Origin of the sequence: Rheinheimera soli (assembly GCF_021290985.1) — a bacterium.
GTDB classification, from domain to species: domain Bacteria; phylum Pseudomonadota; class Gammaproteobacteria; order Enterobacterales; family Alteromonadaceae; genus Pararheinheimera; species Pararheinheimera soli.
In genome coordinates this window covers 1-57671 of the sequence record NZ_JAJOYU010000023.1, presented here as the reverse complement: position 1 = coordinate 57671, position 57671 = coordinate 1, and the positions used below count along the sequence as shown (strand labels likewise).

Below are 57671 nucleotides of genomic sequence, written 5' to 3'. Positions count from 1 at the left end.
TACAGGAAAATTGCAAGAGGTTTTTTGTGCTTTTCACAGGTAATGCAGGTGGTAAGTTTTCACAGCAACAACGAGCTTTTTCTTATTCATGCAAAAAAACAGCATAACGTCCAGATTCACAGCACCGACAGAATGGCAACCAGAGCTGTTTTTGCAGCCGGGCATATTCAGTGCTTTGGCTGCACAATTCCCGTTGGCACAACAACCCCATTTCCCTTCACCAGAGCTACTCACGGCCTGGTTACATCAGCACACTGATTTGCAGCACTGGTGTTTTGTCGACAGTGCTGTACTGGATGCAGATGGCCGTTATTACGAGGACTTTATTTCCCAAACCCAGCAAATTCCTATGCGAGCCAATAACTGGCATGACTTATTTGGCGCTTTGATCTGGTGTTTGTTTCCTAAAAGCAAGCAGTTGATGAATCAGCTGCATATGGAACAAATTCAGCAGTTTGGTAGCAAAGAGCGCAGCAAGGTGCGGCATAAACTCACCTTGCTGGATGAATGTGGTGTGATTATTTGTATCAAAGCTTCGCAGCGGTTTTTGCTGGATTTATTACGTAATCATCAATGGACTGAAGCTTTTTATCAGCATAAAAACCTCTGGGCAGAGCTGAACCCTATTATTTTTGGTCATGCCAACTATGAAATGGCGACTAAGCCTTTTATTGGTTTAACCGCAAAATTATGGTGTATTGAATGGCCCGAACAGGGCTTGACCGAAACAGACACAGAAGGTTACGATTTTGTTGATAACTTATTAGCGGCTCAGCTTGTGAATGCCGACTTGCTGTTTGATAATCAGCAGCTTAGTCCATTGCCATTATTGGGAGTGCCGGGCTGGCATCAACAGGTTCAGGATCTGGCTTTTTATGCAGATACCAGTTATTTCAGACCGAAACGGCGCACCACTTAACACAGAACAACAAAGGGAACTCTCGATGATTAAAATCGACGCGCTGGCTAAATCTTTTGCCATCAGTCGCGGCCAGAAACTGTCAGACAGTGAAAAACAGGATGTGCGCTACAGCAAAGAAGCTTTTCATTCGGTACGCAACGTCAGCTTTGATTGTGGCTCCGGCGAAGTCTTAGGTTTATTAGGCCCCAATGGCGCTGGTAAAACCACCACCTTACGTATTTTATCTACCGCCCTGCAGCCAGATTCAGGCTCTGTGCTGATTGAAGGTGTGGATGTATTAAAACACCCTGTGCAGGCGCGGAAAAAAATTGGCTTTTTGTCCAGCAGCACAGGTTTGTATGGCCGCTTAACGGCTTATGAAAACATCGCCTATTTTGCCCGTTTGCATGGCATGAGCGAAGCTGCATTAAAACAGCGCATCGACGAGCTGTTCACGCTGCTGAATATGCACGACTTTGCCAATCGTAAAGCCGATGCCATGTCGACCGGTATGAAACAAAAAACCGCTATAGCCCGGGCAGTGGTGCATTCGCCCAAAGTAGTGATTCTGGATGAACCTACTACCGGTCTGGACATTATGACCACTCAGACGGTGCTGGATTTTATCCGCTCGTTAAAACAGCAGGGTACTCCGGTGATTTTCTCGACCCACCATTTGGATGAAGTCGCCTCTTTATGTGATCGCGTTGTGGTGATCGATAAAGGCATCAGCGCTTTTTCCGACAGCTTTGACGCCTTTAAGGCATTAAGCGCGGATGGGGATTTACGTCAGTCTTTTATGACGGTGATTAATGCGACAGCAAGTAACAGGGAGCAAAACTAAATGTGGCAAGTGTATTTTAAAGAACTGACTGAGTTGGTTCGTGATAAAAAAACCATGTTTTTCATCATTTTGCTGCCGATCCTCGTCTTCCCTGTGCTGTTCGGCATTATGGGGCTGGTAGTGGCGAATGTGGCCAAACAAGCCGAAGCTGAAGAACACAGGTATGTAATTATCAATGCAGATAAAGCGCCTGAACTAACAGAAGCTTTGTTTTATCACAAAAATTTTAAAAAGGTGGAGTCTGATCTGACTGATGCTGAAGCGCTGAAACAAGCCATACGCGACAACCAATTTGATCTGGCTATTATCATCGCCGACGACTTTAGTGCCGACGCCGCCAACCTGACGCAAAGCAAATGGACTGTGATTTACAACATGTCATCTCAGCTTGATATGATTGATAAATATTTCAATGAGTTACTGCGCGATTACAGTAAGAAGCTGCAGCTGGCCAAACTGGATTCTTTAGGGGTGACAGCGGAAAAAGTAGATGCGTTATTACAGCCGGTGAAGCTGGACAAAGTAAATACAGCTGAAAGTCGTGAAGATTTAGGCGAAAAAATAGGCGGCTTAATTGCTTATATCCTGATCCCTTTATGTTTAGCGGGCTGTTCATACCCTGCTATTGATATTGGTGCGGGTGAAAAAGAACGTGGCACTTTAGAAACCTTATTGATATGCCCGATCAGCAGAACCTCTATTGTGTTAGGTAAGTTTCTGACTGTACTGACCACAGGCCTTGCTACAGCACTCATTACAGTGACCAGCTTTGGTGGCTGGGGTTATGTCATTGGCTCTTTAATGGGCGTGGATATAGTGGCTAAAACTATGTCGACTTTAGGTGTGGCGGATTTGCTGCTGATACTGATGATGCTTATCCCGTTGTCGGCTATTTTTGCTTCCTTGCTGCTGTCGTTATCTATTTATGCCCGCAGCTTTAAAGAAGCACAAAACTACATTGGCCCTTTAAGCATGATTGTATTTATGCCGTTAATAGTTGCTTTAATGCCTGGTGTTGAACTGACCTGGAGCATGGCGATGTTGCCTGTGGCCAACGTAGCGCTGGCGATTAAAGAACTGATCAAAGGCACTATAGATGTGGGCATGCTACTGGCTATTTTTGGTTCTACTGTGGTTATAGCTGCAGCGCTGCTGGCGTTTTGTGTCAGTTGGTTCCAGAAAGAAAAAGTACTGTTCAGATAAAATGGCAGGGCATGTTCGCGGCCTGATCAATGAAACTGCGGTACAGATCGACGTGCAGGGGCAAGCCCAGCCCCTACACACCCGCTTATTAAATGTAGGGGCGTCGTTTATCGGCGCCCGTCTTGTTTCTAATCCTGTTTAGTGTGTTTTTCCAAATGAAACTATTTGATGCATTAGTGAATCCCTACAACGGCTGCTACATAGGGCCGGAGCAACTGCCAGATACTGTAGCCGAATTTGCCGGTCGTTTAGCGGCATCGCTCGATGCATGGCATCACCACTATGCGCTGATCTGGCTGGAGTTACCGGCTTGCCGTGCCGAATTGATTTCTGTAGCACTGGAGCTAGGTTTTGCTTTTCATCACTGCACACCAGAAAAATTAATGTTAAGTAAAAAACTACAGGCCGACAGTTACTTACCTTTAGCCGCGACTCACAGCATAGGAGTGGGCGCTGTGGTGTTATCCGCTTCAGGCAAAGTATTGCTGGTGCAGGAAAAACCTTTGGAGGGCCGAAGCCCGTCTTATTTCAAGTTACCAGGCGGTATGGTGGATGCCAAAGAACATTTGGTTGATGCGGTCATTCGCGAAGTGCTGGAAGAAACAGGTGTTGCAGCAAGTTTTGATAGCTTTTTAGGGGTACGCCATCATCATCAGGGCCAGTTTGGTGCTTCTAATTTGTATATGGTGTGCCGCTTAACCGCAGAAGAAACACAACCCATACCAGACCCCCGCGAAATTCTGCAGGCCCGCTGGTTCGACTGCGCAGATTATCTGGCCGACCCAAACGCCAGCCATTACAACAAGTTGCTGGTACAAACTGCGATATCGGGAGCGCGCTTATTCAGCCACAAAGTACCGGGCTACATGACAAGTCCGGATGACTATGAAATTTTTATGGGGTAGGTGTAAGTTGAAAGCCGTTTGGTTCAAAGGGCATATTAAACAATAGTTGAGCTATAGTGATCTAAGCATTAGGCTATCAGAGTAAAGACAGTGGAGCAGGAAGATGTTAAGTATCCAAATCGACAATCCAGAACTGGAAGCCGAATTAAAGCAGGCATATGGCAGTAACCCGCAGTCTGTAGTCAAAGCTTTTGCAGAGTTTGTGCAGGCCAGAAGGTTAGCCGATGATATTCAAACTTCAGTGACAGAGTTGGAACAGGGCCAGGCACTCAAATCTTCTGATGTGTTTAAATCCATTCGTGCAAGGTATGAGTAAACTACAACTCGTTTTTTCACCGCGCGCAAAAGAGCGTTTGTCACAAATTGCTGAATATCTCTCAGGGCAGGGATTGCCAGATTCCTTCGTAGTTGAGTACCTGAATCAGTTTGAACTGTGGTTGAATAAAGTACTGCTTGAATTTCCTGAATCAGGGATTGAGCTTACAGAGTATGGCTATGGAATACGAAAGGTTTGTTACAAGAAATACAGCTTTGTTTATCGTGTCACTGGGTCTCAAATAGAAATTCTCACCGTTTTTCGTGAGAATTTGCCATAAGCCAGATTTTAATTAAGCCTCCAAACAACAGGTTAAAGCTTAGAGCTTTTCAAGCGCAGAATAGATTTCCTTATAGCGGGTTTAGTTCTCTAAACCCGTCGAATTCGACGGCTTTAAACTCAAATTCAAACAAAGCCATTGTCGATGGTGTTCCTGTTCAGTTATGGTAGTGCTAAAGCAAAATTCAGGGACAGAAAGTGCTTAGCATTAATCAGGACAAAAGATTGTGGTTTATTGAGCTGATTGCCTGGTGGGAAGGCCGCATCAGCGCCAGTCACTTAATTCGCCAGTTTGGTATCAGCCGCACTCAGGCGCAAAAAGATATCCTTTATTACCAACAGCTGTTACCCGGCAATCTGCTTTATCACGCCAGTTATAAAGGTTTTCTGCCACAAGCCGCTTTTCAGCAAGCTTATATTTCTGGTGACGTAGTGGAATACCTGAATTGGATCAGTCACCAGGACGCCATTACAGACGTAAGCACCGCTTTGCCATACACCACTTTGGCGTTACCCAAACGCCAGGTCAGCGCCGAAATTATCCGGGTATTGGTGACTGCTATCCGGCAAAAGCGCCGGGTAGAGGTGGATTACGTGTCGGTCAGCAACCCCGACCGCCAAGGCCGCATTATAGTGCCCCATCATTTTGTCAGTGCTGGCTTGAGGTGGCATTTACGGGCTTATTGTGAGAAATCAAAAGGCTTTCGCGACTTTGTATTAAGCCGCTTTCGTGGCGTGCCTGAGTTAATGGATAAAACCAAAATCAGTGCAGAGCAAGACCCCGGCTGGACCACTGAACTTTATTTAGAATTCCAACCCGACCCCCGCTTAAAACCAGCCCAACAAGAAGTACTGCACCACGACTACCAAATGCAAAACGGCAAACTCCTGATCCACAGCCGCGCCTGTTTAGCCCAATACGTGCTGCAGGAAATGCAGGTCAATATCCGCGACATCGACATCAGCCCCGAAGCCCAGCAACTGGTTTTAGTGAACCTAAACGACATAAAACCATGGTTATTTGAAGAAAAATCATAAGCTTACCAACAACCTGCACACTTAGTTTACAGGTGTTTTTGTACAGTGTTGTCAATTCAGGGATAGAGGGTAGAGTGGTTATATTGAAAAGGAGTACAGTAAATGAACTATATCGCTCATCCAGCAAAAGATGGCGTTAACCATCAAAGCGTCAAAACACATTTGGTAGAAGTTGGTGCTTTGGCTGCAGGCTATGCAAGCAAAATAGGTCAGAGTGAGGTTGGTTCTCTGCTTGGTTTACTGCATGACTTTGGCAAGTTTAGCCAAGCCTTTCAAGACTATATGCAGCTCATTATTCAGCAGGCTGTATCAAGTTTTGATCCTGACATTGATGATGTTGACGTAAAAAGTTTGAAAGGAAAAATCGACCATTCATCTGCAGGTGCACAGTGGGTTTTCCAGTATCTGCTGCCTGTTGCACTGCGTTGCTTTCCTGAAAATGGTTCGTCAGATCAAAAACTGGCAATTGCAGCAGTACAAATTTTAGCTTTGTGTATAGCCTCTCATCACAGCGGTTTAATTGACTGTTTGCCCTCAGAAAATGGTTCAGGCTTTTTAAACCGTATACGTAAGGCAGACGATCTTACGCATCTGCAAGAATGTATGAAGTCGGCAGATACGGAAATTCTGGCCAAAGCTGCATCCTTGGGAGCTGCTGATTTTATTAAGAGTGTCGTCGACAAATTAAAGCGACATTCATCAGAGGCCTCTGGTTACAGTGACGTTGTTCGGGCGTTCAATCTTGGTTTTTACACAAAATTCCTGTTTAGCTGCCTTATAGATGCTGACAGGGTTAATAGCGCTGACTTTGAGAATCCAGAATATAGTCAACACAGGCATCTGAAGCCTGACTGGGAAGATGCATGTCAGAGAGTTGAAACTTTTGTAACAACACTTGAATGCAGAAATGCAGTGGACTCTATACGAAAACAAATTTCAGATAATTGTTTAAGGCGATCTGTTGACACACAAGGGATTTATAGCCTCACAGTGCCAACAGGAGGTGGAAAAACTTATTCCAGTTTGCGTTATGCGCTGCATCATGCAAGACAGCATAAACTTGACCGCGTGTTTTACATCATTCCATACACTTCTATTATTGAACAAAATGCTCAGGCGATAAGAACAGTGCTTCATCGCGACAACGATGGTCGCCCTTGGGTATTGGAACATCATTCTAATCTGGAGCCTGAACAACAAACTTGGCATAGCAAGTTAGTCAGCGAAAACTGGGATGCCCCCATAGTGCTGACTACTATGGTGCAATTTCTTGAAACATTGTTGAGCGGTGGTACTCGTGGTGTTAGACGCTTACATCAGTTGGCCAACAGCGTCATAGTGTTTGATGAAATTCAAACTCTACCTGTGAACTGCATTCACCTTTTTAATAATTCGTTGAACTACTTGGCGGCGCATTGCAAGACGACAGCTGTTCTTTGTACTGCTACTCAGCCTTTGCTGCATAAAGTCAAAAATGAGGAAAAAGGGCGGCTTAATTTAATCGATGAAAATGAATTGATGCCCAATGTTGATGGGTTGTTCGATGAGCTAAAAAGAGTAGAGATTCTCGATAAAACCAGGCCGTCAGGTTGGTCGTTAGACGAAATTACTGAGCTGGCACTTGATGAAGTGAAGGTTAAGCAAAGCTGTCTGATTATTGTAAATACCAAAAACTGGGCTCAGGCGCTTTTTATGTCTCTGCAGCAAAGTGGCGCTGTAGATGAAGAAGCGCTCATTCACTTAAGCACAGCACAATGCCCGGCTCATCGTAAAGTATTGTTAGCAAAAGTACGCCAGCGTCTGGACGACAAATTGCCGGTACTTTGCATCAGCACTCAGCTTATTGAAGCAGGTGTGGACGTGGACTTTGCCGCTGTGATCCGTTTTCTGGCTGGTTTAGATTCTTTGGCTCAAGCCGCTGGCCGTTGCAATCGTAATGGTAAGCACCCGACATCAACGGTTTATGTGATCAATCCTGATAAAGAGACTATTGATTTACTGCCGGATATAAAAATAGGCCAAGAAGCCACAAAACGGATTTTTAATGAATTCGAAGGTCAGGATTTCCTGAAACCAGAAGTGATGCAACAGTATTTTCAGTACTACTTTTTTGACCGCAGTCGCGAGATGAACTACCCCTTAAAAGCTACTGCAGCAGAAGGCTCCAACGATTTACTAAATCTGTTGAGCATTAATGCCAGAAATCCAAACGCAAATCCGATGCTCACATTACATCATGCTTTTATGACAGCCGGAAAAGCCTTTAAAGCAATAGACGCGCCGACACAATCACTTATTGTGCCTTATGGTGAAGGTCGAGCATTTTTAGCAGAACTTTGTGCGGCAAATAAAAAATTCGATGCTGCTACTTATTATCAATTGATCCGAAGGCTACAAAAATACAGCGTCAATCTATTTCCCAATATATGGGAGCAGCTTCAGCAGCGAAATGCAATTTATGAGGTTGCTGAAGGTGAAGGCATTTTCTATCTTGATGAGCGATTTTATAGTCAGGATTTTGGTGTATGCACGAGTTCTTGTGCTGAACAACACAACTTAGTTTTCTAACTGAAAAGGACAGAATATGGAGACAAAACCAATGAAGAACAGCATTAGTTTTCGTCTGTGGGGTCGTTATGCGCTATTTACCGATCCGATCACAAAGGTCGGTGGGGAAAAGTGCTCATATCACTTGCCCACGTATGAGGCGCTAAAGGGGGTTTTGAAATCGATCTACTGGAAACCGACAATCACTTGGTATGTCGACCGGGTCAGAGTGATAAACCCTTTACGAACACAGACGAAGGGGACCAAACCATTGAACTGGGGAGGTGGTAATAGTCTGGCTATTTATACCTTCTTGCACGATGTTGAATATCAGGTTGAAGCGCATTTTGAGTGGAATACTTGTCGGCCCGAATTGGTGAAAGATCGTGTTGATGGTAAGCACTTTAGTATTGCGACCCGAATGCTTGAAAAAGGCGGCAGGCAAGACATTTTTTTAGGTACGCGTGATTGTCAGGGCTATGTAGAGCCTTGTGAGTTTGGATCCGGTGCTGGTGCTTATGACGGAATTGATGAACTTGGTTTTGGCTTGATGTTCCATGGTTTTGACTATCCGGATGAAACAGGTGTTGATGAACTACATAGCCGATTTTGGCATGCAAAGATGCAGCATGGTGTTGTCACATTTCCAAGGCCTGAAGAGTGTCAAGTAAAGCGTTTTATTCGTGACATGCAACCAAAAGAATTTAATCTGGATTTAAACCTGCAGTCCGCCGAAATCTTGGAGGCAGCGTTATGAGTTGGCTGGCACGTTTATATGAAACCTATGAGCAAGCTCAGGATTTATCTAATTCACTACCACAAGATGAACAGTTAATGCCTGTTAGTCATACTCCACAAAACGCACATATTAATATTGTAATTGATGGAAACGGTAACTTTATAAGAGCAAACGTTTTAGAGAAAACGCAGATAGTTTTACCAGCTACAGAGCAATCAGCTGGAAGAGCTAGTGGCCTTGCCTCTCATGCCTTAGCGGATAAAGTTCAGTATGTAGCTGGAGATTATGAGCTTTTTGGTGGCTTAAAAAAAGCTGGGTTTGAACTCTATTTAACACAATTGAGTGAATGGTGTGCCTCAGATTTTAGCTTACCAGTTTTAACAGCTATTCACTCTTATGTAACTAAAAGGAGCGTGGTAGCTGACTTAATTGAACAAGGTGTACTGCATGCAGCAGATGGAATTCTGCTAACCAAATGGCAAGGTGATAATGAGCCTCCACTCTTGTTCAAAGTCCTGCCAAAAGAAGCTGGTTCATTGGATCAAGGTTCTGCATTGGTATGCTGGACCGTCGAAATGCCCGGCATTGCACAGTCTAAAACCTGGCTTGATCCAGCCATTCAACAAAGTTGGATTAACTTTGATAGCTTAAATGGTGGCAAGCTGGGTTTGTGTTTGATAAAGGGCGAACAAAGTGTTTTAGCTTCAAATCACCCTGCAAAAATACGCCACAGCGGTGATAAAGCAAAATTAATTTCCGCAAATGACAGCAGTGGCTTTACCTTTAGAGGCAAATTTACTGATAGCGGGCAAGCTGCTGCAGTTAGTTTTGACGTTACCCAAAAAGCACATAACGCCTTGCGCTGGCTACTTGGGCGCCAGAGTTTTCGCAATGGCGATCAAACCTATGTCAGTTGGGCTGTATCGGGCAAACAGATCCCAAATCCATTCTCTGATCCGTGGGATCTGCTAAATGCAGAAGCCATACCCGAAAAGGATCACTCGCTGGATATAGGCCAAAGCTATGCGCTAAACCTGAAAAGTCACCTAAAAGGCACAGGTAAAGGAGAGTTGGATCGTAACGAGAGCATTTGTATTCTGGGGCTGGATTCCGCCACGCCAGGCCGTATGGGGATTATTTACTACCGTGAAACCATAGCTGAAGAGTTTTTAGCCTCGTTAGAAAAGTGGTATCAGGATTTTGCCTGGCCGCAGCGGCATAAAGTAACGCTGAACAGTAATGGCAAAACTAAACCTGTCGAGAAAACAGTTTGGTCGGTTTGTGCTCCTGCACCTTATAAAATTTGGGATGCAGTTTACGGCGACGTTTTAAAAAGTACTGATTCACTGAAGAAAAACCTGACCGAACGTCTGTTGCCTTGCATTGTTGAAGGCAGGCCTTTACCTATAGACATTGTTAACTACGCCATTAAACGGGCAACGAATCGTTTAGCTTACAAAACAGATGAAACATGGCGCTGGGAGCAAAACCTCGGTATTGCTTGCGCCCTCTATAAAGGCTTTTGCAAACGCACATCTCATATTAAATACCAAAAGGACTATGCCATGGCATTAGATGAAACCAGTACCTCACGGGACTATTTATATGGCCGCTTATTGGCGGTAGCTGAAAATATTGAATCCTACGCGCTTTACAAAGCGGGTGAAAAGCGTAACACCACGGCTGACCGTTTAATGCAACGCTTTGCCGACAGGCCGTTTTCCACCTGGCGTAATTTGGAGCTGGCACTAAATCCCTATATGCATCGTTTGCAAAATGTTAGCCCCGGCTTTTTAAAGTTACGAAAAGACTTGCTGGATAGCATTCAGTCGGCTTTCGATACTACAGAATTTAGATCAGACAAAGCGCTAAGTGGTGAGTTTTTACTGGGGTTTCACTGCCAGCGTTTAGCACTAAACAGTAAAAAAGACGCGGTAGAAACCGCAGATGCAGCAGAATAAGGAAAACAGCATGAGCTTACAAAATAAAATCGATTTCGCCATTATTTTCTCAGTAAAAAACGCTAACCCAAATGGCGATCCGTTAAATGGTAACCGCCCACGGACAGACTATGACGGCTATGGCGAAATTACCGACGTATGTTTAAAGCGTAAAACGCGGGATCGCTTACAAGATGCTGGCCAGGCAATTTTTGTGCAATCGGACGAAAAGAAAACCGATGGCTACCCAAGCTTGCGCGCCAGAGCTGAAGGCGTTTTAGGTAAAGATGCACTGAACGCAAAGAAGACAAAACCCGAAGACGCTGCAAAGCTGGCATGTGAAACCTGGTTTGACGTCCGTGCCTTTGGCCAGTTATTTGCGTTTAAAAGCGAAGAGAAAGATGGTGTATCCATCCCTATCCGTGGACCGGTTAGCATTCAATCCGCCTTTAGCCGGGAGCCAGTAAGCATTACCAGTACTCAAATTACAAAAAGTGTAAGCGGTGATGGCGATGGCAGTAAAAAAGGTTCGGACACTATGGGGATGAAGCATCGTGTTGATCAGGCGGTGTATGTTGCATATGGTGCTATGTCACCACAACTGGCAGAAAAAACCGGCTTTAGTGATGCAGACGCGGATATTCTTAAATCTATTTTGCCAAAATTGTTTGAAGGCGATGCTTCTTCCGCCAGACCAGAAGGTTCTATGGCTGTTGAAAAGGTGATCTGGTGGAAGCATAACAGTAAAGCAGGTCAATACTCGTCGGCCAAAGTACACAGGTCATTGGATGTAAATCCAGATGGCAGCTATCAGTTATCAATTTTGGATAACCTAAAAGCTGAGGAAATAGACGGTTTCTAATAATGGGCAATATCAGAGCCTGCAGCAATCAGGCTCTGGAAAAGCTATAGTAACAGCACAAAAGTACCAGTTCGGAGATGTGTATATGAACCTTCAAGAGCTAAGTGCCAGCGAAAAGATTCTGTTGGCGGAACAGTTATGGGACAGTGTTCGTGCCGAAGCGGATGCCAGTGAACTTAACGCTTCGCAGCGTAAGGTATTGGCCGAACGTTTGGCTGAGTATGAGCTTGAACCTGAGCAGGGTGAAAGCTGGGACAGTGTTAAAGCTCAAATTATTACGCTATGACCGCCAAATTGTTGATCCGTGCAGCGGCCAAACAGGATTTACAGGACGCTTTTCACTATTACCAATCCTGTTTGCCTAACCTTGGGCATGAGTTTCTGCTTTGTGTCGATGCGCAGCTGCATGCCATTCAACGTATGCCAAAGCGCTATCGCCTGGTTTATAAAGTTATTCGCCGGGCGGTGATCCGACGTTTTCCGTATTGTATTTACTTCATCGAAACAGAACAGGTGATTAGTATTATTGCAGTACTCCATGCCAGGCGTGCGCCCGGAATCTGGCAGCTCAGGCAATAGTATGAATGATGTTCGATTAATCCCACTTGCTGCGCTTCAGCACTATGCTTTTTGCCCACGCCAATGTGCGTTAATTCATAACGAGCAGGTGTGGGCAGATAATTATTTAACGGCACAAGGCAACTTGCTGCATGAGCGCGTAGATAGTGGCGAACCGGAAACCCGAAAGGGGATACGGTTTGAGCGTGGGGTGCAGGTTGCTGCACCGAATATTGGCATCACTGGCAAACTGGATTTGGTTGAAAAAGATATATCTTCGGGTGAGCTTTTTCCCGTGGAATACAAGCGTGGCAAACCCAAAGTCAGTGACTGGGATGAAATTCAGCTTTGTGCCCAGGCCTTATGTCTGGAAGAAATGACCGGGCAGACTGTGGCTGAAGGAGCGCTTTGGTACAACCAAACTCGCCACCGTCAAGCGGTAAGTTTTACGCCAGAATTACGCCATCGCACTTTACAGGTCATTGCCGATGTAGCTGCCATGCTGGCGTCGGGTGTTACTCCAAAAGCCGTGTATGACAAGCATTGCCATGCCTGCAGTTTGTTTGATTTGTGCAATCCGAAGTTATTACAGCATGATAAAAGCACGCAGTATGTGAACCGCCTTTTTTCAACGGAAGATTTCGATGAAGAAACTACAGAATAGTTTGTACATCAATACGCAAGGTGCGTACCTGCATAAAGAGCGAGAAACTTTAGTTATTGATATTAATAAAGAAAAAGTAGCTCAACTCCCTATTCATGGTATTGGGGCCATCTTTTGTTTTGGTAATGTCATGGTGTCACCTCAGGTAATGGGTTTTTGCGGTGAAAACTCTGTCAATCTGGCGTTTTTTACCGAATACGGCAGGTTTTTAGCAAGAATACAGGGAAAACAAACGGGTAATGTGTTGTTGCGCCGTGCTCAATATCGTAAAGCAGATGAAGACCCGGTTTCTGTTGCCAGAAATATTGTGGCGGCAAAAATTCAGATGCAAAAGCAGGTATTGCAACGCCATCAGCGCAACCACGGAAACTCGACTGAGTTTAGTCAGCAAATCACAGCTATTAATCATGTTTTGGATACCTTAAAACAATGCTCAGATTTGGACAAAATCCGGGGTTATGAAGGGGAGGCTGCGTCCAGATATTTTGCTGTATTTAATATGCTGTTGACCAATAAAGGCAAGGGGTTTGAGTTTTCGGGCCGGGTCCGGCGGCCACCAACAGATCCGGTCAATTGTTTGTTGTCCTTTATGTATTCTGTACTTGGTAACGATATCAGTGCCGCGTTGCAAGGTGTTGGCTTGGATCCGCAGGTTGGCTTTTTGCACCAGGAACGACCTGGGCGTGATAGTTTAGCTCTTGATCTGTTGGAAGAGTTCAGAGCCTTTATTGCCGACAGATTGGTGCTTACACTGTTGAATCGGCAACAGCTTAAAGCTTCAGATTTTATTACGGAAACTGGTGGCGCTGTAAAGCTAAAAGACGACGCCAGAAAACTGGTGTTGAAAGAATATCAAAGCCGGAAACAGCAAAAAATCAGACATCAGTTTTTAGACGAAGACGTTGAAATTGGTTTGTTACCTCATGTGCAGGCACTTTTACTGGCAAGGCATATTCGTGGTGATTTACAGCACTATCCACCTTTTATCAGTAAGTAAATTTGCGGGGGAATTTGTATGATGGTGCTAATTACCTATGACGTTTCTTTTGACAACGAAGGTGGGCAACGCAGACTTAGGCACATCGCAAAAATTTGCCAGAATTATGGCACCAGAGTGCAGTATTCTGTGTTTGAGTGCGATATAGACCCTGCTCAGTGGGTCGCGCTAAAGTCTAAGCTGCTATCAACCTATGATGATAGTGTCGACAGCTTGCGTTTTTACATTCTTGGTAAAAATTGGCGTAGTAAAGTGGAACATCATGGTGCCAAAGCAACGCTGGATTTATTTACCGATCCCCTCATTATTTAGCTCATCGCTAACCTGTAGTGCTCTTTAAAAAGCCGGAACATTAGCGGCATTCTTAGTTACTGATTTCAGTAGTAATTAAGATGCCGTCTTGGTCTTGTTCATTTATTTCTTTCATATTGATCTGACGTTAGCGCAAATTGCACATAACGGTTAGACTATGCGTGCCTTTGCAAAAAGGCAGTCGCGTCCCGCACGGGGCGCGTGGATTGAAACAGCCATTACTGGCGCGGTCGGTAAAGATTTGGAGTGTCGCGTCCCGCACGGGGCGCGTGGATTGAAACGTAGTTAGTCCATGCGTCTTGCTTGGTGTCTCTGTCGCGTCCCGCACGGGGCGCGTGGATTGAAACGGCAAGTATGTCGTCGTCAAATTCATCAGACCAGGTCGCGTCCCGCACGGGGCGCGTGGATTGAAACAGCTCAGTACAGCTTACTATTGATGGGGCGGTTTGTCGCGTCCCGCACGGGGCGCGTGGATTGAAACTGGCAATTCACCGGTTAACTGTTCAGCTGCTTTTGTCGCGTCCCGCACGGGGCGCGTGGATTGAAACTCATCAGCAGATGATTATGATGTAGCGATTCAATGCGTCGCGTCCCGCACGGGGCGCGTGGATTGAAACTATGTGGGGGGCGTCGCTCAGCAGTATGTGTCTTTGTCGCGTCCCGCACGGGGCGCGTGGATTGAAACATGATGAAAAATCCAAAGGTGCGAATAGTTGGCGTCGCGTCCCGCACGGGGCGCGTGGATTGAAACATGCTTAACAACTGGCGTGAACGTTCCTCGCTGGGGTCGCGTCCCGCACGGGGCGCGTGGATTGAAACTGCACTGTTGCGTTGATTGAGTGAGCGGACTGAACGTCGCGTCCCGCACGGGGCGCGTGGATTGAAACCACCCATTTGATCGCAAGACATCCTCAATCTCGTTGTCGCGTCCCGCACGGGGCGCGTGGATTGAAACAGGTCGTCGTTACGCTGATGTGCAATAAAAAAGCCGTCGCGTCCCGCACGGGGCGCGTGGATTGAAACTTCAAAAATTTCAGGAATACGGCGGTGCGTGCGAAGTCGCGTCCCGCACGGGGCGCGTGGATTGAAACAGCAACCATAAGCGCCAGCCATACTTTCGACTTTGGTCGCGTCCCGCACGGGGCGCGTGGATTGAAACCGCTCAAGTATCACAGACAGCTTCTGCTGAATCAGTCGCGTCCCGCACGGGGCGCGTGGATTGAAACCTGAATGGATTTTGCTTTGGCTTCAGCAGCAGCGTCGCGTCCCGCACGGGGCGCGTGGATTGAAACGCACGTTTGCCGCCTAAATGATCCGCTACAGACGGTCGCGTCCCGCACGGGGCGCGTGGATTGAAACGCTTGTAATGCCATGCTCTGCCTTGAGCTGTTTGTCGCGTCCCGCACGGGGCGCGTGGATTGAAACAGATTAGCTGGTTAGAATTGAATCAGTTTTAACAGTCGCGTCCCGCACGGGGCGCGTGGATTGAAACGCTTTAACAGCTCCATTTCTGGCTTTGCTACACTGGTCGCGTCCCGCACGGGGCGCGTGGATTGAAACAGCGGCAATGCTGATGAACCCTGATGCTATGGGTAGTCGCGTCCCGCACGGGGCGCGTGGATTGAAACAAGTGCGCAGTGTCTCGCATCTTCCAGCTTTACGTCGCGTCCCGCACGGGGCGCGTGGATTGAAACAGGTTAGCTGGTTAAAATTGAATCAGGTTTAACAGGTCGCGTCCCGCACGGGGCGCGTGGATTGAAACAGCATGCTTTCTGGCAGTGGCCAAGCTTTCAGTAAAGTCGCGTCCCGCACGGGGCGCGTGGATTGAAACATGTCGTTTCTTTCGTTCATAGTGATCACCTAATGTCGCGTCCCGCACGGGGCGCGTGGATTGAAACACCGGAAGGAATCGCGCCAACACGACACTGCAGGTCGCGTCCCGCACGGGGCGCGTGGATTGAAACTCTGACATAATCATTCACCTGAATCAAAGCCGGAAGTCGCGTCCCGCACGGGGCGCGTGGATTGAAACACCTCACCTGTTAAACCTGATTCAATTTTAACCAGGTCGCGTCCCGCACGGGGCGCGTGGATTGAAACGACTGCGTCGAGATAACCAAGATTGCATTTTTACGTCGCGTCCCGCACGGGGCGCGTGGATTGAAACGGCGGAGGCGGGTTTACCTTGTCATTTTGTTGGCCGTCGCGTCCCGCACGGGGCGCGTGGATTGAAACAAACAGACAGGAGATGATTATCATTTTTTGAAGAAGTCGCGTCCCGCACGAGGCGCGTGGATTGAAACGCGCATATCGGGCTGTAAATTACAGATTAACTTGCGTCGCGTCCCGCACGGGGCGCGTGGATTGAAACCAGTTGCTCGCTGGTTATCAGGTAGCCACTATGTTCGTCGCGTCCCGCACGGGGCGCGTGGATTGAAACGGCATCGCAAGCGTCATTGGAGTTGGTTGGCATTGTCGCGTCCCGCACGGGGCGCGTGGATTGAAACATCTTTAAAGGTGAAAAAGCGTACACGAGACAAATGTCGCGTCCCGCACGGGGCGCGTGGATTGAAACATATCTATATTCCAGCCCAAATCGCGGGCATGAGTCGCGTCCCGCACGGGGCGCGTGGATTGAAACGTCATAATGCCGATATTCAATATGGTCAGTAAAGGTCGCGTCCCGCACGGGGCGCGTGGATTGAAACAAATGCAACAAGTATCACAAAGACCTGTAGTACCGTCGCGTCCCGCACGGGGCGCGTGGATTGAAACGCTCCACTTTTGGCCTGTGGAGCCCCTGCAAGTAGTCGCGTCCCGCACGGGGCGCGTGGATTGAAACAGGATAGGCAAGGCCAAGCCCTATTAAATCAGCGTCGCGTCCCGCACGGGGCGCGTGGATTGAAACTCAGATATAGTTACTGCTTCAATCTCAAATTGTCGGTCGCGTCCCGCACGGGGCGCGTGGATTGAAACGGTGAAAAAATAGCGTGGTACGGCACACAGTTAGGTCGCGTCCCGCACGGGGCGCGTGGATTGAAACAGCAACTATGTGCTTGCAATACTCCTCGGACACAGTCGCGTCCCGCACGGGGCGCATGGATTGAAACGTCAGAAAGCATAAGGTCCGCACCAGGGCGCTGATGTCGCGTCCCGCACGGGGCGCGTGGATTGAAACTGAATGCCTTTAGCGATCCGCTGCATAGTAGCCTGTCGCGTCCCGCACGGGGCGCGTGGATTGAAACAGGAAGCCACCGATGACAAATTGCCACCAGAGAAGTCGCGTCCCGCACGGGGCGCGTGGATTGAAACTTGGTAAACTTATCCTGCTGCTCGGCCATGGCCGCGAGTCGCGTACCGTAAGGGACACGTGGATTGAAACTTTAAACGCAATGGCCTGAAGTACTGGCTGCTGTGTCGCGACCCGCACAGGACGCGTGGATTGAAACTGGGATCTCGTAAAAGCCGGTTGTGTAGTAGATACGTCTCGCCCCGCACGGGGCGTGTGGATTGAAACAATGTTAAGGAGGATGATCTATTAGGTATTATTGAGAAAACAAGTGGATCAGATTTCAATTGTTGGAGTGAATCAGTTTTGCATTGTTGCTTACAGCGGGCTATTTAGTTGTGAAACTTTTGATCATCGCCGGACGCCATGATACGGCGATGATCAGTGCCTGACGGCTTAAAACACAGCCTGGCCGTAGAAGGTGCCTGTAGCACAGAGACTGACATTTTCCCAAGTATTGTCTGAGTAGAGAACCCGTGTGACGCAGGCGGTCGCCTGAGAAAAGCCAAAATATTCAGGACCTCTGGGATAAGTCACGCTGCATTGGTTCTGGCTGCCACAATTCCAGTTACCTTCAGGTTCTGCCCCGTAACTCCATTGCACTTCAGCTACAGGTTTATCAGCGACCAGACGGAAGAATACGCCTGGTGGAGAATTGATCTGGCTGTCGCAAAAGCCTTCTGTATAGGTTTGTTGGGTTGGTGTACCACTAATCACACATTCAACGTGAGCAGCATAAAGGTTGTTGCTGATACTTAATGCCAGCAGCGCCAGCAATACGAAGATAGATTTCATCTCAATTTTCCTTATTTGAATTGAACTGTCCTGTTTGGACCTCAATAAGGTAACTTGATGTTTATTTTTTGTAAATAGTTAATGTTGTGGGAACAAGGTCGGGTTTGCTTTAGTCACTCCATAAAAAAATATGCTCAAGCCATGGATTCAACTTGCTACATCCGCTGCACTCATAAACACTGTAGTTACTGCTTTTAAAGGATAATCAGCCAGTTATGATCAGTTTGTTATATGCTCATCCTTATGCTCACCATGCCCGACTGGAACAAATGATGCTGAATGCTGTGCAACATTGGCCCGGTCTGGAGCTGCGCGAGTTGTATCAGTTGTATCCGGATTTTTACATTAACGTCGCCCTGGAAAGAAAAATGCTGCAAAGCAGTGCTGCTATTGTTTTGCATTACCCTATGCAGAGCGGCCTACCGCCCGCTTTGCTAGTGCAGTACCTGCATAAAGTGTTTCAGTATGGCTGGGCTTATGGCAAAAATGATGCCGGTGAAGCCGTGATGCCACTGCAGGGGAAAAGCTTTTGGCTGGTTACTCATGCCGTGGCCAGTCATCATGAACTGGACCCTTGTTATCAGCAAAGCATGTTTACCCCTTTGCGCCAGTTGGCCCTGTCTTGTGGCATGAGGTGGCAACAGCCGTTAATGTTGCCTGTATTAACAGATGCAACAGTTGCAACTCAAGCCGCTGAGTTATTTCGCCAGGGCCTGGAACAACTTAGGTTAGCTAACGACGACAGGGATCCTCATGCATCTTAATGTGCTTACTTATCTGATGATTTATCTGGCCGCTATGGTGCTGGTGGTGCCTTTAGCCAAACGTTTTGGTTTAGGTGTGGTTCTTGGCTATTTGTTGGCAGGCATAGCTCTGGGGCCATCGGGTTTGGCTGTCGCCAGTAATACCGATGATATTAAATTGCTGGCAGAGTTGGGCGTAGTGCTGATGTTATTTAGCATAGGGCTGGAATTGGATGCGAAAAAGCTCTGGGCTATGCGCCACAGAGTATTTTTATTCGGCACCTTGCAGTTTGTGGTCTGTGCTTTAGGTATTGCCATAGCAACCACCTTTTTAGGCTTGTCCTACGCGTTGTCGGTTTTTATCGGTTTAGCTCTGGCTTTATCTTCTACCGCAGTTGCAGTGCAATTGATGAAAGATCGTAATTTAATGGGCTCGCACACAGGGCAGTCGGTATTTGGTGCTTTGTTATTGCAGGATATGGTGGCTATTCCACTATTGATTGGAGTGAGTTTAATAGCGCCTTCAGAAGGCACCGCAGAATTTAAAGCCTTGCCTGCATTGGCTGCTGTAGTGGCTGTTATTTTAACCGGCCGTTATCTTATTGGTTACTTGCTGCACTGGGTGGCACATTATGGTTCCCGTGAGTTGTTTGTAGGCCTAGCTTTATTGCTGGTGATTGGTGTGATGGAGCTGATGACAGCTGTTGGTGTATCGGCCGGTTTAGGTGCTTTTATTGCTGGCGTGCTGTTGGCAAGCTCAGAGTTTCGTCATCAGTTAGAGGCCGACTTAGAACCATTTAAAGGCCTGTTTTTAGGATTATTTTTTATCACTATTGGCGTCAGCATCAATATGCAATTGTTAAGCTCACAATGGCAGCTGATCAGTCTGTTATTGCTGCTGTTTGTCGGTTTAAAGTTGTTGTTATTGTATGGTGTGGCTACTGTGTTAAAAATTGCCGGGCCTGAGCGTTTCAGTTACGCAGTATTGCTGGGGCAAGGCAGTGAATTCGCTTTTGTGTTGGCGGCTTTGGCTACAGCAGGAGCGCTGTTAACGGGCACTGAAGGTGCCACGCTGAATTTAGTGATTGCCTTGTCTATTGCGGTATCGCCTTTGCTGATGAAACTACAGGACGCCTGGGCTGCCCGTCAGCAAAACCAGGGACAGCAGCAGGACAGCAATGTGGAGAACAGCGAAAGCCCGGTAATTATTGCTGGTTTTGGCCGTTATGGTCAGATTTTAGGTCGTTTGTTGTTATCCAATGGCATAGTGCCTACAGTGCTGGATCACGACTCAGACACTATTCAAACCATGACCAAATTTGGTTTTAAGGTGTACTACGGCGACGCCAGCCGCATGGATGTGCTGGAAGCAGCTGGCGCTGCTGGTGCCAAAGTGTTAGTGATAGCAGTAGACGATGCGCAGGCTATCAATGCCATAGTCACTAATGCTAAGCAGCATTTCCCTCATTTAACTTTGATGGCCAGAGCCAAAGATGTGGCGCATATGTATCAGCAGCGCCAGATGGGAGTGCAGCATATTGAGCGTGAACTCTTTGAAGCCTCTTTGCGTCAGGGCAGAGAGGTGTTGTCTGTATTGGGTATGGGGCAGTATGAGGCCAAAGAATTAGCAGACAGGTTCAGAGCGGCCAACTATCAACTGCTTGATAAAATGCAGTTGGTTCGTGAACAGCAGGATGAAAAGAACTACATTCAACTGCTCAGACAAAGCAGGGAAGAGCTGCAACGTCAGTTGGAGCGGGAAAGCCGTGATGCGCCACAACGTTATCAGGGCTTGTCCTCCAACATGGGTTCAAGGGAAAACACCAAGGAGTAGCACGTGAGCTATACCAATAAATTGCGGTTAATGGAAATTCTGGCCAGGATCCCATTGTTTAAAGATTTACAGCCTGCCGACAGAGAACTTATTTTGCTTATGCCCAAAGCTTTTGAGGTATGTAGTCAGGGGGAGGCGCTGATCAAAGAAGGGGGCTACGAGCCATTTTTTTATATTATTTTGTCCGGACAAGCGCTGGTGTATCATCGGCAGCACCAGATCGGACAACTCTTGCCTAGCCAGTTTGTTGGTGAAGTAGGTTTTATTTGTAATGAACCGCGCAGCGCAACAGTGGTTGCTGAAACTGATATGGTGCTGATGAAAATAGATACGGACAGTTTTCAGCGTTTGCCCGACCGCGTACGCTCAGCCATTAAAGACAAAATTATTGCTGGCTTAACCCAAAGAGTGGCGCAATTGAGTGAAAGACTGATTGAGTTGGATGGGGTATTGCCGGCCCCCCGATTGCTGTCTATTGATGAGGAGATACAACTTAATCCAGGCAGTTAAACTTTGTTACTGGCAGTGTAAGTTGTTTGTGTAACTGAAACATCCGAGGCTATACTGCCGAAATATTGAGACGACGGAGTACTTAGTCATTAATTTTCATGGATTTGAACTGCATTTACCCACGCTGATGCTGTTAACCTTAGTGGTCAATCTGATGATTGGCTGCTATCTGGCTATGGTGTACGTACTACGCCGCCATGATCAAAGTTTTTTGGTATGGTCCATTGCTTGTTTTGTCTTTGTTGCCGGGGGTTGTGCCGCTGGTGCCAGAGCTTATATCGACCAGCCGCTGCTGACTTATCTGCTGGCAGATTTGTTACTGTTATTGTCACCAGCTTTAGTGGTAACAGGTTTGGTGTTGTTTTTACGCGGTCAGTTGAGCGCACGTTCCAGACAACAAGCCGCTTTATTGTTTGCTCTGTACCTGTTGCCTTTAAGTATGTTGTATCAGGTAAATAATGCCTCAACTGCGTTAACTTCTTTAAGCATTGCAGTGGTATTTATTTATGCCATTGTGCTGCTGAGAAAAGCCCGTTTAACCCCGGTTTTTCCTGTGTATGTGCTGCAATTGTTTTTTGTTTTGCATGCAGCCTTGATGTTGCTACAGTTCTTTTTGGTGATACCTCTGATTGGTGAAGACTACAGAGCTTTAGCTTTACCCAGCTTGCAGTGGGTATTGCTGGGTCATGTTTTGTTAACCACCAGCACAGGTTTTATGTTGCCACTGTTGTCGTTTTCGCACACCGAAAATCAGTTGCTGCGACTGACCGAACTGGATGACTTAACTCAATTACTGAACCGCCGTGAGTTTTTAAAAAGAGCCAATCAGACCTTGTTAAACAGCAGACGCCAACAGCACAGTGTGGTGGTGCTGATGATTGATCTGGACCATTTTAAGTTAATCAACGACAGATGGGGCCATGCAATTGGCGATATGGCGCTGAAAAAAGTAGCTGATTTACTCAAAGTAGGGCTGCGAACCTCTGATTTAATAGGTCGGCTGGGCGGTGAAGAATTTGCGGTACTGATGCCTAATACCAGCGCTGAGCAAGCAGCTTTAATTGGTCAGCGTTTATGTGAACGTATTGCTCACCATGCCTGGGAAATAGAAGCCAGACCGGTCAAATTGACGGTCAGCGTGGGTGGAGCTACCTGTGTGGATGCACTGCGCGATCTGACTGAACTGCTAAAAGATGCCGACGACGCTTTGTATCAGGCCAAAGCGGATGGACGAAACCGAATTGTGTTTGGTTCTGATGGTGCTTAATCGCTTTTGCTAACCCAAAGCACAACAAAAAACGGCCTGGAGGCCGTTTTTTTATCTACTGAAACAATAGCTGCAACTTACTCAGCTCACTTATTCGACTAAGCTGCCCCATAAATCGTATTCGTCCGCTTCTTCAATCACTACATCCACCAGATCGCCTGGCTTTAATGAAGTTTCACCATTCAAATACACAGCACCGTCAATTTCAGGAGCATCAGCGAAGCTGCGGCCAATGGCACCTTCATCGTCCACTTCATCAATTAACACTTTGATAGTACGGCCAATTTTGCTCTGTAAACGGGCGGCGCTGATACGCTGCTGAGTTTCCATAAAACGATGATAACGCTCATCTTTTACGTCTTCCGCAATTTGATCCGGCAAGTCGTTGGCTTTTGCGCCTTCCACCGGGCTGTATTTAAAGCAGCCTACGCGGTCGAGCTGAGCTTCTTCTAACCAGTTTAATAATTCCTGGAATTCTTCTTCCGTTTCGCCTGGGAAACCGACGATAAAGGTAGAACGAATAGTCAGTTCAGGGCAGATTTCACGCCATTTTTTGATGCGTTCTAATACACGGTCAGACTGACCAGGGCGTTTCATCAATTTTAAAATACGCGGGCTGGCATGCTGGAATGGAATATCCAGGTACGGCAATAACTTACCTTGCGCCATTAATGGGATCACATCATCCACATGAGGGTATGGGTAGACATAATGCAGGCGAACCCAAATGCCTAAATCAGCTAAGGCTTCACACAACGACTGCATAGAGGTTTTGACAGGTTGGCCATTCCAGAAACCTGTGCGGTGTTTCACATCCACACCATAAGCGCTGGTGTCCTGAGAAATAATCAGCAGCTCTTTGACGCCGGCTTTTTGTAAACGCGCCGCTTCATCCAGCACTTCGCCAATAGGGCGGCTGACTAAGTCGCCACGCATCGAAGGGATAATGCAGAAGGTGCAACGGTGGTTACAGCCTTCAGAAATTTTTAAGTAGGCGTAATGTTTAGGCGTTAATTTAATGCCGTGATCCGGTACTAATTGCATAAAAGGGTCGTATTTTGGCTTAGGCACAAACTCGTGTACTTGCTTTAATACGTTTTCATAGGCATGTGGGCCAGTGATACCTAAAACATTTGGATGCACTTCACGGATTTCGTCTTCACGGGCACCTAAACAGCCTGTGACTATCACTTTGCCGTTTTCAGCCAAAGCTTCGCCTATGGTATCTAAAGATTCCTGCACTGCGCTGTCGATAAAACCACAAGTGTTTACAATCACCAAAGCTGCATCGTCATAGCTTGGAACTATTTGATAACCTTCAGTTTTTAACTGAGTCAGAATGCGCTCTGAGTCCACCAGGTTTTTTGGGCAACCTAAACTTACAAACCCGATTTTTGCGCCTGAGCCATTGGCTTGCGCCTGAGCCGTCAGGCTTTTCACTGGTGTTTCCAGTGTGGTGGTTTGTGATGGGTCAAAGGTTTCGACTGTCATGTAAATCCTGCAAAGTAAAAGGGCCGGAAAAAAAGTGCGCGGATTATACCTGAATCGACCGGAAGATACAGTGCTTGCTGTATAAAAAACGCTCAACAAGAGGGCGTTATCTTCGGCTAATGGAACAAGAACAGCAGAAAGTGATTAAACAGCTGGCATTATGCGGTCAACTGCACTGTAACTTTGTTGATCCTGACCAATACTCTTGGCGTAGCTGTTTAACTTCACCTTTCTTTTTACAGGAGTTCTTATGATCAAAGCCTATGCAGCGTTAAAACCTCATTCACCTTTGGCTGTTATTGAGTTCGAGCCTGGTCCTATAGGGCGACAGGACGTTGAAATTGATGTGGATTATTGTGGTATTTGCCACTCCGACTTATCGATGATCAATAACGAGTGGGGCATGTCGTCTTATCCCTTAGTGGCTGGTCATGAAGTCGTAGGTCGTATTGCCGCTGTGGGTGCCGATGTCAGTCATTTGAAACCAGGGCAGGTGGTCGGGCTTGGCTGGCATTCGGGGTATTGTCAGGTGTGCAGCAGTTGTGGCAGTGGTGATCACAATTTATGCGCAACAGCCCAAGGCACTATTGTCGGTCGTCACGGTGGTTTTGCCGATAAAGTACGGGCTAATGCTGCCAGCGTTGTGGCTTTGCCAGAAGGTATGGACGCAAAAACCGCAGGTCCTTTGTTTTGTGGTGGTATTACGGTGTTTAACCCTATGCTGCAGTTTGATGTCAAAGCCACCGACAAAGTGGCAGTGATAGGTATTGGTGGTTTGGGCCATATAGCGCTGCAGTTTTTGCGGGCTTTTGGTTGTGAAGTCACAGCTTTTACCTCCAGCGAAAGTAAAACCGCCGAAGCCAAAGAGTTAGGTGCTCATCATTGCATTAATTCCAGAAATGCCGATGAAATAGCATCAGCTGCAGGGCGTTTTGACTTTATTTTAACGACGGTGAATGTGAAATTAGACTGGAACCTATACCTGTCCACTCTTAAGCCTAAAGGCCGTTTGCATTTTGTTGGAGCCACCCTGGAACCGCTTGATCTGAACGTATTTAGTCTGATTATGGCGCAGCGTTCTGTGTCTGGTTCGCCTGTTGGCAGCCCTGCAACTATTAAAAAAATGCTGGATTTTGCTGTGCAACATGACATTAAGCCAGTTGTTGAGACGTTTAAGTTTAATCAGATCAACGAAGCTATAGCGCATTTGGAAAGTGGCAAAGCCCGTTATCGTATAGTGCTGGAGAGATAAACGGCCACTAAGTGCAAATAGCTGTGCTTCGGGCGCAATGACGGTTCATGGACTCTCTCCACCTCGCTGTTGTTGTGCTTTGTTACAAAACTGCTGAAGATTTTGGTATCGGCTAGCGTAGTATCCATCAACAGTTGTCAGAATGTATTGGGGATGTTATGCAACAAGAATCACGTGTTCAGCAGTTACAACAAGAATTTAAACGCACAGATGCAGTAGCTCCGGGCGTGGATCCGTTGCTGATTAAACATCAGAAAATGGCGCTGAACCCATTCCGGTTTTTACGCGGCAGTTCAGGGCTTTTTTATGCGGATATCAAAAACGCTGTATTGAAACTACCTGCGTTACTCACTACAAAAATCCCGCTGACGACTGTGATAGGGGATTGTCATTTATCTAACTTTGGCTTTTTTACCGAAGAAGGGTCGTCCGGTGACAGAGTGATATTTGCTCCCAATGATTTTGATGATGCTTGTGTTGGCCATGCGGTATGGGACTGGAGCCGTTTTGCTGTCAGTATTTTATTGGCAGCGGATTATTGTCAGGGTGTAAAACAACAACGTTATGCCAATGAAGAAGAGCTGGAACTGGATGCGTTGCAGGTCGCAACAGCAAAAGACGCTATTGCCGCAGTGCGCTGTTTCTTAACTGCTTATGTCGCTCAATGTCAGGCTATTTTAGAAGAGCCAGAGCTTCGATATTCAGTGCTGGATGATTTTCCGAAAAACCATGTATTAAAACCTGTACTGAAAAAAGCCATTAAACGCTCTGCCAAAGGCGAAGACTTTTTACGCAAAAGCACCCTTGCCAAGGTGGCTGATTTATCAGCGCGCCCTCTGATCTTTAAACAAGATCCTGTGAAATTCAGCCGCTTAAGTGAAGAGTTGTACAAGGAGGTGGATTTCACTTTCCGGCCTTATGTCAGCGACGATATTTTAGATATTGTCACCCGCAAGGGCGCTGGTACAGGTTCGTTAAATATGCAGCGCTATTATTTGCTGGTGGGGCCAAAAGACATACATTCAGAAGAAGATTTGGCTTTGTGTCACCTGATTGAAGCCAAGCAACAACGTGATTCTGCACCTTTGTATTTTTTCCCGAATTTAAGCCCTATTAACCGGCTAAATGCCGCTCATTTAACAGTGGACTGCCAGAGATTAATGCAGCGTCGTCCAGACCTGGTATTGGATGAACATTATTGGAATGGTGCTCATTATCTGGTGCGCTCACTGCATCACGCTAACGTAGATGTTGACCCGGAAGATGTATGTTTTGCTGAAAACGCTCCGGGCGAAGAACTGGCCGAATATGCAGAGGCCTGTGGCCGTACTTTGGCTTTATCACACAGCAGAGGCGACAGACGATCATTTCGCTTCGAGCAAGCCGTAGTGAAGTATTTACCCAAAGCTACCGATGAACTGGTACAGGCTTGTATTGATTATGCAGAGCAGCAAAAAACAGACTGTGAGTTGCTGGGCCAATTGTTGGGTCAGACCTCAGGTTCTGACCTACAGGCCGAAACTATCTAAAGCTTTTGAAACTATGGGGTCAGAGTCAAGACTCTGACCCCTGAGCCTAACCTTTGCGGCTGCGCACCAGATACACCAAAGCAATCAGTACTAAAACCGACTGTAGAATGACACCCTGAGTATTAGGATAAAAACCTAACCAGCTGATGGTTGGCAGGTTCAACTGACTAACCGACAAAGTACCGGCTTCTTGTAAAGCAGCTATGCCTTTACCCGCCATAACAATGGCCAGAACCAGCATCAGCAGTGCCGTACTTCCAAAGAAGGTTTTCAGTGGTAATTTCAATGCGAACTTAAATACAGCAACACCTACAATAGCTAACAACACCAGAGCCGAAGCTATGCCAGCTATAAAGCTTTGCTGCGCCTGTTCGCCGCCCTGTAACCACAAGGCCTGATAAAACAGAATAGTTTCAAAAGCTTCACGGTATACTGCTAAAAACACCACCAGACCTAAACCAAAATAGGCGCCGCCTGATACGGCGTTTTGTACTTTGCTCTGAATAAAGTGGCTCCACTCTTTGGCGCTGGTTTTGCTATGCATCCAGAATCCCATATAGAACAAAATAGCGGCGGCAATCAGTGCTGTGTAACCTTCAGTCAGCTCACGGGACGCACCTGAGATATCAATGACATAACTTGAGACAAACCAGGTGACAACACCTAAGGCCAAAGCACCCATCCAGCCAATATGCACTGTGTGACGCAAAACGGGTTTGTCGGTTTTTACTGCTACGCTGTAAATAGCTGCCACCACCAATAAAGCCTCTAAACCTTCACGTAATAAAATCAGCAGCGCTGCTAAAAACACATTAATGCCGCTTAATTGAGTTTCCGACAGTTCAGTCTGAGCTTGCTTTAACAGGCTTTGAATTTCAGCGATACGAGGCGCAACCGCATCTTTTTGCATTGGATCTTTCAATAACTGACGTAAACCCATCATGCTGTGTTCTATCTGATCACGAAGCGGGGCATTGACTGTGCCTAAGGGGTTTTCTACCAGTTCAAAACCATCCAGATAAGCCGACACCGCCTGATCGTAAGCCGCTTGCGGGTTTTGAGCATACAAATCAGCAGAAAGTTGTAATTTTTGCTGAGCTATCACTAATGGATCTTTACTTTTGGCCTGGAAAAAACGTTCTGGATGACTTCGGAACAGACTCATCAAGGCTTCGCCAAAGTCAGGGTAAAGCTGAATCACATCTTTAGGTGTGGCAGTTAATAAGTCTTTTACTGCACCGCTTTCAATCATTGCATCTGGCACTTTGCTGGTGTCTATATCTTTACTGGCGATATGACCGACATAAAAGGCCAGATCCCAACGGCTTTGTTCATCTAAATGGGCAAAAGACGCCATGCCGGTGTCGGCCACACCTAAGGTTATCGTATTAAACAAACCATAAGCGCTGCGTGCCTGATAACGTTCCATTTCATGGAAGTTGGTTGGGGCAGGGTCCAGCTGTGCTCCGGCAGGGCCATCTCCCATAGCTGTAGCACCATGACAAGCAGCGCAATTGGTCGTAAATAAAGCTGCCCCTCGTTTTAGATCCGGGCTTTGTTTTGGCAGCGGAATAGAAGGCATAGCGGCAATAACAGCCTGACGCATAGTTGCGGTTAAGGCCTGAATATCTTTTTCTGCCGCTTTAGCTGCGATCAGCTGTTTTAATTGGGCTGATTGCTGCTGCAAAGCAGCTGGCGCTGTGGAGACTTCTTCGGCTATTAACGAAGAAAACTCCTGCATTTCACCATATTCAGCCTCACTGACAATGTTGCCATCCACCACAGCTGCACTGTAATCAGCACCTATGTATTCAATGTATTGGATTAATTTATCTGAAGCGACAGCAGGTAAGGCCAGCAGGCTGACCAAAGCAATAACACTACGAAAGGCCATCATGTATTCACTTAATTGATGTAATAGGAATAGTTCTCATTATATTGATTGCTGATAGTGAAACCTAGTGCCTTTAGTCTTTTCCACCAAAGTTTGCGATAGAAAAACAGCAAGCCGGGGCTTGCTGTCAGAAAGGACCGGAAAAAAACAGGGCACTGCACCATCGCAGGCCCTTAACTTCATCCAGGTAGAAGAAAACTTAAAACTTCACTGAGTAACGCAAAGTCCAGTGACGGCCTAACCAGTCGTGGACTGAGCTGGCGTAACCATTGGTAGGTGAAGAGGCATAAGGTGGCTCTTTGTCTGTCAGGTTACGGATACTCAGTAATACACTCTGATTGTCGGTAATGTCATAACCCAGGCTGGCATTGTACGTCAGCCATGAGTCGACGGTTTCATTGTCAAACTTAAAGTCACCGTCCCCTAATGAACTGATGTAATGCGCGCCAAGGCTGGCATTCCAGTTGCCTAAACTCCATTCAGTGCCTGCATCTGCGACAAATTCAGGGCGTGCTATTTCAGCAGCGCCGCTGAGTTTGCCTAACAAATCTTCAGCCGGACTGTCTGCCGTGATCTGACGCTCATAAGATAAAGTGCGGGTACCGGCGACAGTGAATTTAAAATCACCTGCATTGCTGGTGGCCAGTTTGTAGTTCAGTTTAAAGTCGACACCGTCCGTTTTTTGGCTACCTACGTTAAAGAAGCCTGTACGTAAAAAGGTTAAATCGTTACCGGCATCAACAACACAACCAAATTCGCCATTCAGATCCGCTTCGTCATCAACCACTGGTGCAGAACCTGCGATACAGGCGCGTAAGGTGGTATTGGCGTCTACATCCACAATGTCTTTATGGGTGTAATGCCAATAATCGATAGTAAGCTGCAAATCGTCGGTCAGATTCCAGGAAGCGCCAATATTGATGGCTTCTGAGCTTTCTGCATCCAGATTTTTATTGCCTAAGGTTTCCTGATCAAATTCCAGCTCACCTGCAGTAGCACCAAAGTCGCCGCACAGTGCATCAAATGGCTGACCAGAACCACAGTCGATATAGTTTGCTATTAACGAAGTACCAGCGCCTAACTGTGACAACGAAGGCGCGCGGAAACCTGTACTCCAGGAGCTGCGTAAAATTAAATCTTCAGTGGCACGGTAACGTAATGACAGCTTAGGATTTACATCACCACCAAAATCGCTGTAATGGTCATATCGCAGTGCTGCAATGGCGTCCAGTTTTTCAGTTAAAGGAATATTAAACTCACTGTACAGCGCATATTGGGTGCGATCCGCTGCGGCGTCACTAGCGCCTAATGCAAAGATGCCTCCGTTTTGCGCCACTTCTGCCGGATTGTCAGAGATTTCTTCGCCGCGGAATTCACCACCAAATACCGCACTTATATCTTCAAACAATGTACCTGCGAAGTTGAAATCTACTGAGTAGACATCAGATTCACCAATACGAGGCGCAATTTCACGCAAACCAGCAATCACAGCCTCTGAGTTATCACGCCCTAAGTTAAAGGGATTAAAGCTGCCATTGAGTATGGCTGCATCAACTTTAGCTATCCCCATATAACCTGAAACATGAGTAATTTCATTGTCTGTTTTACCGTAAGTTACTGCGGTTTCCCATGACCAGTCGCCAAGCTCTCCACGTAAACCAGCTAACACGCGATAGCTTTTACTGTCGTAATCCTGAACGCGACGCTCTGGAAAACGTGAGCGAATACGGATTTGATTCACTGCACCATTTTGCGCGTCTATATCTCTGGCCCATTGCGGCACAAGAGCTGAGTTACCTGCTACTCTGATGTCAAAAGCTGCGGCTGAGTCGTAGGCTGAACCGGTATTTTGTTGCAGCATAGCCTCAGCAAAAAACTCCCGATCATTGCCTAAACGGTAAATGTGATTCAGCGTTGCGCCTACAGATTTACTGTCCGGCTGGATAGCTCGTTCGTTGACATAGTCGTACGAACAGCGTGTACCGCCATTGCTGGTGGCAGTGCCACACCATGGCTCGGCGTAATCGCTGCCGTCTATGGTGACGCGGGTACTGGATTTAAAAGTGACGTCGATAGGACGGTCTGCATTAAACAGCGCGTCCTTATCAAAGTAGTCGATCACTACTGTGGTATTGCTGTTAGCTGTGCTGAAACCACCTGTATAGGTCAGGTTGTATTTACGGAAATCACTGCTGGCGGTGTCATCGCCATATGATGCTGTGAGTTCCTGGCCTTCGTAATCTTTACGCAGAATAAAGTTGATGACACCGGCTATGGCATCTGAGCCATAGACTGATGAAGCACCATCGGTCAGAATTTCAACCCGCTCCAGCGCTGACATTGGAATGGCATTGACGTTCACAAAAGAGTCAAAACCATTGGTGAAGGAGTCAACAGCAACACGGCGGCCATTGACCAACACCAAGGTAGAGCTTGAGCCTAAGCCGCGTAAACTGACACCTGCAGCACCTGCTGGTGTACCGTCATTGCCTGCAACACCACCGTTTTCAGTGAAGGTACCAGCGCTTGATGCCTGAGGTAAATCCCGTAAAAAAGCGCTGACACTGTCATAACCTTTTTTTGCTAAATCATCCCGGCTGAATATTTGCAGCGGGTTAGCGCCTTCCATGTCCACACCTTTAAGGCGTGAACCTGTAACTTCAATTTTTTCTATGTTTGCTTCGTTATTTTGCTCTGTTGCTTCAGCCTGTTGTGCATACGCCTGTGATACGCCAAACAGCGCACACAAGGTTGCTAATCCAATTTTACTGAGCTTCATTTTTTATGTTGTGACATGTTGCTTCCTCTGGTGTTGATGTTGCCTGATGGCAATCTGTTTTTTTCGGACAAAAAAAGGGCGTGCCAGAGCAAGAAGCGCAGCAAATCAGACAGCGACAGCAGAAAACAGACGGATCAAGGCCTGAAAAATGCTGTCAGCATGCAAATAAGTAGGGTGTTAGTGATGGCTGTAAAACAGGAACCAAACGAACACACTTCTGGCTATGGCAGAAGTTGTTCTAATTATTGAACCACTCGGAAAGGTAATAGGTAGAGCAGTAGTAGCTGTTTGGGTTTGCAGCACAACGTTGCATTTTACTCTCCTATTCATTGAGTGGTTTTTGAATGCCTCAAAATTGTCTGATCCTGTCATTGATGTCAAGCGCTTTTTTTAACCAATATGTAAGCAACAGTTTTTGCACCTATAAAGGGCTAAATTTGTAGTGAATATGTTGGGCTCTTGTAATTTTCAGGTGATTTCTGTTGCTCATCTGACCAGATTCGGCTTTTTATCTCTTGCTGGCTTGACAGTGTTTTTTTTCAAACGTACATTTCAAACAAGTGTTTTAATTTAGTCAGGGCTATGGTTAATAAAACAACAACTCAGGACAAAATTCTGGATGCCGCGGAGCAACTTTTTGCCTCTACCGGTTTTGCTGATACCTCACTTCGGCAAATTACCGGTATGGCGCAAGTGAACCTGGCGGCGGTGAATTATCATTTTGGTTCAAAAAAAGAGCTGATCCAGTCGGTATTGCAGCGGTATCTGTCAGTACTGATGCCACGACTGGACCAGGAGTTCAGCCAGTTACTGGCGTGTCAGAAACAAAATGATTTAACAGCAGTACTTTCGGTCTTTATCAAACCTTTGCTGGAGCTAAATAAAGTTCAGCATCACGGTACCCGGATGTTTTTGCAGCTGCTTGGCCGGGGTTATACCGACGTGCAGGGGCATTTGCGTTGGTTTTTTAATCATCACTATGGCCGTACTCTGGATAAATTTGTGTTGCTGGTGCAGCAGGCTTGCCCTGATTTACCAGCCAGTGAAATCTTCTGGCGTTTGCATTTTTCCCTCGGCACTGTGGTATTTACCATGGCATCCAACCAGGCTTTGCAGGAAATTGCAGCGGCAGATTTTAATGAAAATGTAGAAATAGAAGGCGTGATCCACAGGCTTATTCCTTATTTAGCCGCTGGTATTGCGTCACCTTTAACTTTATCCGGTCAAACTCACTAATCTTTTTGGAAAGGACCTTTATATGTCAATTTTGATCCTGCTGCTGGTGGTGTTGATTGTTGTGCTAGGTGTAGCCGACATTCGACGTAACCTTATTACCAAACCAGTCTTTGGTATTTTTAAGAAAATTTTACCGCCACTGTCTGACACTGAACGTGAAGCGATGGAAGCGGGGGATGTATGGTGGGATGGCGACTTGTTTCAAGGTAAGCCGGACTGGAAAAAGCTACATGCTATTCCAAAAGCACAATTGTCTGCACAAGAGCAGGCCTTTATGGACAATGAAGTAGAAACCCTGCTGAAGATGCTGGACGACTACAAAATTGTACAAGAACAACGTGATTTACCGCCTGAGGTTTGGCAATACATCAAGGACAACGGCTTTTTTGCGATGATTATTCCAAAAAGCTACGGTGGCCGTGAATTCTCTGCCATTGCAAACTCCACTATTGTCTCCCGTATTGCCACCCGCAGCTTAACTGCTGCTGTGACTGTGATGGTGCCTAACTCTTTAGGCCCGGGCGAGCTTTTAATGCACTACGGTACTCAAGAGCAAAAGGACCGCTGGTTACCAGGCTTAGCTGCGGGTAAAGAAGTGCCTTGTTTTGCCTTAACAGGCCCGGAAGCTGGCTCTGACGCTGGTGGCATTCCGGATACTGGTGTGATTTGCAAAGGCCAGTTTGAAGGCAAAGAAGTATTGGGTATTCGTCTGAACTGGGATAAGCGTTATATCACGCTGGCACCAGTGGCGACTGTATTAGGTCTGGCTTTTAAGCTGTATGACCCTGAAAACCTGTTAGGCGAAAAAATTGAACTGGGTATCACTTGTGCGCTGATCCCAACCAGTCATGAAGGTGTTGAAATTGGTGATCGTCATTTCCCAATGAATATGGCCTTTATGAATGGTACGACTTACGGTAAAGACGTATTTATTCCTATTGACTGGATCATTGGTGGCCCGGATTACGCGGGTCGCGGCTGGCGTATGCTGGTGGAGTGTTTGTCAGCAGGCCGTGGTATTTCCCTGCCAGCTCTGGCGACAGCCACAGGCCATTTAGCCACCCGTATGACGGGCGCTTACTCTTACGTGCGTCAGCAGTTTGGTATGGCCATTGGTAAGTTTGAAGGGGTGCAGGAAAGCTTGGGCCGTATTGGTGCTTACACTTACAGCTTAGAAGCCATGCGTGTTATGACGGCCGGCGCAATTGATTTAAACCTGAGTCCGTCTGTAGTGACTGCTATCGCCAAGTACCATATGACAGAAATGTCCCGTACTTTGTTAAACGATGCCTTTGATATTCACTCTGGCCGCGCTATTCAGGTGGGACCAAAGAATTATCTGGCGCACGGTTATATGGGCATGCCGGTATCTATTACGGTAGAAGGCGCTAACATTTTAACCCGTAACCTAATGATTTTTGGACAAGGTGCAACCCGTTGCCATCCATATGTACTGCAGGAATTAGAAGCCGCAGCCAATCCAAATGCTGAAGAGGGTTTACAGCAATTCGATAGCTTGCTGATCAAGCATATAGGTTTTGCCTTAGGTAATACCTTCGGCGCGCTATGGCAGGGTTTAACTTTAGGTCGTTTTAACTCAAGCCCTGTGTCTGGTGAGACTGCAAAATACTACAAGCAGTTAAGCCGTATGAGCCGTGCTTTGGCCTTAAGCGCTGACTTCTCTATGTTGATGTTAGGTGGTGATTTAAAACGTAAAGAAATGCTGTCTGCCCGTTTAGGTGATGTGTTAAGCCACTTATATATCGCCTCAGCTGTACTGAAGTTTTATGAAGACAACGGCCGTCAGGTGGCAGACTTACCTTTCGTGCGTTACTCCATCGAACGTAACTTGTTTGAAATTGGTAAAGCCTTTTCGGGCTTCTTCCAGAACTTCCCAAGTGCTGTGGTCGCGCGTTTACTAAAAACTCTGGTATTCCCTTTTGGTATTGGCTACAAAATGCCAGCAGATGCAGTGACACAGGAAATTTCTGATGCGCTGTTAAAACCAGGTGTGATTCGCGACCGCTTAACTCACTTATGTTTTATTGGTGAAGGTGAAGAAGACCCAACAGGTTTAATGGAATCTGCTTTTATTGCAGTGCATGAAGCTCAGCCTATCATGAAGAAGATTTACGCTGCGCAAAAGCAAGGCTCTGTGCCACGTAAAATTCCAATGGAGCAGCTGATCACCAAAGCACTGGAACTGAATGTGATTAACGCAGATGAAGCCAAGGAACTGGTGCGCATGAACGAATTACGTTTCAGCTCGATCAGTGTCGATAGCTTTAAGCCGGGTGTGTTGTCAGATAACGCCATCTAATACCTGTCTTAAAAATAAAGGGGGTCAGCTCCACATTTGCGCAGCAAATTGGCTCTGACCCCGTAATTCTTTCCTCCCTTTTAAAAAAACGTATCCACTTCTTCAAGCAAGTTATAGTTCTCGTCCACCACCCATAAAGTGCGCCATTTATCAAAAGTTAAGCAGGGGTGTGAGGTACTCAGAAGCACAATATCGCCAATCTGTGGTTGAACCCTTTCGTCATAAGACCAAAACGCATGTTGATCCATCACTTTGATGGTTTCGCAATTTTGCAGCTGATCTGTCAGTAACACACCATGCCGGTATAAGGCCGTGGCTTGAGGTAAACCTGCATCAAAAGCCGCGTCTCTTTTACCAAAACCTAAAACTGCAAGGCCAGGCTCTGGCAAGGATTGCACATAAACCGCAAGCTCCAACGCATTTTCTAAATCGTCCCCAAGCGAGCAAGCGAGAGCACTGCGTGCCAGTACCTGCTTTTGCGCTTGCTGATAAATACCCTCGTCGTGACTGATATAACAACCTGGCCGCAGCACTAGTTTGACCCGCTCCGGCAAAGCCGCCGCGCTTAACTCTTCTGCTACCACGTCATACCAGACTGAGCCTGCACCGCTGATTAATTGAGTTGGGTACTGCAGCAGTTGCAGATCTGTGAAATGCTGCATCAGGCTTGCGGCTTGCCTGACCAAATACCTGACACTCTGTTCTGGTTCAGGCCCTTTGACTACACCTTCGTAAAACTCAATTCCTGCCAGTTGAACAGCAGGCAGGCTGTTGATTTGGTGGGCTAACGCCATGACGTCAGTTTCAGTACGGCAACCACAACGTCCGCCGTTTACTCCAAGCTCAATCAACACAGCGATATTCAGCTGCAGTGGCTGGAAAAAATCTGACAGCGCCTGAACCTGATCCTGATGATCAACACAAACATAGACTTCAGTACCGTCTTGCAGCAGCTTTGCTATCAGCGCCATATTGGCTTTACCCACCAATTGATTGGCCAGAATAATATGGCGGGCTCCTGCATCGGCGGCTGTTTGCGCCTGATACGCTGTAGCTACTGTTAAGCCCCACGCACCTGCAGCGAGTTGCTGCTGAAATAACCAGGGCGTCATGCTGGTTTTACCATGAGGGGCCAGCAGTACTTTGCTTCGGTTGGCAAAGCTTTGCATCCAGTTCAGGTTATGCACAATAGCTTGCTGTTTTAGCGCGGCAGCGGGCAGGCAAATATCCTGTTGCAGCAGATTGAGAACCCTTGATTGCGGCAACGGACTGGCTGATTTATGCTTTATACTTTGGTACTTCATAACATTTACCTGTGAGTTATGTTTGTTTTTTACTATACCATCAGGTGTAAATTACTGTAATAGCGCCATATTGATATTTACTTTCGATTTTATTTGGTACAAAGTAACTTCAGTTGATGGCTTGGTGTTACTTTTTCATTTGTTACATAGTAACCTATCTCCAGTATGAGTTTTTAGGATAAGCGTATGAGTTACGAAATAGATGTGTTGTCTCGGATCTCCGAGCGTTTTGTTGAAATGAGTGAGTCGGAACAGCGGGTGGCACAGCTGATCCTGGATAACGTAAAAGCCGCTACAGAAATGAGTATTGCAAAGTTATCTGAGCAGGCTGGGGTTAGTCAGGCCACAGTCACCCGCTTTGCCCGCACTGTAGATTGCAAAGATGTGCGGCAGCTCAAAGTGAAATTAGCTCAGTCTTTGGCCGTAGGACAACGATTTGTCGAGGAAAGCCCGGATCTGGATGGTATTCAGGGTGTGTATGAGGCCATTAAAAACACTCTGGATTTAAGCCGTAAGTTGCTGGTAGAAGCGGACATTAAACTGGCGGTCAATTATTTACAAAACGCCCGGATGATTTTTTGTATTGGTATGGGCGGTGGCTCGTCCATAGGTTCACAAGAGTTGCAATACCGTTTATTCCGCTTTGGCATGCCGGTTTGCAGTTATCAGGATGGTTTATTAACCCGAATGGTTGCTGCAGCAGTGGAGCCAACAGATGTGATGGTGGCTATTTCGCTGACAGGTAACACGGGGGAAATTATTGATTCAGCAGCTATTGCCCGCCAGTACGGCGCCAAAGTGATAGCTATTACTAAGCCCGGCTCTGCGCTGGCTAATAACGCCGACATTGTGCTTGGATTACAAGCGCCGGAAACCGATTTTATCTATAAACCATCAGCCTCACGTTACGCCATGCTGGCCATTATTGATGTGCTGGCCACTGAAGTAGCCAAGCTGAACAAACGTAAATCCCGGGATAAATTACGCCGGGTGAAATTGTCACTCGACAGCAGCCGGGGTGGCGATGAGCGTCAGCCTCTGGGTGATTAACAGCGGGATTAACAGCAGGAGAAAAGATGAGTATTAAGCGATACGGTATCGACGAAAGCACAGGCACAGGAGGCCAGCGCTTACCTTTTGCCAAAGCGGTAGAAGCAGGCGGCTGGTTGTATGTGTCAGGCCAGACTCCTATGCGAGATGGTGAAGTAGTGGAAGGTGGCATAGTGGAGCAATCAAAACTTGCTATCCAAAACTGCATCGACATTATGCACAGTGCAGGTTATGAGCTTGCTGATGTGGTGCATGTCAAAGTCTATCTGACTGATGCGCGTTATTTCAGCAGCTTTAATCAGGTGTTCCGCGAGGTTTTTGCTGATGCCCCCCCGGCACGGGTCTGTGCTGTGACTGATTTAGTGGTCGATTGCAAAGTGGAAGTGGATTTAACCTGTTATCGCAAAGACAGGAGCTGAAATGGACAGCAGATATTTTTTAGCGGGATTTGCTTTGTATCTGCTGATCATGATTGGCATTAGTTATCTGGTGTCGCGTCGCCAACAGAGCAGCGAAGACTTTTTACTGGCTGGGCGCAAAGTCTCGGGTGGCCTGACCTTCGGTACTACTGTCGCCACTATGATTGGCACTGGCACCAGTATGGGCGCAGTGGGTTTTGCTTATACCCATGGCTGGAGTGGCATGTTGTATGGCATAGGCGGGGCTATTGGTATTTTATTGGCCGCCTGGTGGTTTGCGCCGCTGCGACAAATGCGTTTTATGACGATGAGCGAAGAGCTGAGTTATTACGTCGGTGCCAATCTGTGGGTTAAAAATGGCAGCGCTGTGCTGATTTTTCTGGCCTCTTTAGGCTGGTTAGGCGCTCATATTATTGGTGGCGCTTTGTATTTATCCTGGGCCACTGGTATCGAGATGCTGTATGCCAAGTTATTAATTGCAGTGGCTTTTACTCTCTATGTGATGATAGGTGGCTACAAGGCGGTGATCTGGACCGACAGCCTGATGGCGATAGTACTGTTCAGCGGCTTTTTGCTGATGAGTTATTTTGCAGTGGAGGCCGTGGGTGGCCTGGACTCTGTTTGGCAAAGTGTTATTGCTGCTCAGCAAACAGGGCAGATGAAACAAATGGAATTATTACCTGCTATTTCGTTAGCTGCTGTAGTAGCAGTAGGTGTGCTGGCCACGCCTTCTTTCCGGCAACGTATTTATTCAGGACGCAGTGTGCAAAGTGTGCGGCGCTCTTTTGTCTTTGCTGGTTTTTTATATCTGCTTTTTGCTGCGCTGCCAGCTTTGATTGGTATTTCTGCCCGAATGCTGGCGCCTGATTTATCCAATCATCAGTTTGCTTTTACCACAGTCGCTGTGATGACCTTACCCGCAGTCTTTGCCATGCTGGTGCTGCTGGCTGGTTTATCTGCCACTTTATCTTCCGCCAGTTCTGACTCTATTGCCGCAGTTTCTGTATTGATCCGTGATTTATATCAGACGGTCACAGGGCGTATGCCACAAGCAGAATCAGCGATCCTGTATTCCCGTATCGCTGTGATGCTGGTGTCTGTGCTGGCCTTGCTGCTGGCGCTGATGTCGAATGATTTAATTCGTTATATCACAGGCATGATTGCGACTTTAATGTCTGGCATCTTTGTGATTGCGTTGCTTGGACGTTTCTGGTTGCGACTGAGCTGGCAAGGTGCTTTAGCTGCTTTAATTGGAGCTGTGCTTACTTCAGTGGTGATCTTAAACCACCCTTCCTGGCTGGCGTTTTGGGGCAATCCCTGTTTGCCTGCTTTGGCCGTGTCTTTGAGTCTGGCCTTTGTGGTCAGTCTGCTGACTAAGCCATCAGAAATCAGCAGGCAGCAAGCTTTGGATAAGATCACCAGACAGCGGGAAGACCTGTCAGAAGTTTCAGGCTCTGAAAGGACGGAAAAAAGCAGCTCCATTCAATTTTCGCGGCAATCTTAAGTCACCTTAAGTAACAGAGGCTTTATGCGTATTTTTACGGCGTCGCTGGCGACAGAAACCAATACTTTCTCACCTATGTATACCGACTTAGTGAGCTTTTACCAAAGTTTTTATGCACCGCCCGGCCAGCATCCTGTGACACCCACCTTATGCAGCGCTCCTCTGGTTGCGTGCCGCGAATATGCGCAGCAGCATTCTGCTGTGGAGGTGATTGAAGGTACTTGCGCCTGGGCTGAACCCGGGGGATTATTAAACCGCTTGTCGTATGAGCATTTACGCGATGAAATTTTGATGCAACTCGAAGCTGCTATGCCAGTGCAGTTGGTTGTATTGGGTCTGCATGGTGCCATGGTGGCGCAGGGGTATGACGACTGCGAAGGCGATTTCCTAAGTAGAATTCGGGCCATAGTAGGGCCGCAGGCCGTGATTGGTGCAACGCTGGACCCTCATAGTCATCTCACTGATTTACGTTTAGCTTCGGCCGACTTGCTGATCGCCTTTAAAGAGTTTCCTCATCTGGATTTTATGGCCAGAGCCCGCGAACTGGTTTACCTAGCTGTAGCCGCAGCGCGTGGCGACATTAAACCTGTGATGAGCTGTTTTGATTGCCGCATGATTGATGTTTTACCGACCAGTCATGAACCAATGAAATCTTTTATCGAAAAAATTTGCCAGCTTGAACAAGACCACCAGGCCTTATCTATTTCGGTGATCCATGGGTTTATGGCCGGAGATGTGCCGGATATGGGGTCTAAACTGCTGGTGATCACAAATAACGACGCCAAACAGGGCGAGGCTTTGGCCCGGCAGTTAGGGTTAGAGCTGTTTTCCTATCGCGGTCAGACCTTACCGCAATTTTATGATATAGCCACAGCTTTGGATCAAGCTGAGCAACTGCAGGGTACTTTGGTGCTGGCTGATGTCTGGGATAACCCGGGCGGCGGAGTGGCGGGGGACGGAACTTTAATTTTGCACCAAATGATCAAACGTCAGTTGCAGCAAGTAGCAGTAGGGACCATTTGGGATCCGATGGCGGTCAAACTCTGTTTTGCAGCTGGAGAAGGGGCTGAAATTGAACTGCGCTTCGGCGGTAAAAGTTGTGCCACAGCCGGAGCGCCTATAGACAAAACTGTCAGGGTATTGCGCTTAAAGGCCGATGCACAGCAGGAGTTTGCCGACAGCCTGGTGCCTATGGGCGACTGTGCTCTGATCAGCTTTGATGGCATTGAGGTGATCCTCAACAGCAACAGATGTCAGTCCTTTGACCCGAGTTTATTCCGGGCTTTAGGCATTGAACCTAGTCACTACAAACTGTTGCTGATCAAATCCACCAACCATTTTTATCAGGGTTTTGCACCTTTGGCGTCGCATATTATTTATGTCGACGCAGGGGCGCCTTATCCCAGCGACCCGACACGTAATGTCTATAAAAAACTAAGCCGGCCTGTCTGGCCTATTGTTGCTTCACCTTTTGATTAGTTGTGCACTGGTGCTGTTGCCTGAAGCAGAGTCGTGATGGCTCTGTGCAGCGCTATAATCATCTCCTGCTGTATAGCGGCTGCAGCTTCTGTTTGTTGTGTTATTTGCTGACGCTCAGCCACAGATAGCGGCTGATGGGCTGCAATGCTGTTTGAGATATCTAAGCCAGCCTGGCACAACTCTGCGATTTGATGAAACAAAGGGGTAGCTGCTATCTTTGGTGTTTTTGCAAGACGTTGTGCGGCCTGCTGCCAGTGGCGAAGCTTAGTGTGCAGCTGGCTGAGTTGTTGTGGTTTCTTCTGCACAAGCCACAACTCAAGATCCTGTTCAAACTGGCGCAAGGCCTGGTGCTCTGCGGGCAAAAAATCCACCAGTTGATTAAGCGGAGCCTGCTGATGGTAAAGCCCGGCTACTGATTTTTCATGCAGGCGGTGGTAATAATGCGCAGGCTCGAGAGTTTCAGCCAGAGTCAGCAAATCGGCCAGATGGGATGCGGGTACCAGCTGCTTAAAACCCTGAATTTGTTGTTGCTGGCTTTGTAAACCGATAAAGTCCTGCGCCCATAACTGCACCAGTTCCATGCGCTGATAAAAGTCCTGCTCATCGTTACGGCTTTTTGGCGACCACAGCCGTTCAGCGACTGCGAAACCGTTAGGCCATAAACGAATATCTATAAGTTCAGGCGTGATCAATTCGCCCCATAAAGCGATTTCGCCACCTAAAACCTGTTGTTGTGCTTCTGTGCTTAGTTGTCGATGGGCGTCGAGCGGTAAAGAGCTTTGTTGTGTTGAGGCGATAGCCTGACCCGTCAATTGATAAGGCGCATTCCCTACAACAAACTTACCCTGAACTGTGTCATTCAGCTGCAAACTGGCCTTGACTGGCCCCATCCAGCTATCAAACTGAAAGTTTGTGTGGCCGGCCTTTACTTGCACCGCTTTGGCTTTTATCAACATTTTGCCCGGAAACTGAATAAAAGCCTGCTGTTGGCCTGACTTTAACTGCAGTACATACAAAGAACCACTGACTGGTGAACCTCTTTTGCGTTCAAATTGAAAATTCCAGCCGGACCAGCTTGTGATCTGATCTCGCTCTGGCGCTGAAACCGAGTCAGGCAGGGGATCATTGCGATAATGGTAGGCTGCAGTTTGTGGCTGATCCAGATAAAAGCCTGTCGATAAAATAGCTGGATGGCCTTTTTCGGCGGCCTGAAACAAGGACTCAGTGCCACGCCAGGATTGCACCACAACAGAAGAGGGCAACTGATCATCCAATACTTCATCCCAGCCAATCATGGTTTTACCCAGGCTTTTTAGGATCTGTTCAACGCGGCGGTTAAAATAGGCCTGTAAAGCACCTGCATCCGCCAACTGATGTTGCTGCATAAAAGCTTGCACTTCGTTGTTTTGGTCCCAGCGATCAGAAAGTACTTCATCGCCGCCTATGTGAACGTACGGATCAGGAAATACTTGAGCTAACTCGGTCAGCAATTGTTGTAAAAAGGGATAAACCTGCTCGTTGGACGGATCTAATACCGCAGCATGTACACCCCAGTGAATTTCAGCATCTGTGGGCGCTGGCGCTGTCATCAAGTGTGGATACGCCAGACCCAATGCCGTGGTATGGCCAGGTACATCTATCTCAGGGACCACTCGAATACCTCGTTCTTTGGCATACGACACCAGTTCCTTTAATTCATCCTGAGTGTAATAGCCATCTTTGCCGCCCACTTGCTGCAGCTTGGGAAATACTTTTGATTCAAAGCGCCAGCCCTGATCATCAGTTAAATGCAGATGCAGCACATTAAGTTTGACTGCAGCCATCAGATCCAACTGACGTTTGATATCAGTCAAAGGTAAAAAACGTCTGGCAGGGTCGAGCAATAGTCCCCGCCAGCTAAACCGCGGTTCGTCGTCAATGCGAAGAGCTGGAACAACAGTCCTGTTAGCCTGTTGTTTAATGAGCTGTTGCAGAGTTTGCAGGCCTCGCTTTATACCTGTGGCATGCAGAGCGCTGAGCCGAATTTGATTGTTGCTGACCTCTAATTGATAGGTTTCCATCTGCCTTGCTGTGGCTGTTGTTGTTGCATTTAGTTGGATCAGCAGTTGCGCCTTGTCGTTTTTGGTGAAGTCTAAGCGCGTTTTAACATGGCTTTGCTGGATAAATCGCTTCACTGCAGTTTTTAGCTCCGGCTGCCCGGTGGGGAGTTGTACCTTGAGTTGATCGGTAAACACAAACTCACCCTGTTGTAGTTCCAGTTGTTTTGGATAAGGCAATAAAGGCAGTGGTTGAGCCCAGACAGGGCTTAGCCATAAAAACGCAAGGCAGAGGCAATACAAAATACGCATAAGTGCAGACTGTTTTTGTTACTTGGTAACATATTAATAAGCAATTAATAGATGCTTGTCTAGGATTTGATTCTATATCAAGCTGTTTTTTCGCCAAATAATGTTTACTTTTTGTTTTTCATGGTACAAAGTAACATTGTGCTTGGTTGTTTTGTTGTGGTTTTTATGTGTCCTGAGCAAAATGGAGCTTTGCTCTGTGGCCAGTTGTCAGAAAATCCACAGCTTTAAGAGTAACAAGTGCAACCGGGTGATTAGTTTTTAATCCCACCAGAGCAGAGTGCAGCCTGATCTGGATCCTGAAATTCTAATCACCCGTCCTTTTCCTGCTTCTGCGCGAGTTAGCGACTTTGCTGAAAAAGCTCCGCCAGGGTACAGGAAGCGCCTCTGGTTTTTAGCTGCGCCAGTAATAACTGCGCACAGCCAAAGGCATCGGATAAGGCATGATGTTCCGTCACTTCAGGCAGTTGGTAACGAGCCAGACAGGCCGGCAAACTCAATGAATTTTGTGCGACAGGCCCACCTTTAAGCTGCATTTTATACAGCTCCAGCTTTAAAGTATCGACTGCTTTAAACGCAGGGGCACGACCAAAGCTGTTCTGACAGCTATGCTTTAAAAAATTCAGCTCTAAAGCGCTGTGATGCGATACCAGTACAGAACCTTTGAGTTCCTGCAACAGCAAGCTTAATAACTCCTCCAGCTCTATTCCTTGTTGCACCTGACTGTTATGAAGACCATGGATGACAGCACTTTGCCCGACAGAAGCCGGGCTTTTCACCAGTTGATACACAGCCGAATTTAACTGAATTCTACAGTCTGAAATCCTGACCCAACCAGCGCTGACGATATGATGTTTTTTTGCATCCAGGCCAGTGGTTTCAAAATCCAATACCAGGAAACTCGCTTTACTGGCCAGGCATTGTTTATCAATACTGTGCTCGTGTTCAAAGTCCAGTACCCTTTGATGCACTGCAGCAGGTTTTCTCAGCCAGTTCCACATTTACAGTTCCCGGCAAAAACGTTGTCTGAGCACTTGCTGCTCGTCAATGATCACAGCAAATGCGTCTTTTAATTGATGGCGCTGCAGCAGGTTTAATTGAGATGGGTCCAGTAAATTAGATAAATGCCGGCCGCGTTTCAGATCCTCCGCCTGCAACTGCCAGCGTAAATGCGCCAATACATCAAAAGCACCCTGCAAATTTTGTTGCTGGCGCTGAGTCAGTACCGCCTGTTGCTGCAATAAAGCTAAACGTTCTCTGGTATTGACTGCATGGATGCCCGCAGATAGGGCATAGACCCGAACCAAATCGGTGATCAGGCTGATACCGCGTTTTTTTAAATCCAGACCTTTACGTTGTCTGCCATCCTGCTCTAATAAAAAGTGTTTAAAAAAGCCAAGAGGAGGCTGGCGCTCCGTCGCGTTTTTCGCCAGATGATATAAAAACAATTCATTATTTTTACAACGCGCCAATACGTCTTGCTGCAGCACATTAAACAAGGCTTTACTGCCATAAATAAGCCGCATATCAAAAAAGATACTGCTGCTTAACAGCGCCTGGGGGGCCGGGGTATTGAGCCATTTGGCAAAACGATTCGACCAGCCTTTGAGGCTTAACCGTAATTCTGGATTGGACGCCATAATGTGGCCATCACAAAGCGCCTGACCTGAAGAGGCCAGGCCGTTGCAGACTATATCTGCAAGAGCTGAAAAGTAGTCGGCCACAGCACCGCTGGGCTCTTTTTCAAGCAGCAGCGCATTGTCCTGATCGGCGCTGGGCAACATATCCCGTCTGGCCTGAGAACCAAAGCCTAACCAACTGTAAACACAAGGGGCTGGCCCCAGTTGTTGTTCTGCAATCTGCAGCCAGCTTTGCGCTAAGGCATCCATAATGCTGGTCAGCACACTGCTGACTTCATAAGAAGGGATCTGCTGCTCTGCCAGTTGCATGGCCAGTTGGTGCACCTGAGGAGTAATGGCATTCAGACCTTCAGCCTGATGCTGACGATGAATATGGCTGATCAGATAAACAGGGTGTTCCTGCTGACTGCGAATTAAATCTGTGGTGGTTAACACCCCTATAGCTTTGCCATCCTGCTCTACAGGTAAATGGTGAATGTTGTATTGGCTCATTTGCTGAATAGCTTCAAAGGCAAAACGGTCGGTTTCGATACTTTGGGGCGTTTTGGTCATCACTTCGCTGACAGTCGTTGAGGCTGGTAAACTTTTTGCCAGCACTCTGCTGCGTAAATCGCGGTCGGTCAGAATGCCGACCAGCTTTTCGTCCTGCTCAATCAACAGGCAGGACACCCGTTGCTCTGTCATCAGAAGCGCGGCTTGTTGCACTGTATTGCTGCTGGCAATAGACACTTTGCGTCGGGTCACTAAGTCTGCGACTTTTAAAGTAGAGGTACTTTGCTGTTTATTGCTTTGGTACAAATGCAAGCGACGACTAAATAAGCGCTGGAAAAACAAATCAAAATTTTTGTACTGATGGCGTAATTTATCAAAACTTTCCTGGGGTAAAAAATACACCAGTCCATCTTCTTCACAAAGGATAGTATCGGGGTCAGCGAGGCCTGTCAGCAGTAATTGGTAGCCATAAAAATCGCCACACTGTAAATGGGTAAGACGTTGTTGTTCTGTATTTAATGCAAATAAACCGGAACGGATCAGAAGCAATTGAGGTTCTGGCAGCAGTTGCTCGCCAGAGGCAAGATAGACCACGCTAAGATCCCTGCTGACCGCCTCCAGTACATGAAGGGCTAAATCGTCAAAAGGGGGAGTCTGCTTTAGAAAAGACACTACTTCCTGAACCTGCATACAACCTTCCTGCTTTGTCAAAAAGACAAGGCGTGTTGCCACGCCTTGTCAGGGTCTTTGTTTTCTAGGTTAACTTAGTGAGACTGAGCTTCACCTGCACCTTTTGGAAAACGGATTTGTTCAACAATATCCTGTACATCCTGCGGTACTTCTTTGGTGAATTTGCTGACGGCGTAGGCCACCACAAAGTTCACTGCCATACCTACGGTACCTATGCCCTCAGGAGAGATACCAAACAGCCAGTTTTCAGGTTTGTTTTCAGCAAATGGGGTGATGAAAATACCTTTGAAGTACAGGATATAACCCACAGTGAAAATGATACCTGCCAACATACCGGCGATAGCACCTTCCTTATTCATTTTCTTGTAGAAGATACCAAGAATAATGGCAGGGAAGAAACTCGCCGCAGCTAAGCCGAAGGCAAAAGCCACCACCTCCGCAACAAAGCCTGGTGGGTTAATACCCAGGTAACCTGCAATCACTATAGCGACAGCTGCTGCGCCCCGGGCTGCTAATAGTTCTTGCTTGTCGGTGATATTTGGCATCAGATTTCGTTTCAGTAAATCGTGCGAAATCGAGGTCGAGATCACCAGTAATAAACCTGCTGCCGTAGATAATGCTGCTGCAATACCACCAGCGGCGACCAATGCAATTACCCAATCAGGTAACTGAGCAATTTCCGGGTTTGCCAACACCATGATGTCACGGTCAATAGTCATTTCGTTGCGCTCATCACCTGAGTAGAACATACGACCATCGCCATTTTTATCTTCGTGTTTAATCAGACCGGTTTTTTCCCAGTTTTTGATCCAGGTTGGAGCTTCAGCCACTAAGGTACCCTGAGCATCAGGACCATTGATGGTATCAATCATGTTGTAGCGGGCAAATGCACCTATAGCAGGAGCAGTTGTGTACAAAATACTGATGAAAATCAATGCCCAACCTGCAGAGATACGAGCATCTTTTACCCGTGGCACTGTGAAGAAACGCACAATAACGTGAGGTAAACCTGCTGTACCTACCATTAAGGCTGCGGTAATAGCAAAGATGTCTGCAGTGGATTTTGTCCCTTCAGTGTAAGCGGCAAAACCTAGCTCAGCTGAGAGCCCGTCCAGTCGTTCAAGCAAGTGTAGCCCTGAACCATCCAGTAAGGTGGCACCTAAACCTGTTTGTGGTAATACATGACCTGTGATCATGATGGAGATGAAGACTGCTGGCACCATGTAGGCAAATATCAGTACACAATACTGAGCAACCTGAGTGTAGGTAATACCTTTCATACCGCCTAATACAGCGTAGAAAAATACCACGGCCATACCGATGATAACGCCTGTCGTGATATCTACTTCCAGGAAGCGGGAGAACACCACACCTACACCACGCATCTGACCCGCCACATAAGTGAAGGAGATTAAAATGGCGCAAATAACAGCGACTGTGCGTGCCGTTTGAGAGTAATAACGATCACCGATAAAGTCAGGTACAGTAAATTTACCGAACTTACGCAGGTAGGGAGCTAAACATAAAGCCAGCAGTACATAACCACCAGTCCAGCCCATCAGGTAGACAGAACCGTCGTACCCCATAAAAGAAATTAAACCGGCCATAGAGATAAATGACGCGGCAGACATCCAGTCAGCTGCAGTTGCCATACCGTTCGCTAAAGGCGATACACCGCCACCAGCGACATAGAACTCCTGAGTTGAACCTGCACGAGCCCAAATGGCGATGCCGATGTACAACGCAAAGGTTGCCCCGACCACTATATAAGTTAAAGTCTGTAAGTCCATCATCTACCCCTTAGTCTTCGTGGACATCGTATTTACGATCAAGAGCATTCATCTTGATGACGTAAATAAAAATCAGCAGAACGAAGGTGTAGATAGAGCCTTGTTGCGCGAACCAGAATCCGAGCTTAAAGCCAAAAAACTGCACCATATTCAGTTGGTCTACAAATAAAATCCCGGCTGCGAAGGATACTGCAAACCAGACCGCCAGCAGTTTGAGCATCAGCGAGACGTTCTCCCGCCAATAGGCTTTGGCTAATTCATTGCTTTGAAATGCCATCGTTGTCTTCCTCTTGTTGTTTTTTGTGGTTGTTATAGAAATTCTGTTGACTAGCATGCTTAATCTAGCAGCAGGTGTGGGAAGTGATAGCCCGACTTTAGTCGAACCTCAAAAGCCAGATCATTGACTTTCTGCAGCTTTATGCCAAAAGTAACGTCAGAAATCAGAGGGGAGTATGCTTTGTCAGCCTGGATAGTCGCTTTATTGGCCTTGATGTATGTAGGTTTGCTGTTTTTCATTGCAAACTGGGGCGAACGCCATGCTGGCGATCAACTACTACGAAAGTATGGTGGGCTGCTGTATAGCCTTGCATTGGCTGTGTATTGTACTTCCTGGACCTACTATGGCGCGGTAGGTACAGCGGTGACTCAGGGCTGGGATTATATTCCAATTTATCTGGGCCCCATTCTGGTGTTTCTGCTCGCTCAACCATTTTTGTTTAAGCTGTTGTATGTGGCAAAAAAACAAAACGTGGCCTCAATTACTGACTTTATCAGTGCCCGTTATGGCAAACGTAAAAATATTGCTTTAGTGACGGCTTTATTATGCCTGGTTGTGGTGATCCCCTATATTGCCTTGCAATTAAAAGCAGTTGCCAGTTCCTACCAGGTACTGCTGGGGCATGATTTATCTGATCAATCCTTACCTTGGTGGCAGGACACGGCCTGGTTTAGTGCTATGGCAATGACAGTCTTTGCAATTTTGTTTGGCACCCGCAAAGTTCAGTTGACAGAGCAAAACCGTGGTGTGATGGTGGCTATTGCCTTTGAATCTGTGGTGAAGTTATTTGCTCTGCTCTGTCTGGCACTGATGGCGTATTGGCTGTTGTTACCCGACAACGTTGGAGTCAGTCAGTTTGTTGATCATGCCAGTCACCTGCAAAACAGTGCTGAACATAATAGTTGGTTTTCCTTTGCCATAAAAACTGTGCTGGCGATGACAGCTATCTTTTTACTTCCGCGCCAGTTTCATGTCGCTTTTGTCGAAAATGTTGATCACCGGCATTTACGCCATGCCAAACGCTGGTACAGCAGCTATTTGTTGTTAGTCACACTGGTGGTGATCCCTATTGCTCTGGCAGGTATGCATTTATTTCCCGGGCAGGAGCATCTGGCTGATAGTTTTGTGTTGTTGATCCCGGAAAAATCTGGTTGGCACACCTTAAGTGTGTTGGTGTTTATTGGTGGTTTTTCCGCTGCAACTTCGATGATTATTATCTCTACTCTGGCATTGAGTACCATGATTAGTAATGACGTGGTGATGCCTACTATTTTACGTCGTCCTGGCCATGGTCAACGCATTAAAGATTACAGCGGTCTGATCTTACTGGTGCGTCGCACCATGATTATTGCTGTGATGTTGCTGTCTTATGGCTATTACGCTTTGTTTGCCCGTAATTATGAATTGGCAGAAACAGGATTATTAGCCTTTGCTTTGGCTATTCAGCTGGCTCCAGCTGTCGTCGGTGGTTTGTATTGGCGTCACGGCAATGCGTTTGGTGTTTATGCCGGTGTGGCTGTTGGCTTTGCCTTGTGGTTTTTCTGTCTGATGGTGCCACAGTTGGCTGCGGTAGGAGTGCTTGAGCAGACAGTATTGCAACAAGGCTTATTTGGTATTGAGGCTTTAAAACCAACATCGTTGTTTGGTTTGCAGCTGGATACCTTAAGCCATGGTGTGATCTGGTCTTTGGGACTAAATCTGATTTGTTACCTGTTGTTTTCCTTACTGGTTAAAGTGAATTTAAAAGACCGTCTGCAAGCTGCCGCTTTTGTAAAACCTACTTTGCCATTAGAGCACAAGGAATTACCGGTCAGACGAGCTCGGGTTCGCAGAGCCGATATCACTATGCTGCTGGAACGTTTTATCGGTGCTCAACGCTGCAGTGAGGCTATGGCGGAATTTCAGCGCCGTTTTCCTGATCTTGATTTAACAGACAGTATTGCAGGACCGGAACTTATTGCTTTTGTTGAGCGCGAGCTTGCAGGCGTGATAGGTGCAGCTTCAGCTTTGGCTGTAGTCAGTGCTGCAACTGAAGGCAGGCAGTTGGAACTGGAAGATGTGGTTACCTTGTTTGACGATACCACTCAGGCTATTCAGTTCTCCCGCAAAATTTTGTTTTCAACCCTGGAGCATTTAAGTCAGGGCGTCAGTGTGGTAGATCGGGATTTGAAACTGGTGGCCTGGAACAAAGCCTATCTGCAAATGTTTGACTACCCTGATGGCATGATCCGTATTGGCCGTCCTGTGGCCGATATAGTACGTTTTAATGCGGAGCGGGGGCTTTTTGGTGAAGGTGCTCCAGAAGAGCATGTCGCCAAACGTATAGCCCATATGCAAAATGGAACTTCCCATGTATTTCAGCGGGTCAGGCCTGATGGCACTGTGATAGAGATGCGGGGTAACCCCATACCTGGTGGTGGTTTTGTCACCAGCTTTACTGATATTACTGAGCATGTCAGGGCCGTACAGCAGCTGGCGGAAGCCAAACAACATTTGGAACAGCGGGTACAGGAGCGGACGCAGCGTATCAGTGAAATGAATCAGGAACTGGTGGAGGAGGTGACTCGACGCAGCGCGACTGAGTTGCAGTTATTGCAGGCCAAAGCTGAGGCGGAGGCTGCCAATGTATCAAAAACGCGCTTCCTGGCTTTAGCCAGCCACGATATTTTGCAACCTCTCAATGCCGCCAGGCTTTTTACTGCAGCTTTGCAGGATCAAACGGCAGAAACAACTCAGCAAAAAATTATTCATCAGTTAGACAATTCGCTCAAAGCCACTGAAGAGTTGATCGCAACCTTGCTGGATATTGCCCGACTGGATGATGGTCGTTTACAACCGAAAACTCAGGTTGTGGCGCTGAACAGTATCTTACAACCGCTGACAGATGAGTTCAGTTGGCTGGCTGAGCAGAAACAATTAAAACTTCGTACTCATTTTGGCGAATGGCAAGTGCAAAGTGATGCCACTTATCTGCGGCGTATTCTGCAGAACATCTTAAGTAATGCGATTAAATACACACCATCTGGCCAGGTTCTGGTGTCTTGTCGCAAAAGAGGATTGCACCTGTTATTACAAATCTGGGATACGGGACCTGGCGTGGCAGAACATGAACTCAAGCGTATTTTTGAGGATTTTTACCGGGTAGACAGCACGGCCAGAGGGCAGCAGGGCGTGGGGCTTGGTCTTGCTGTTGTGCAGCGAATGACTAAATTATTAGGACACAAACTTGAGGTTCGGTCAGTGGTGGGGAAAGGCACTGTCTTTAGCCTGTATTTACCTTTGGCATCTGAGCAGGCAATAACAGAAGACAAAGCTGTAGCTGAATCTCCAAACTCTGTATTACCTCAATGGCAGGTACTTTGTGTGGATGATGACAGTTCTAATCTTGCCGCCCTAAGGGTGTTGTTGGAGCAATGGCAATTAGGAGAGGTCAAGAGTTATGTACATGCAGAACAATTGTTAGATGAAGCCCCGGCTTTAGCTAAACCAGACTTGCTGATTATGGACTTTCAGTTAGGCCAGGGGCTGAATGGTTTAGAGTTATATCAGCAGTTACAGCACTACTGGGGCAAGGTGCCTGGCATCTTGGTATCAGCTGCGCCTGAGCCTGATTTAGCATCACGTGCAAAAGCAGCGGGTTTACTGTTTTTAGCTAAACCTATTAAACCTGCAGCATTGCGGGCTGGTATTAATCATTTAAAAAATCAACGTTCGTAATACAGTCTCTAGGTGCTTTGCCGTCTTTGTGATTAAATGAGTCGAAGAGAATAAAAACAGCAATGGAGCGCTTTATGCTGGCTAAGTTAGAAGAACGGGTTTTTTTAGTGATGTTGGTCATTGTGACCCTGATTTTTGGTTTGGTGCTGGAACCTTTTTGGGGAAGTATTTTTTGGGCCTGTGCTATGACGGTTATCTTTTATCCGGTCCATACCAAGATTTTGCGTTTGATGGGAGATAAACCCAACAGGGCAGCTCTGTTGACTCTGCTGCTTTGCATGCTGGTTGTGATCCTGCCTGTACTGGCTATTGGTGCTGCTTTTATTCAGGAAGGGGTGGCTTTTTATGACAAAATCGAAAGTGGTGAAATTAATCCGGATGGTTTTATTGAAGCAATACGGCAAGCTTTTCCAGTAGTCACTGAGTTTTTAAGCCGCTTTGGTATTCAAACCGATGGTTTGCGTGAAAAAATGTCATCCGGTGCAGTGGAGGCCAGTCGCTTGTTGGCAAAAGAGGCATTGGCTATTGGGCAAAATACCTTCGGTTTTATCCTGAGTTTATGTCTGATGTTGTACTTGAGCTTTTTCTTACTACGTGAAGGCCCACGCTTAGTTGAGTTACTGGTCAAGGCTTTGCCTTTAGGTGATGAGCGCGAACGCATACTTTTCGCTAAATTTGCTGAAGTAACCCGTGCCACAGTGAAAGGTAACCTGGTAGTTGCCATAGTGCAGGGGGCTTTAGGTGGCTTTATTTTCTGGTTATTAGGTTTGCCTGCACCTATTTTGTGGGGCGTGGTGATGGCATTTTTGTCTTTATTGCCTGCTGTAGGTGCTGCTTTGGTCTGGTTGCCAGTTTCTTTGTATTGGTATGCCACAGGCGACTGGGTGATTGCTACTATTCTGGTGGCCTATGGAGCTTTAGTCATTGGTCTGGCTGACAATATATTGCGACCTATTCTGGTTGGGCGTGATACTAAACTGCCTGACTATTTAGTGCTGTTTTCCACTTTAGGTGGTATTACCCTGATGGGGATTAATGGCTTTGTATTGGGGCCTATGGTGGCTGCGCTGTTTTTAGTATTCTGGCAGATTTTCATCGATGAGTTCCAACTGCCGAACCAAAGCAACAAGCCTGAATAATCAGGCCTGTTGCGTTCGGTTTTTATTCTTATAAAACTGGTGTTGTTCTGAGGTTACAGAGCGACCAGCGTCTTGTCAGCAGGTGCTTCCAGTTGCAGACGCTGGGCTTGGATCACCACTTGTGTTCTGTTGGTGACACCAAGCTTACGGAATATGGCGGTGATATGTGCTTTCACTGTCGCTTCAGAAATATGTAAATCATAAGCAATCTGTTTATTCAGCCAGCCTTCGGTTAAATAAAACAATACTTTATATTGTTGAGGGGTTAGTTCTGCCACCTTAGCGGCCAGGTCCAAATCGGGCTGATGTTGCTGCTGATTCATCACCTGACCACGAATAGCGGGTGGCACCCAGAGTTCTCCGTCAATCACCGCGTTTAATGCTTTGCCAATTTCTGCAGGATGGGACGATTTTGGAATAAAAGCAGAAGCACCAAAAGCCATCACGCGCTTGATCACATCTACATCGTCACTGGCTGAAATCACGACTATAGGCAGAGTTGGATACTGCTTGCGCAGTTGTATCAAGCCTAAAAAGCCGCAGTTGCCAGGCATATGTAAATCCAGTAGTAACAAGTCCGCGTCAGGATGCTCCAGCAGTGCTTCGCAGGTGGCCTCAAAACTATCTGTTTCTATGGTGGCTTTGGTCACAAAGGTATTGCTGATCGCATGGATCAGTGCATTTCGAAACAATGGGTGGTCATCTGCGACAATTAACTTTGCCATATAAAACTCCTAACCCAGCCTGTGCTAAAAAACACAGGCTGGGTTCAGCTAAAGTGTTGTTGCTATTAATTAAACATTAGCAACTTATTGTCAACAGATTAGCGGTTTAATCTGTTTTGGATCAAGTGTTCCACTACAGACGGATCGGCTAAAGTAGAGATGTCGCCTAACTGATCGTATTCATTGGCAGCAATTTTACGCAGAATTCGGCGCATAATTTTACCAGAGCGGGTTTTCGGCAAACTCGGCGTCCACTGGATAATATCTGGTGCAGCAATAGGGGATATCTCACGACGTACCCAATCACGCACTGCTTTGGTCAGCTCGTCACTGGGTTCTACACCAACACGAGGTGCAACAAATACATAAATCCCCTGACCTTTAATGTCGTGTGGATAACCCACTACAGCAGCCTCAGCTATAGCATCATGAGCAACCAGACAGCTTTCTATTTCAGCTGTACCTAAACGGTGACCAGAGATATTTAACACGTCATCAACACGGCCTGTCAGCCAGTAATAACCATCTTCATCACGTTTAGCGCCATCGCCGGTAAAGTACATGCCTTTATAAGTGCTGAAGTAAGTCTGTTCAAAACGTTCATGATCGCCAAACACGGTGCGCATTTGACCTGGCCAGCTATCCAGGATCACCAGGTTGCCTTCTGCAACGCCCTCAACTAATTCACCTTCGTTAGTCACAATGGCTGGTTTGACTCCAAAAAATGGCCGTGTCGCAGAACCTGGTTTTAAATCTGTAGCCCCTGGCAGAGGGGTAATTAAAATACCGCCCGTTTCGGTTTGCCACCAGGTGTCGACAATAGGGCAGTTGCCTTTGCCATAACTGGCGTGGTACCAGCTCCATGCTTCCGGATTAATAGGCTCACCCACACTGCCTAATATAGATAGCGAAGATAAATCAGCGCCGTCTACAGCCACAGTGCCGTGTGCCATTAAAGCGCGAATGGCAGTAGGTGCTGTATAAAGGATATTCACTTTGTATTTATCAACCACCTGCGCAATACGTTTCACGCTTGGGTAAGTGGGGACACCTTCAAATAAAACACTGGTCGCACCATTAGCCAGTGGCCCATAGACGATATAAGTGTGTCCTGTCACCCAGCCAATATCGGCGGCACACCAATAAATATCATCTTCTTTATAGTCGAACACATACTGATGTGTCATCGAAGCCCAGACCATATAACCACCAGTGGTATGCAACACCCCTTTAGGTTTGCCGGTTGAGCCTGAGGTATAAAGAATAAACAGCGGATCTTCAGCATTCATGACTTCAGGTTCACACTGCTTCGGCTCTTTTGCCAGAATTTCGTGATACCACAAGTCGCGACCCTGATGGAAATCGATATTTTCACCGACATGCTTGACGACTATCACATGCTTAGCGGGGTTCGCATCACCTAAATGTGCTAAAGCCTGATCTGTATTGTCTTTTAAATAAGTTAAACGGCTGCCACGAGCGGCCTGATCAGAAGTGATGACCAGTTTGGAATCACAGTCCTGAATACGGCTCCCTAAAGCGTCTGGAGAAAAGCCAGCAAAAACTACGGAGTGAACAGCACCAATGCGGGCACAAGCGAGCAATGACGCAACGGCAGCTGGGATCATCGGCAGGTAAATTGTCACCCGATCGCCTTTGCCCACACCTAAAGTTCGCATGGCGTTAGCAAGCTGGCAAACTTCGTCGCACAGCTCCTGATAAGTAACTGCTTTTTGCACTCCAGGCTCATCACCTTCCCAATAGTAAGCCACATGATTGGCTTTTTCTGGCAGATGACGGTCCAGACAGTTGTAGCTTGCGTTCAAAGTACCGTCACTAAACCAGTTCACATGTACATTACCTAGATCAAAGCTGGTGTCTTTTACCTTGGTAAAAGGTGTAAACCAACTGATCCGCTTGCCATGTTTAGCCCAAAATTGGTCCGGTTGATTCACCGACTCGTCATACATCGCCAGATACTGCTCGTTAGTCACCAAAGTATTTGCTTTGGTGTGCTCTGGTACCGGATAAAGCTGGGCGTGACTCATTTTAATATTCCCCTGTCTTGTAGGCTCGGTGGCTTAGTTCAATAGCAACAACCACCTGTTATGGCTGTACTTGTTCTACCTTTTTTGAGGTGCTAACGACATTAGACCTTAGTCTAGACAACTCTGCTGTTGCCGTCAGCGACATCACTGAATAAAAAACAATCTGCGACTAAAGGCTAATTGTCGCTTTGACAAAAGCAAACCAAAGTTGAATCGTGGTACAGACAATAACAACATTTTAACTTGGACCAGGAGAAAACAATGCTGACGAAAAAACCTCTTGCCAGCTTAGTGGCATTATCTTTCAGCGCACTTAGCAGCCAGGCCTTTGCAGCGGTGACCTTTGGGGATACTGAGCTGACCTATGGTGGTTATATTAAATTAGATACGATGTGGACAGACACATCAGATGGACAAATAGCGACAGGAGTAGGCCGTGATTTTTATGTGCCAGGCGTTATTCCGGTCGGTGGTGTAGGAGAGTCTGCAACTTTTGACGCCCATGCCCGCCAATCCCGTTTCTTCTTAAAGACAGCAACTACCCTTGATAACGGTAAGAAGATTAACGGCACCCTCGAGTTCGATATGATGTCTACTTATCCCATAGGTGATGCGCGCATCAGTAATGGTTATGCGCCTGAGCTTCGACATGCGTTCTTGACTTATGACAACTGGTTGATGGGACAAACCTGGTCCACCTTTATGGACTTGGCTTCTTTGCCTGACAGCTTAGACTTTATCGGTAATACAGACGGAGCTATATTTGCCCGTCAAGCTCAGGTTCGTTACACCAACGGCGGCTGGCAGGTTGCTTTGGAAAATCCTGAAACGACAGTGACGCCAAATACCGGTGGTGCCCGTATAGTAACTGATGATAATTCAGTGCCAGACGTAGTCGTTAAATACCATCATGCAGCGAGTTGGGGTTCTGTGGCTGTGGCCGTAATGGCACGCCAATTGTCTATTGAATCTGCTGGTCTGGATGACAGCACCAATGGTTATGCAATGTCATTGTCAGGTAAATACAATATCTCAGCCACGGACGATCTTCGTTTCACCATTAATAGTGGCGAAGGTTTAGGACGTTATATAGGGTTAAACACCAGTAACGATGCTGTGCTTGATGCCGCAGGCAAACTCGATGCGATTAAAGTCACAGGTTATGCTTTAGCTTATAAACATGCCTGGGCCGATAAATGGCGTTCAAGTTTGATTTATTCAGCTCAGCATATTGATAACGATGAATTATTAACTGGTTTAGCTGTAACAGATAACACCAGCAGCTATGCCGTCAATCTTATTTACCAGGCTGCCAGTAAGCTAATGTTTGGCGTAGAGCTGCGACACGCCACCCGTGAGATCCTTTCAGGAGATGAAGGTGATTTAAATCGAGTGCAGTTTAGTGCTAAATACGACTTCTGATTGATCTCAAACCAAACAAACTGGCGACTTTAGGCGCCAGTTTGTATTTTCAAATCAGTACATCCAAAACTCGGTCCGCTGCGTAAAAAAATTGTCTGAAATAATTCGGAGAGTTTTCTATGCACAGACTCGAACATTTAAACCGCCAGGATGTGGTGATTCATGAGCTGGTGATCTATTCAGTGGAAATGGGCATCTACCTGGCTCAGGTTAACTACGATGACAGAGTTGGCTTTCTGGTGGATGCAGATAACAGACCACAGCGTTTTTTAAGCGTCGAACAAGTAAAGCAGTCTTTGGCTGAAGCAACAATCAAAAAGGCCTGGTTACAGCATCAATCTGCGTACGATGAAATGATTGGTGGGCCTGAAAAGGTCGATAACAGCCTGCGTATTCCAGTTTAAAGGTAAAAAAAGTCTCTTTTTTGCCCGTTTTGCTTTTTTTCTGAGCGAACGATCACGGATATCATCAAATTGTCATTTTAGGGGTTGTGTGGGATTTAAAACTCCCTATAATGCGCGCCATGCCAACGGGGTAGTGCGAAAGCAGCTCTGGGGTGATTTGAACCTGACGTGAAAAATGATGG

Annotated in this window: 44 protein-coding genes and 1 CRISPR repeat array; of the genes, 32 read left to right on the top strand and 12 right to left on the bottom strand. The window is 46.9% G+C overall.

Annotation, left to right across the window (positions count from 1 at the left end; genetic code table 11):
• Nucleotides 1-88: 88 nt before the first annotated feature.
• The 16 genes from LSG37_RS15230 to cas2 all read left to right on the top strand — a co-directional run bounded on the left by LSG37_RS15230 (nucleotide 89) and on the right by cas2 (nucleotide 14105).
• Nucleotides 89-919 carry a DUF3025 domain-containing protein gene (locus LSG37_RS15230; protein ID WP_233080708.1) on the top strand — a complete coding sequence of 277 codons (831 nt, stop codon included), beginning with the start codon at nucleotides 89-91 and terminating at the stop codon, nucleotides 917-919.
• Complete coding sequence (locus LSG37_RS15225) at nucleotides 876-1745, top strand: ATP-binding cassette domain-containing protein (RefSeq protein ID WP_436286423.1); 870 nt, start codon at nucleotides 876-878, stop codon at nucleotides 1743-1745. Before LSG37_RS15230 ends, LSG37_RS15225 begins: the two co-directional genes overlap by 44 nt.
• Complete coding sequence (locus tag LSG37_RS15220; RefSeq protein WP_233080706.1) at nucleotides 1746-2948, top strand: ABC transporter permease; 1203 nt, start codon at nucleotides 1746-1748, stop codon at nucleotides 2946-2948.
• Nucleotides 2949-3103: 155 nt separating this feature from the next.
• Entirely contained in the window at nucleotides 3104-3853 is a 750-nt protein-coding gene (locus tag LSG37_RS15215; protein WP_233080705.1) for an NUDIX hydrolase, read from the top strand.
• Between the two features lie 103 nt (nucleotides 3854-3956).
• The gene (locus LSG37_RS15210) at nucleotides 3957-4169 is read left to right on the top strand and encodes a hypothetical protein (RefSeq protein WP_233080704.1); all 213 of its coding nucleotides are present in this window, start codon (nucleotides 3957-3959) and stop codon (nucleotides 4167-4169) included.
• A complete protein-coding gene (locus tag LSG37_RS15205; protein WP_233080703.1) occupies nucleotides 4162-4449 on the top strand; it encodes a type II toxin-antitoxin system RelE/ParE family toxin in 288 nt (95 codons plus the stop codon). The genes LSG37_RS15210 and LSG37_RS15205 overlap by 8 nt, the downstream gene beginning before the upstream one ends.
• Nucleotides 4450-4646: 197 nt before the next feature.
• Nucleotides 4647-5486 carry a WYL domain-containing protein gene (locus tag LSG37_RS15200; RefSeq protein WP_233080702.1) on the top strand — a complete coding sequence of 280 codons (840 nt, stop codon included), beginning with the start codon at nucleotides 4647-4649 and terminating at the stop codon, nucleotides 5484-5486.
• A 102-nt stretch (nucleotides 5487-5588) separates the two neighbouring features.
• Complete coding sequence (gene cas3 / locus LSG37_RS15195) at nucleotides 5589-8054, top strand: CRISPR-associated helicase Cas3' (RefSeq protein WP_233080701.1); 2466 nt, start codon at nucleotides 5589-5591, stop codon at nucleotides 8052-8054.
• 16 nt (nucleotides 8055-8070) lie between these two features.
• On the top strand, nucleotides 8071-8790 hold the full coding sequence (gene cas5c / locus LSG37_RS15190) for a type I-C CRISPR-associated protein Cas5c (protein WP_233080700.1): 720 nt from the start codon (nucleotides 8071-8073) through the stop codon (nucleotides 8788-8790).
• Nucleotides 8787-10733 (top strand): type I-C CRISPR-associated protein Cas8c/Csd1, encoded by a 1947-nt coding sequence (gene cas8c, locus LSG37_RS15185; RefSeq protein ID WP_233080699.1) that lies wholly within the window; start codon nucleotides 8787-8789, stop codon nucleotides 10731-10733. The genes cas5c and cas8c overlap by 4 nt, the downstream gene beginning before the upstream one ends.
• Nucleotides 10734-10743: 10 nt before the next feature.
• Nucleotides 10744-11574: a type I-C CRISPR-associated protein Cas7/Csd2 gene (gene cas7c / locus LSG37_RS15180; RefSeq protein ID WP_233080698.1), complete on the top strand. Its 831-nt coding sequence runs from the start codon at nucleotides 10744-10746 to the stop codon at nucleotides 11572-11574.
• Nucleotides 11575-11659: 85 nt separating this feature from the next.
• Nucleotides 11660-11860 carry an addiction module protein gene (locus LSG37_RS15175; RefSeq protein WP_233080697.1) on the top strand — a complete coding sequence of 67 codons (201 nt, stop codon included), beginning with the start codon at nucleotides 11660-11662 and terminating at the stop codon, nucleotides 11858-11860.
• Nucleotides 11857-12153 carry a type II toxin-antitoxin system RelE/ParE family toxin gene (locus LSG37_RS15170; protein WP_233080696.1) on the top strand — a complete coding sequence of 99 codons (297 nt, stop codon included), beginning with the start codon at nucleotides 11857-11859 and terminating at the stop codon, nucleotides 12151-12153. Before LSG37_RS15175 ends, LSG37_RS15170 begins: the two co-directional genes overlap by 4 nt.
• A 1-nt stretch (nucleotide 12154) precedes the next feature.
• Entirely contained in the window at nucleotides 12155-12796 is a 642-nt protein-coding gene (gene cas4, locus LSG37_RS15165) for a CRISPR-associated protein Cas4 (protein ID WP_233080695.1), read from the top strand.
• Nucleotides 12777-13793: a type I-C CRISPR-associated endonuclease Cas1c gene (gene cas1c, locus LSG37_RS15160; RefSeq protein WP_233080694.1), complete on the top strand. Its 1017-nt coding sequence runs from the start codon at nucleotides 12777-12779 to the stop codon at nucleotides 13791-13793. The genes cas4 and cas1c overlap by 20 nt, the downstream gene beginning before the upstream one ends.
• A gap of 18 nt (nucleotides 13794-13811) precedes the next feature.
• Nucleotides 13812-14105, top strand: coding sequence for a CRISPR-associated endonuclease Cas2 (gene cas2 / locus LSG37_RS15155; RefSeq protein WP_233080693.1), 294 nt, complete (start codon nucleotides 13812-13814; stop codon nucleotides 14103-14105).
• Nucleotides 14106-14285: 180 nt separating this feature from the next.
• Nucleotides 14286-17622: direct repeats of the CRISPR family, unit length 33 nt; unit sequence GTCGCGTCCCGCACGGGGCGCGTGGATTGAAAC.
• A gap of 168 nt (nucleotides 17623-17790) precedes the next feature.
• Here cas2 and LSG37_RS15150 read toward each other — a convergent pair.
• Nucleotides 17791-18189 carry a hypothetical protein gene (locus tag LSG37_RS15150; protein ID WP_233080692.1) on the bottom strand — a complete coding sequence of 133 codons (399 nt, stop codon included), beginning with the start codon at nucleotides 18187-18189 and terminating at the stop codon, nucleotides 17791-17793.
• Nucleotides 18190-18404: 215 nt separating this feature from the next.
• Between LSG37_RS15150 and LSG37_RS15145 the strand changes: the two genes are divergently transcribed.
• The 4 genes from LSG37_RS15145 (at nucleotide 18405) to LSG37_RS15130 (ending at nucleotide 22543) form a co-directional block, all read left to right on the top strand.
• Nucleotides 18405-18953 carry an NAD(P)H-dependent oxidoreductase gene (locus tag LSG37_RS15145; protein WP_233080691.1) on the top strand — a complete coding sequence of 183 codons (549 nt, stop codon included), beginning with the start codon at nucleotides 18405-18407 and terminating at the stop codon, nucleotides 18951-18953.
• Nucleotides 18943-20766 (top strand): cation:proton antiporter domain-containing protein, encoded by a 1824-nt coding sequence (locus LSG37_RS15140; RefSeq protein WP_233080690.1) that lies wholly within the window; start codon nucleotides 18943-18945, stop codon nucleotides 20764-20766. Before LSG37_RS15145 ends, LSG37_RS15140 begins: the two co-directional genes overlap by 11 nt.
• A gap of 3 nt (nucleotides 20767-20769) precedes the next feature.
• Nucleotides 20770-21276 (top strand): cyclic nucleotide-binding domain-containing protein, encoded by a 507-nt coding sequence (locus LSG37_RS15135; protein ID WP_233080689.1) that lies wholly within the window; start codon nucleotides 20770-20772, stop codon nucleotides 21274-21276.
• A gap of 127 nt (nucleotides 21277-21403) precedes the next feature.
• Nucleotides 21404-22543 carry a GGDEF domain-containing protein gene (locus LSG37_RS15130; RefSeq protein WP_233080688.1) on the top strand — a complete coding sequence of 380 codons (1140 nt, stop codon included), beginning with the start codon at nucleotides 21404-21406 and terminating at the stop codon, nucleotides 22541-22543.
• 90 nt (nucleotides 22544-22633) lie between these two features.
• On the opposite strand, the gene rimO is transcribed toward LSG37_RS15130, so the two are convergent.
• Nucleotides 22634-24034: a 30S ribosomal protein S12 methylthiotransferase RimO gene (gene rimO / locus LSG37_RS15125; protein ID WP_233080687.1), complete on the bottom strand. Its 1401-nt coding sequence runs from the start codon at nucleotides 24032-24034 to the stop codon at nucleotides 22634-22636.
• A gap of 250 nt (nucleotides 24035-24284) precedes the next feature.
• On the opposite strand from rimO, the gene ahr reads away from it, so the two are divergent.
• Nucleotides 24285-25286, top strand: a complete 1002-nt coding sequence (ahr, locus tag LSG37_RS15120; protein WP_233080686.1) for an NADPH-dependent aldehyde reductase Ahr — start codon at nucleotides 24285-24287, stop codon at nucleotides 25284-25286.
• Nucleotides 25287-25444: 158 nt separating this feature from the next.
• Entirely contained in the window at nucleotides 25445-26815 is a 1371-nt protein-coding gene (locus LSG37_RS15115; protein WP_233080685.1) for a DUF2252 family protein, read from the top strand.
• A gap of 46 nt (nucleotides 26816-26861) precedes the next feature.
• Here the strand turns inward: LSG37_RS15115 and LSG37_RS15110 are convergent, their stop codons facing one another.
• Both LSG37_RS15110 and LSG37_RS15105 read right to left on the bottom strand, forming a co-directional pair.
• Entirely contained in the window at nucleotides 26862-28712 is a 1851-nt protein-coding gene (locus tag LSG37_RS15110) for an FTR1 family protein (protein ID WP_233080684.1), read from the bottom strand.
• A 196-nt stretch (nucleotides 28713-28908) separates the two neighbouring features.
• The gene (locus tag LSG37_RS15105; RefSeq protein ID WP_233080683.1) at nucleotides 28909-31488 is read right to left on the bottom strand and encodes a TonB-dependent receptor plug domain-containing protein; all 2580 of its coding nucleotides are present in this window, start codon (nucleotides 31486-31488) and stop codon (nucleotides 28909-28911) included.
• Nucleotides 31489-32070: 582 nt separating this feature from the next.
• On the opposite strand from LSG37_RS15105, the gene psrA reads away from it, so the two are divergent.
• Together psrA and LSG37_RS15095 are read left to right on the top strand one after the other, a co-directional pair.
• Entirely contained in the window at nucleotides 32071-32724 is a 654-nt protein-coding gene (gene psrA / locus LSG37_RS15100; RefSeq protein ID WP_008898770.1) for a TetR family transcriptional repressor PsrA, read from the top strand.
• 22 nt (nucleotides 32725-32746) lie between these two features.
• The gene (locus tag LSG37_RS15095) at nucleotides 32747-35044 is read left to right on the top strand and encodes an acyl-CoA dehydrogenase (protein ID WP_233080682.1); all 2298 of its coding nucleotides are present in this window, start codon (nucleotides 32747-32749) and stop codon (nucleotides 35042-35044) included.
• A gap of 80 nt (nucleotides 35045-35124) precedes the next feature.
• On the opposite strand, the gene LSG37_RS15090 is transcribed toward LSG37_RS15095, so the two are convergent.
• Complete coding sequence (locus LSG37_RS15090) at nucleotides 35125-36348, bottom strand: amino acid deaminase (RefSeq protein ID WP_233080681.1); 1224 nt, start codon at nucleotides 36346-36348, stop codon at nucleotides 35125-35127.
• A 186-nt stretch (nucleotides 36349-36534) separates the two neighbouring features.
• Here LSG37_RS15090 and LSG37_RS15085 point away from each other — a divergent pair, with 186 nt between their 5' ends.
• Genes LSG37_RS15085 through LSG37_RS15070 form a run of 4 tightly spaced genes read left to right on the top strand, consistent with a single transcriptional unit; the run spans nucleotide 36535 to nucleotide 40800 of the window.
• A complete protein-coding gene (locus tag LSG37_RS15085) occupies nucleotides 36535-37398 on the top strand; it encodes a MurR/RpiR family transcriptional regulator (RefSeq protein WP_233080680.1) in 864 nt (287 codons plus the stop codon).
• A gap of 26 nt (nucleotides 37399-37424) precedes the next feature.
• Entirely contained in the window at nucleotides 37425-37817 is a 393-nt protein-coding gene (locus tag LSG37_RS15080; RefSeq protein ID WP_233080679.1) for a RidA family protein, read from the top strand.
• Between the two features lies 1 nt (nucleotide 37818).
• Nucleotides 37819-39321: a sodium:solute symporter family protein gene (locus tag LSG37_RS15075; RefSeq protein WP_233080678.1), complete on the top strand. Its 1503-nt coding sequence runs from the start codon at nucleotides 37819-37821 to the stop codon at nucleotides 39319-39321.
• A 24-nt stretch (nucleotides 39322-39345) separates the two neighbouring features.
• Nucleotides 39346-40800 (top strand): M81 family metallopeptidase, encoded by a 1455-nt coding sequence (locus LSG37_RS15070; RefSeq protein ID WP_233080677.1) that lies wholly within the window; start codon nucleotides 39346-39348, stop codon nucleotides 40798-40800.
• On the opposite strand, the gene LSG37_RS15065 is transcribed toward LSG37_RS15070, so the two are convergent.
• From LSG37_RS15065 to LSG37_RS15045, 5 genes are all read right to left on the bottom strand, one after another.
• Nucleotides 40797-43148 carry a beta-N-acetylhexosaminidase gene (locus LSG37_RS15065; RefSeq protein WP_233080676.1) on the bottom strand — a complete coding sequence of 784 codons (2352 nt, stop codon included), beginning with the start codon at nucleotides 43146-43148 and terminating at the stop codon, nucleotides 40797-40799. The genes LSG37_RS15070 and LSG37_RS15065 overlap by 4 nt on opposite strands.
• A gap of 338 nt (nucleotides 43149-43486) precedes the next feature.
• Nucleotides 43487-44146, bottom strand: coding sequence for a 3'-5' exonuclease (locus LSG37_RS15060; RefSeq protein WP_233080675.1), 660 nt, complete (start codon nucleotides 44144-44146; stop codon nucleotides 43487-43489).
• Entirely contained in the window at nucleotides 44147-45967 is a 1821-nt protein-coding gene (locus LSG37_RS15055; RefSeq protein ID WP_233080674.1) for a putative nucleotidyltransferase substrate binding domain-containing protein, read from the bottom strand. It lies immediately after the preceding gene.
• Nucleotides 45968-46041: 74 nt separating this feature from the next.
• A complete protein-coding gene (locus tag LSG37_RS15050; RefSeq protein WP_233080673.1) occupies nucleotides 46042-47757 on the bottom strand; it encodes a sodium:solute symporter family protein in 1716 nt (571 codons plus the stop codon).
• Between the two features lie 10 nt (nucleotides 47758-47767).
• Nucleotides 47768-48034, bottom strand: a complete 267-nt coding sequence (locus LSG37_RS15045) for a DUF4212 domain-containing protein (protein ID WP_233080672.1) — start codon at nucleotides 48032-48034, stop codon at nucleotides 47768-47770.
• A gap of 141 nt (nucleotides 48035-48175) precedes the next feature.
• On the opposite strand from LSG37_RS15045, the gene LSG37_RS15040 reads away from it, so the two are divergent.
• Both LSG37_RS15040 and LSG37_RS15035 read left to right on the top strand, forming a co-directional pair.
• Nucleotides 48176-51751, top strand: a complete 3576-nt coding sequence (locus LSG37_RS15040; RefSeq protein ID WP_233080671.1) for a hybrid sensor histidine kinase/response regulator — start codon at nucleotides 48176-48178, stop codon at nucleotides 51749-51751.
• 74 nt (nucleotides 51752-51825) lie between these two features.
• A complete protein-coding gene (locus LSG37_RS15035; protein WP_233080670.1) occupies nucleotides 51826-52890 on the top strand; it encodes an AI-2E family transporter in 1065 nt (354 codons plus the stop codon).
• A 53-nt stretch (nucleotides 52891-52943) separates the two neighbouring features.
• Here LSG37_RS15035 and LSG37_RS15030 read toward each other — a convergent pair whose 3' ends face one another.
• Together LSG37_RS15030 and acs are read right to left on the bottom strand one after the other, a co-directional pair.
• Nucleotides 52944-53615, bottom strand: a complete 672-nt coding sequence (locus LSG37_RS15030; RefSeq protein ID WP_233080669.1) for a response regulator transcription factor — start codon at nucleotides 53613-53615, stop codon at nucleotides 52944-52946.
• A 98-nt stretch (nucleotides 53616-53713) separates the two neighbouring features.
• Entirely contained in the window at nucleotides 53714-55663 is a 1950-nt protein-coding gene (gene acs / locus LSG37_RS15025; protein ID WP_233080668.1) for an acetate--CoA ligase, read from the bottom strand.
• 261 nt (nucleotides 55664-55924) lie between these two features.
• Between acs and LSG37_RS15020 the strand changes: the two genes are divergently transcribed.
• Together LSG37_RS15020 and LSG37_RS15015 are read left to right on the top strand one after the other, a co-directional pair.
• Nucleotides 55925-57085, top strand: a complete 1161-nt coding sequence (locus LSG37_RS15020; RefSeq protein WP_233080667.1) for a DcaP family trimeric outer membrane transporter — start codon at nucleotides 55925-55927, stop codon at nucleotides 57083-57085.
• 119 nt (nucleotides 57086-57204) lie between these two features.
• A complete protein-coding gene (locus LSG37_RS15015; protein WP_233080666.1) occupies nucleotides 57205-57489 on the top strand; it encodes a DUF6482 family protein in 285 nt (94 codons plus the stop codon).
• Nucleotides 57490-57671 lie beyond the last annotated feature (182 nt).

What these genes read in the sequence shown, in the direction of transcription:
- acs (WP_233080668.1), bottom strand. Translation starts at nt 55,663, where the DNA reads ATGAGTCACGCCCAGCTTTATCCGGTACCAGAGCACACCAAAGCAAAT.
- LSG37_RS15020 (WP_233080667.1), top strand. Translation starts at nt 55,925, where the DNA reads ATGCTGACGAAAAAACCTCTTGCCAGCTTAGTGGCATTATCTTTCAGC.
- LSG37_RS15030 (WP_233080669.1), bottom strand. Translation starts at nt 53,615, where the DNA reads ATGGCAAAGTTAATTGTCGCAGATGACCACCCATTGTTTCGAAATGCA.
- LSG37_RS15055 (WP_233080674.1), bottom strand. Translation starts at nt 45,967, where the DNA reads ATGCAGGTTCAGGAAGTAGTGTCTTTTCTAAAGCAGACTCCCCCTTTT.
- LSG37_RS15060 (WP_233080675.1), bottom strand. Translation starts at nt 44,146, where the DNA reads ATGTGGAACTGGCTGAGAAAACCTGCTGCAGTGCATCAAAGGGTACTG.
- cas1c (WP_233080694.1), top strand. Translation starts at nt 12,777, where the DNA reads ATGAAGAAACTACAGAATAGTTTGTACATCAATACGCAAGGTGCGTAC.
- LSG37_RS15220 (WP_233080706.1), top strand. Translation starts at nt 1,746, where the DNA reads ATGTGGCAAGTGTATTTTAAAGAACTGACTGAGTTGGTTCGTGATAAA.
- psrA (WP_008898770.1), top strand. Translation starts at nt 32,071, where the DNA reads ATGGTTAATAAAACAACAACTCAGGACAAAATTCTGGATGCCGCGGAG.
- LSG37_RS15140 (WP_233080690.1), top strand. Translation starts at nt 18,943, where the DNA reads ATGCATCTTAATGTGCTTACTTATCTGATGATTTATCTGGCCGCTATG.
- LSG37_RS15130 (WP_233080688.1), top strand. Translation starts at nt 21,404, where the DNA reads ATGCTGTTAACCTTAGTGGTCAATCTGATGATTGGCTGCTATCTGGCT.
- LSG37_RS15150 (WP_233080692.1), bottom strand. Translation starts at nt 18,189, where the DNA reads ATGAAATCTATCTTCGTATTGCTGGCGCTGCTGGCATTAAGTATCAGC.
- LSG37_RS15175 (WP_233080697.1), top strand. Translation starts at nt 11,660, where the DNA reads ATGAACCTTCAAGAGCTAAGTGCCAGCGAAAAGATTCTGTTGGCGGAA.
- cas8c (WP_233080699.1), top strand. Translation starts at nt 8,787, where the DNA reads ATGAGTTGGCTGGCACGTTTATATGAAACCTATGAGCAAGCTCAGGAT.
- LSG37_RS15050 (WP_233080673.1), bottom strand. Translation starts at nt 47,757, where the DNA reads ATGGACTTACAGACTTTAACTTATATAGTGGTCGGGGCAACCTTTGCG.
- LSG37_RS15205 (WP_233080703.1), top strand. Translation starts at nt 4,162, where the DNA reads ATGAGTAAACTACAACTCGTTTTTTCACCGCGCGCAAAAGAGCGTTTG.
- LSG37_RS15045 (WP_233080672.1), bottom strand. Translation starts at nt 48,034, where the DNA reads ATGGCATTTCAAAGCAATGAATTAGCCAAAGCCTATTGGCGGGAGAAC.
- LSG37_RS15110 (WP_233080684.1), bottom strand. Translation starts at nt 28,712, where the DNA reads ATGATGGCCTTTCGTAGTGTTATTGCTTTGGTCAGCCTGCTGGCCTTA.
- LSG37_RS15085 (WP_233080680.1), top strand. Translation starts at nt 36,535, where the DNA reads ATGAGTTACGAAATAGATGTGTTGTCTCGGATCTCCGAGCGTTTTGTT.
- cas2 (WP_233080693.1), top strand. Translation starts at nt 13,812, where the DNA reads ATGATGGTGCTAATTACCTATGACGTTTCTTTTGACAACGAAGGTGGG.
- LSG37_RS15115 (WP_233080685.1), top strand. Translation starts at nt 25,445, where the DNA reads ATGCAACAAGAATCACGTGTTCAGCAGTTACAACAAGAATTTAAACGC.
- LSG37_RS15095 (WP_233080682.1), top strand. Translation starts at nt 32,747, where the DNA reads ATGTCAATTTTGATCCTGCTGCTGGTGGTGTTGATTGTTGTGCTAGGT.
- LSG37_RS15015 (WP_233080666.1), top strand. Translation starts at nt 57,205, where the DNA reads ATGCACAGACTCGAACATTTAAACCGCCAGGATGTGGTGATTCATGAG.
- LSG37_RS15225 (WP_436286423.1), top strand. Translation starts at nt 876, where the DNA reads ATGCAGATACCAGTTATTTCAGACCGAAACGGCGCACCACTTAACACA.
- LSG37_RS15215 (WP_233080705.1), top strand. Translation starts at nt 3,104, where the DNA reads ATGAAACTATTTGATGCATTAGTGAATCCCTACAACGGCTGCTACATA.
- cas4 (WP_233080695.1), top strand. Translation starts at nt 12,155, where the DNA reads ATGAATGATGTTCGATTAATCCCACTTGCTGCGCTTCAGCACTATGCT.
- LSG37_RS15230 (WP_233080708.1), top strand. Translation starts at nt 89, where the DNA reads ATGCAAAAAAACAGCATAACGTCCAGATTCACAGCACCGACAGAATGG.
- LSG37_RS15075 (WP_233080678.1), top strand. Translation starts at nt 37,819, where the DNA reads ATGGACAGCAGATATTTTTTAGCGGGATTTGCTTTGTATCTGCTGATC.
- LSG37_RS15070 (WP_233080677.1), top strand. Translation starts at nt 39,346, where the DNA reads ATGCGTATTTTTACGGCGTCGCTGGCGACAGAAACCAATACTTTCTCA.
- ahr (WP_233080686.1), top strand. Translation starts at nt 24,285, where the DNA reads ATGATCAAAGCCTATGCAGCGTTAAAACCTCATTCACCTTTGGCTGTT.
- LSG37_RS15090 (WP_233080681.1), bottom strand. Translation starts at nt 36,348, where the DNA reads ATGAAGTACCAAAGTATAAAGCATAAATCAGCCAGTCCGTTGCCGCAA.
- LSG37_RS15210 (WP_233080704.1), top strand. Translation starts at nt 3,957, where the DNA reads ATGTTAAGTATCCAAATCGACAATCCAGAACTGGAAGCCGAATTAAAG.
- LSG37_RS15035 (WP_233080670.1), top strand. Translation starts at nt 51,826, where the DNA reads ATGCTGGCTAAGTTAGAAGAACGGGTTTTTTTAGTGATGTTGGTCATT.
- cas7c (WP_233080698.1), top strand. Translation starts at nt 10,744, where the DNA reads ATGAGCTTACAAAATAAAATCGATTTCGCCATTATTTTCTCAGTAAAA.
- rimO (WP_233080687.1), bottom strand. Translation starts at nt 24,034, where the DNA reads ATGACAGTCGAAACCTTTGACCCATCACAAACCACCACACTGGAAACA.
- LSG37_RS15105 (WP_233080683.1), bottom strand. Translation starts at nt 31,488, where the DNA reads ATGAAGCTCAGTAAAATTGGATTAGCAACCTTGTGTGCGCTGTTTGGC.
- cas3 (WP_233080701.1), top strand. Translation starts at nt 5,589, where the DNA reads ATGAACTATATCGCTCATCCAGCAAAAGATGGCGTTAACCATCAAAGC.
- LSG37_RS15065 (WP_233080676.1), bottom strand. Translation starts at nt 43,148, where the DNA reads ATGCGTATTTTGTATTGCCTCTGCCTTGCGTTTTTATGGCTAAGCCCT.
- cas5c (WP_233080700.1), top strand. Translation starts at nt 8,071, where the DNA reads ATGGAGACAAAACCAATGAAGAACAGCATTAGTTTTCGTCTGTGGGGT.
- LSG37_RS15040 (WP_233080671.1), top strand. Translation starts at nt 48,176, where the DNA reads ATGCCAAAAGTAACGTCAGAAATCAGAGGGGAGTATGCTTTGTCAGCC.
- LSG37_RS15080 (WP_233080679.1), top strand. Translation starts at nt 37,425, where the DNA reads ATGAGTATTAAGCGATACGGTATCGACGAAAGCACAGGCACAGGAGGC.
- LSG37_RS15170 (WP_233080696.1), top strand. Translation starts at nt 11,857, where the DNA reads ATGACCGCCAAATTGTTGATCCGTGCAGCGGCCAAACAGGATTTACAG.
- LSG37_RS15145 (WP_233080691.1), top strand. Translation starts at nt 18,405, where the DNA reads ATGATCAGTTTGTTATATGCTCATCCTTATGCTCACCATGCCCGACTG.